This window comes from Streptomyces sp. NPDC020490, from assembly GCF_044335305.1.
In the GTDB taxonomy this organism is placed as follows: Bacteria; Actinomycetota; Actinomycetes; order Streptomycetales; family Streptomycetaceae; genus Streptomyces.
The window spans coordinates 56,596-111,684 of the sequence record NZ_JBIRUY010000033.1 but is presented as its reverse complement, the minus strand read 5'-3'; the positions used below and the strand labels follow the sequence as shown (position 1 = coordinate 111,684).

Genomic DNA, 55,089 nt, shown 5'->3' with positions numbered 1-55,089 from the left:
GATCTCGAGCAGCGGGATGTCGAACTTGGCGTCATGGGTGAGCACGCACAGCACGGTGCGCGCGTCGGTCGGGGTGCGCCGCAGGTAGCGGTGCGGCCATTCCACGACGACGTCGTCGGCCGCGGGGAAGCGCTCCCTGGTGGTGAAGACGGGGCGCGCGTCGCACACGGTGACGTGGTAGCCGAGGAACTTGCCCAGTGCGACCAGCGCCGCGGCGAAGTCGACCGCGCCGAAGACGATCATCCGGGGCGGCGGCAGGCTCGATTCGACGAGCAGGGTGAGGCCACCGGGGCAGTGCGAGCCGTCCTCGGACAGTTCGACGGTGCCGGTGCGGCCCGCGTCGAGCGCGGCCAGGGCCTCGGCCGCCGCCGTGCGGTCCAGTTCCGGGTGGCCGCCGAGCCCGCCGTCGAAGGAGCCGTCGGCGTGCACGAGCACGGCGGCGCCGAGGAGTGCCGCCGGCCCTCGCACGACACGCGCCAGGGCCACCGGCTCGCCCTTGGCCACGAGGTCCAGGGCCGTGTGCAGCAGCTCCCGGCGGGGCCCGTCCCCGGGCAGCGGCATGACCAGGATGTCGAGGACTCCGCCGCAGGTCAGTCCTACGGCGAAGGCGTCCTCGTCGCTGTAGCCGAACCGCTCGAGCACGCTGTGGCCGCTGTCCAGTGCCTGCGCGCACAGGTCGTAGACCGCGGCCTCGACGCAGCCGCCGGACACCGAGCCGATGACGGTGCCCTCGGCGTCGACGGCGAGGGCGGCGCCGGGCCCGCGCGGTGCGCTGCCGCCGACGTCCACGACGGTGGCGACGGCGGCTCGGCGGTCCTCCGCCAGCCAGCGGTTCAGCTCCGGTACGAGATCAAGCACCGCGGCCTGCCGTCAGGACGCGGTCGGGGCGGATGGGCAGGCTGCGGTGGCGTACGCCGGTCGCGTGCCAGACCGCGTTGGCGACGGCGGCCGCGGCACCGACGATGCCGATCTCGCCGAGGCCCTTGATGCCGACGGGGTCGTCGGGGTCGGGGTCGTCCACCCAGTCCGCCTCGATGGGCGGGATGTCGGCGTGCGTGGCCACGTGGTAGCCCGCCAGGTCGGCGCCGACCGGGCCGCCGAAGAACGCGTCGCGCGCCGCTTCTTCGTGCAGGGCCATGGAGATGCCCCAGATCATGCCGCCGGTGAGCTGGCCGCGCGCGGTCAGGGGGTTGACGATGCGGCCGGCCGCGAAGATGCCGAGCATGCGCCGCACGCGGACCTCACCGGTCGCCGGGTCGACGGCCACCTCGGCGAACTGCGCGCCGAAGGAATGGCGTTCCTTCTGGGCCAGCGCGGCGACGGCTTCGGTGGTGTCGGAGCGTACGGTGATGCCCTGCGCGGGGATCTCCATGCCCGGGACCAGCCGTTCGCGCAGGTCACGGGCCGCCGCGGTGACGGCCCAGGCCCAGGAGCGGGTGCCCATGGAGCCGCCGGCGATCATCGCGGGGCCGAAGGCGCTGTCGCCGATCCGTACCCGGACGCGATCGGGCGGGACGTCGAGGGCGTCCGCGGCGACCAGGGTGAGGGCGGTGCGGGCTCCGGTGCCGATGTCCGCCGCGGCGATGCGCACGGTGAAACCGCCGTCGGCCTCGGCGGTGATCGTCGCGGTCGACGGGCCGGCGCCGACGCCGAAGGACGCGGCGGCGGTGCCGGTGCCGAGCAGCCGGCGTCCGTCGCGCCGTACGCCCGGCCGCGGATCACGTCCGGCCCAGCCGAAGCGGCGTGCGCCCTCCTCGAAGCAGGCGCGCAGGTTGCGGCCGGCGAACGGCAGGCCGGAGACCGGGCCCCGGTCCGGTTCGTTGCGCAGGCGCAGCTCGATGGGGTCGACGCCGCATTTCTCGGCGAGTTCGTCGAGCGCGGCCTCCAGCGCGAAGGACCCCGGCGCCTCGCCGGGTGCGCGCATCCACGTCGGGCTGGGGACGTCGAGCCGGACGACCCGGTTCTCCGTGTGGTGGGCATCGGCGTCGTACATCACCCGCGCGACTCCCGCGCTCGGTTCGACGAACTCGTACACGGTCGACGTCCGGCTGAGGGAGCGGTGGTCGAGGGCGCGCAGGCGTCCGTCGGCGTCGGCGCCGAGCCTGATCCGCTGGACGGTGGGGCTGCGGTGGCCGGCCAGCGTGAACATCTGACGGCGGGTCAGGACGACGCGTACCGGGCGCTGGAGGGCGGTGGCGGCCATGACGGCGGCCACCTGGTGGGCGCGTACGCCTTTGCTGCCGAAGCCGCCACCGACGTGTTCCGAGCGCACCCGCAGCGACGCCGGGTCGAGGGAGAAGAGGTTCGCGAGTTCGCTGACGACCCAGGTGGTGCCCTGGTTGGAGTCGATCAGCTCCAGGACGCCGTCGTCCCAGCGGGCGGTGGCCGCATGGGGCTCCATGGGGTTGTGGTGTTCTTCCGGCGTGGTGTACTCGGCGTCCAGCACGGCCGCGGAGGCGGCGAGTTCGGCCTCCAGGTCGCCTTTGTCGGTGACGGCGGGCATATGGCCGTCCAGCGGGTAGGAGTCCGGGTGCCCGGCGGTGAAGTCGACGTCGTGGGGCTGGGGTTCGTAGTCGACGACGAGCGCCTCGGCCGCCTCGCGCGCCTGCTCGGGGGTCTCGGCGACGACCAGCGCGACCGGCCAGCCCAGGTGGGGCACCCGGTCGTGCTGGAAGACGGCACAGGTCGGGTCGGGCCGGGTGCCCAGCAGGCCGACGTAGTCGGTCTCCAGGTGCGGGGCGTTGCCGTGGTGAAGGACGGCGAGGACGCCCGGCATCGCGAGGACGGCGTCGGTGTCGATGGCACGGATGCGGCCGCGGGCGACGGTGGACAGCGCCAGCCAGCCGTGGGCGAGGCCGGCGAAGGGGACCTCCCCCGCGTAGCGGGCCGCCCCGGTGACTTTGTCGCGGCCTTCCACGCGGACGTGCGCGGTACCGACGGCACGGACCGCCGCGGTGGTGGGGCCGGCGGTGGTGGGGCCGGCGGTGGGACCGGCTGTGGTTTCGGCTGTGGTTTCGGCTGTGGTTTCGGTGGTGGTCATCGGGTGGCGCCCTCCTCGAGGAGTTCGCTCAGCACGGCCACCGTCAGGTTGCGCATCAGGGTCACCTTGTATCCGTTGTGCGGCAGCGGCCGGGCTGCCGCGAGTTCGGCGTCCGCGGCGGCCGCGAAGGTCTCCGCGTCTGCGCTCGCGCCGGTCAGGACGCGTTCGGCCGCGCGGGCCCGCCAGGGGCGGGAGGCGACCGCGCCGAAGGCCAGGCGCACCTCGTGCACGACACCGTCGCGGACGTCGAGCGCCGCGGCGATCGAGCCGGTGGCGAAGGCGTAGGAGGCGCGCTCGCGCACCTTGCGGTAGCGGGAGCGGGCGGCGGCCGGGACCGGCGGCAGGCTGACGTGGGTGATCAGCGCGCCGGCGGGCAGGGCTGTTTCGCGGTGCGGGGTCCCCGCGACGGGCAGGTAGAACCAGCCGATCGGCAACTCCCCCGGCCCGTCGGCGGTTTCGTAGTGCACCACCGCGTCGAGGGCGGCCAGGGCGACGGCCATGTCCGAGGGGTGCACGGACACGCAGTGGCTGGAGGCGCCCAGGATGGCGTGGTTGTGGTGTTCGCCCTGGACGGCGGGGCAGCCGCTGCCGGGGGCGCGCTTGTTGCACGGTTTGGTCAGGTCGGTGAAGTAGGCGCAGCGCGTGCGCTGCAGGAGGTTGCCGCCGACGGTGGCCATGTTGCGCAGCTGACCGGAGGCGCCGGCGAGGACCGCCTGCGCCAGCAACGGGTACCGGCTCCGGACTTCCGGATGGGCGGCGAGGTCGCTGTTCGTGACCGTCGCGCCGATGCGCAGTCCGCCCTCCGGTGTCGACTCGACACGGTCCAGGGGCAGTTGCCGTACGTCCACCAGCCGGGCGGGCCGCTCGACGCCGCTCTTCATCAGGTCGACCAGGTTGGTCCCGCCGGCCAGGAAGCGCGCTTGCGGATCGGCGTCGAGCAGGGCGACGGCGTCCGACACGTCGGAGGCCTTGTGGTAGGCGAACTCCCTCATGCTGCCGCCTCCTCGGCGTCCGGCCCGGCGTCCGGCCGTGCCGTGGTCCGCGCCCCGGCCGCCCGCGCGACGGCGTCGACGATCGAGGCGTACGCGGCGCACCGGCACAGGTTGCCGCTCATCCGCTCGCGGATCTCCTCCGCGTCCAGCGGGGGTGGCCCCGCCTCGGGCCGTACGTCGCCCGTGGCGGCGCTCGGCCACCCGGCGGCGTGTTCCGCGAGGACGCCGATCGCCGAGCAGATCTGCCCGGGCGTGCAGTAGCCGCACTGGTAGCCGTCCAGGTCGAGAAAGGCCTGCTGTACCGGGTGGAGCCGATCACCGTCCGCCACACCCTCGATGGTGGTGACGTCCCGGCCCTCGGCGGCGACCGCGAACTGCAGGCAGGCCACGGTCCGGCGGCCGTCGACCAGAACCGTGCAGGCACCGCACTGGCCCTGGTCGCAGCCCTTCTTGGTGCCGGTCAGATCGAGACGCTCGCGCAGCGCGTCGAGGAGGGTGGTGCGGTGGTCGACGGGCAGCGTGTACTTCTCGCCGTTGACGTGCAGGGTGATGACGCTGGACGTCGGTAAGGCCATGAGCGACTTCTTTCGCTGGGTGCAGATGCGTGCAGATGCCTGCTGAGGTGTGGTGGCTGCGTGACGACTCGGGTGACGCGGGGTGACGTGCGCGCAGTCGGGCCGGACGGGACCGGCGGCGGGTCGCGGTGGCTGCCGGGAGGTACGTCGTGGAGGTGCGTCGTGGGTGCGGTGGGGCGCTGAGGCTGAAGTGGGTTTCCGCCGCGGGTGATGCGCACCGGTGCGCGGCGGTGCGCGCGGACTGCCGTACGGTCGCGGCCACGGCTATGGTGAGCCCAACCGGACAACCGTCCGCTCGACAGAAACGTAACGGACAGCTGTCCGGTTAGCAAGGACCGGGTTGGGTCACGGGCCCGCTAGGAGTGACGAGTGCAGCATCAGAAGGACGCACCCCTGCGCTCGGACGCGCAGCGCAACCGCGAGCGCATCCTCGATGTCGCCCTGGCCGAACTGACGCGACGCCCGGACGTGCCCCTCAGCGCGATCGCCAAGAAGGCCGGCGTCGGCCAGGGGACGTTCTACCGCAACTTCCCCAACCGCGAGACCCTCGTCCTGGAGCTGTACCGCCACGAGATGCGGCAGGTGGCCGACAGCGCGGCCCCGCTGCTCCAGGCGCTGCCGCCGCAGCAGGCGCTGCGCACCTGGATGGACCGGCTGGCCGAATTCGCCATGGCCAAGGCCGGCCTGGCCGACGCGATCCGCCTCGCCACCAGCACCCCGGGAGGCCCCGCCAAACCGGCTCCCACCCCCGTCACCGAGGCAGCCGAGCTGCTTCTGCGCGCCAACGAGGAAGCCGGCACCATCCGCCCCGGCGTGACGTCGGACGACTTCTTCCTGGCCATCGCCGGGCTGTGGCAGATCACCCCCTCCGAGGACTGGCGGCCACGCGCCTCCCGCCTCCTCGACCTCGTCATGGACGGCCTGCGCGCCGGAGCGGCACGGCCCTGAGGGCCTTGTCGGGCGGGCTCACGGTTCCCCGAGGCCCGCCCGTCATGCCGGCGCCGCCGGCCGGGCCAGCTCCGCCGCGAAGCCCGTCCGCCACGACGGATGACGCGGCTGCCAGCCGAGTTCGCGCTTGGCCTTGGCGTTGGAGAAGCCGCGGCCCTCGGTCATCATCACCACCGCCTGGTCGCCGGCCAGCAGCCGGGCCAGCCACACCGGGACCCGCATCGGCCGCTTCGCCCCCGCGCACGCCGCCAGGTGGGGCAGCCACTCGCTCGCCGGGGCCGGTTCGTCGTCGACGACGTTGAACACGCCCCGCGCCTTCTGCTCCACGGCCAGGACGGTGGCGCTCGCCGCGTCGTCGAGGTGCACCCACGAGCTGTAGCCCGTGCCCCGCCCGATCAGCGGGTACTGCCGCTTGCGGAGCAGTTCGACCTGGTCGTCGATGGCGCCCGGACCGTAGAACGCGCCGTAGCGCAGGAACGCGCCGCCGGCTCGCAGGACCGCTTCCTCCGCGTACCGCAGCGTCTCCAGGCCGGCCTGGGCCGCCGTGCCCTCCAGCACGTCCAGCGGGTCCTCCTCGGTCTTCACCCACCCACCCTCGCGGATGCCGTTCCAGGACGCGTAGCCCTGCGCGACGACGTGGGACACCCCGGTCGCCTCGGCCGCTGCCAGCAGGTGGTCGGTGCCCTCCCTGCGCAGCCGGTTGGTGAGGGCGAACCACCGGTCCGGGTGCTTGATGTCGGGCTTTCCGGCGTGCGTCCGGGAGATCGCGGTCATCTGGTGCACGATCACCTCCGGCCGGGCGTCGGCCACCGCCTTCCCCACCGACGCCGCGTCCAGCCCGTCCATCACCACCGCGTCCGCGCCCAGCCCCCGCAGCGGGCCCAGTCTGTCCGCGGTCGTGGTGGTGGCCGTCACCTGGTGGCCGCGTGCCAGGAGCTGCGGCACCAGCCGCCGCCCCAGGACCCCGGTCCCGCCTGCCACGAAGACCCGCATGATCATCACCTTCCCGACGTGAACGTCTCTGCCTTCCTCTCTTGGACGACACGGCCCGCCGGTCTGTGACACGCGGGCAGGACCGCGCACGTACGGGGCAGACCGGCCGGGGTGAGCGACGTGGCCTCCGGGATCGGGACGTCCGTGCCCCAGGCCGGGAAGGACTTGGTGTCGCCGCCCTCGGTCCACAGGTAGGTGACGGTCACCCAGCCGTTGTCGTTCAGGCCGACGTTGTAGAAGATGCCGTCGGCCAGGTCGATGCCGGCCGGGTTGGCGACCCGGCGGCCGAACTCGTCCTCTCCGTCGTTGTAGCCGTCCTGGTGCGCCGCCTGCGCCTCGGGCAGGCCGCGGGGGAGGTCGCTCCACTGCTCGCGCTGCGTGGAGGGGTTCCAGTGGTCGTCGTGCGTGTTCCAGGGGCCGACGTCCCACACGGGCGCCGTCTCGCAGCGCGCCGGCCCGCACACCTGCACCGAGTACTGGCCGCTGCCCTTGGGCGACAGGGCGCGGCGCGAGGGCAGGGCGACGAAGTGGTCGTCGCTGGTGATGACGTGTCCGTTGGCGGTGGTGCGGCCGACCAGTCCCTCGCGGGTGGCGTAGACGCGGGCCGAGAAGGCGGAGGCCGCGGGCTCGGCGGGCGAGGCGCCGGTGTCGTCCGCGGTCAGCGTCAGGCGGCGGACGACGGGCGCGGCGCCGGCCTTGTCGCTCCACAGCGTCAGCCGGGCCTGCACGTCGCCGACCGGGCGGGGCAGTCGGGCCGGGGTGCCCGTGGTCGCCTGCCGCCATTCGGACCAGACGCCGCCGGCGTCCCGGCCACGGATGTCGACCACCACGCTCGCGCCGACCGGCACGGCGGCGTCCAGGTCCACCGTCACCCGGTTCACCGGCCGGTCGAGGTGGTGTGCCCGCAGTACGGCGGAGGCGTATCCGCGGTCCCGGCCCAGCGACGCGGGACTGAGGGAACGGTCGCTCACGCCCAGCGCGCCGCCGCTGTAGCGGACGTTGAAGCCGTCGGCGCCGAGCGCCGAGAGGTCCACCCGCCACGACTGCCGGGACGCGTCGGTGCCGGGCGTGCGGCCGGGTGTGCCGCTGCCGGGTCTGCCGGTGCCGGTGCCGGGTCTGTCGGCGCGGGGCGCGGCGGTGGATCGCGGGGCCGTGCTCAGCGCGGTGCCGGCGAGGGCGAGCAGGCAGACGGCGCCGCTCAGCGCGGGCCGGATACGGGTTCTGCGGCGGGTCGCGGCACCTGGGTGTCCGGTGCGGGAGGTCGGCATGAAAGGACTCCTGAGTTGCTCCTGGGTGGCGAGCGTCGTCGACGTCGGGGAGGTACATACCCCCAGCGGGCATCTCCGGGCCGCTCGCGGGGCCAGGCGGGGGACGCCCCGGCGCCGACCGCCACCCGTGCGGGTGGTCGAGCGGCGGCTCCGGTGGTCCCGGACCCGTCGCCGCCCGCGCCCCCGCGCGGGCCGGCCGGCGGCCCGGCCACGGCTCGTCAGGGCTTGGCGGGCCTGGGCGCGGGCGGTGACGCGGCGGGCGCGAGGGCGTACGTGCCGATGAGACCGGCCACGCCGAGCACACAGTCCACGTAGACGGCCGTCGACTGCGAGGGCCCGTGGCAGGCGATGACGAGAACGACGCCGATCACGAGGACGGCGAGGAAGGTCAGGTAGTGGCGGCGCAGTGACGCCGCGAAGTCGATCAGCACGCTTTTCTCACCTTCTCGAGGACTGTCGGACTGATGGCGTCCTCCATTCGACCGGTCGGCGCACCGGCCGTCCAGGGAATCCGATGGCCTCCGAATCATCCGGAAACAGAGGGAAGTTCAGCCTTCTTCGAGGAAATTCGGCGAAGTTCCGCGCCGCGTGCCGAGGGGGTGCGAGCATCTCGGGCGTCCGGGTCGGGTCAGGCACAGGGGGAACATGAACGGCAACTCGAACGGCGCGGCGCCTGCCTCGCAGCGGTTCGCCGCGGAGCTGCGACGGCTGCGCGTCATGGCAGGGAATCCTCAGCTCAAGACGATCGCCGCCCGGGCGCAGTGCAGTCAGGCGACCGTCTCCGAGGCCCTCAACGGCCGCCGTCTGCCCAGTGAGGCGGTGACCCGCCAGCTGGTCGGCGCGCTGGGCGGCGACTGGCCGCGCTGGAAGGAGCTGTGGCGGGCCGCGAGAACCGAGCTGGACGACCGGAAGCACCACACGCCCGAGACGCCGCTGCGGACGCTGCAGGCCGAGATGGTCTGCTATCCGGACCCTTCCGCCTTCTACCGGGCCGCGGCCGAGCGGGTCCGTGCGGCCCGCCGGGAGATCCGCCTCACCTACTTACGGCTTCATCCTCCGAGCCAGTGGGCCTCCCCCGACGTGACCGCCTATTACGAGACGGTGCTGCGGTGGGCCCGGGAGCACGCCGGCGAGTCCGCCAGCGTCCGGCGCATCATCGGCGTTCCGGAGCGCGAGGGCGTGCCGAAGCCCGCCTATCTGGGGTGGCTGCTGGAGCATCAGGCTGAGGTCAGGGACGTGTACGCCTACGAGGCGCGCGTGATGTCCTGGAACAACGCCTGCGGCTGGCACAACTTTTCCATCATGGACGACTCCGTCATCCATCTCTCCTTCTCCGGTGTCGGCCGTCAGCAGCTCAGCGGGTTCAGCGTCGAAGGCCCGGTCTTCCTGTCCTACTTCGCGGCCATCTTCGACCGCGCCTGGGGCGCGTTGCAGCCGCTCGACGAGTACGTGGCGAGGCACACCCGTTAGCGGGGCCGTCAACGGCGTCGACCTCTCGTTCGTGTGACCCGGCCGCGGGGGTGTCGGCCATTGGGGTGAGAGCCGGGCCGGGGGGTGCCGGCGCGTCGATAGATTCCCGCCGTGACCACAACCCAGCGTGAGACGCCGTCCCTGCGCACCTCGGATCTCGGCAAGATCGTCATCATGGCCTGGAACCGGCCCACCGACCGAGGGAACCTGCCCTACCTCCTCGCCTGTTCTCTCGGGGACCGCGAGCACTCGTCGGCAGCCGTCGAGCAGCTTCTGCTGAGCGCCGGACTCATCGTGGGCGGCGACGTCGTCGACGCGACCCGGCGATCGGACCTGCCGGTCAGCCTGCTCGTGGTGCCCGGGTCGGCCGTCTTCACCATGCCGCACATCACCGTGCAGTTCGTCCCGCCGCAGGGGTGGCTGGCCGCGGCCGAGGAGCAAGGGGTCGCCTGTCTGGTCTTCACCACGCGCCCGTGGGCCGGCGGGGAACCGGGTGACTACCAGGCCCTGGCGGCCTTCGCCAACGACGAGGAGACACTGAGGTCGTCGGCGCGGGTCGTCCTCCCCGCGCGCGGCCTGCGCAGCTGAGCCCCGCCCGGGCGGTCCTGTTCGCTGCGGGCATCGGCCGGCCGTTGTTTACTGGCTATGAGCGGTGACCGGCAGGGCACGAACTGCCGGGGCGGCCGAAGCGGTGGTGCCTGCCCGCACCCCGCGCACGCACGGGCTGAGCGACGAGGGGCACCCGCCGTCGAGCGACACCTCGCCGCGACCGGGAGAGGCCGGCACGCGTGGCCGGCCGGCCGTGATCGCCCCGCCGAGCGGCGGCCCGGCCCGTCACCACCTCGAAAGGAAGAGCGAATGACTCAGAACCAGCCCGGAGAACCCAACGCCCCGCTCGGACCGGAAGCCCGGCTGAGCCGACTGGAAGCACAGGTCGCGACCCTGGCCGAGGCCGTACGGGTACTCGCCCGCGGCCTGGAGAACGTGCCCTCCGAGGAAGCGGCGCCCGAGGATGCCGCACGCGGCGCCCGGTTCGCCCACGAACTCCTGCTCTCCCAGGGCCTGTAGCCGCCCCGGAGCGCCGGACCACCGGGAGTCCGCATGACGCACGCACCAGGACGTGAGCCGATCGTGGCAGGCCTCGACCCCGATCCCGGCAGACGCGTCGCGCTCGCCTGGGCCGCCGACGAGGCGGCCCGACGGCACCTGCCCCTGCTGCTGGTCCTCGCGCAGAACGTGCCGACCCCCGGGTACCGGCCGGCCGGCGGGCTGCCGTCCTGGGAGGAGTGGAACACGGCCCTGCACGCGACGGGGGACCGCGCGCTGCACGAGGCGGTGGCCTTCGCCGAGTCCCGGCATCCGCAGCTACGGGTGACCGGGCTGCTGGCGGAGGGGCATCCCGCGTGGGTGCTGCGCGAGCAGGCCCAGCACGCCACCATGGTCGTGCTCGGCTCCTGGCACCTGAGCGCTCTCCACGAGCTGTTCGCCTCCACCGCGGTGGCCCTGCCGCTCGTCGCCCAGGCCCCCTGCCCCGTGGTGGTCGTGCCCGAGGCGGAGCACGTCACGCAGCAGCCGCCGTACTTCGTGGTCGGGGTGGACGGCAGCCCGCAGTCCGCGGCCGCCGTCGACCTCGCCTTCGAGGAGGCCGCGCTGCGCGGCGCCGTCCTGCGGGCCCTGTACGTGTGGCACCCGCCCCGGCTCGGTGTGCTGGACGAGGAGGCGGCCGTCGAGGAGTGCCGCCGGCTGCTGTCGGAGACGGTGGCCGGGCGCACCGCCGCCCATCCCGAGGTGGAACTGCACCACGAGGTCGTGCACGGCCACCCGGTGCAGGTCCTGGCCAAGGCGGCCGAGCACGCCCTCGGCCTGGTCGTGGGCACCCGCGGGCACGGCGGCTTCACCGGGATGCTGCTGGGCTCCGTCAGCCACGGCGTACTGCACCACGCGCGCTGCCCGGTCATCACCGTTCCCCGGAAGCAGCGCTCTTAGGGCCTGGTTGGCGCCGCCCGTCACTCCGCCGTGTGGGCGACGAGGAAGTCGGCGCTGCCGGACAGTGTGCTGAGCCGCGGCGTGTCCTCGTCCTCGATGCGCACGCCGGACCGCTCGCTGAGGACCTCGACGAAATTCAGGAAGTCCAGCGAGTCCATCTCCAGCACCTCGCGGAACGCGTCGTCGGGGCCCAGGGCGGCGACGTCGGCGCCGGGGACGACGCTGGAGATCGATTCCCTGACCATGTCCAGTGCATCGGTTCGGTTCATGTCACAGCTGCTCCGGGTTCTGCAGGAGGTGGGTGACGGAGGTGAGGTAGTGGGCGCCGATGGCACCGTCCGTCGCCCGGTGGTCGGCCGAGAGGGTCACCGTGACCACGGGCCGCACGCCCAGCAGCCCGTCGACGGCGCACGGCCGGTCGACCACCCGCCCGAAGCCGACCAGGGCCACCTGCGGCGGGTAGATCACGCCGAAGACCGTCTCCACGCCCTGGTCGCCGAGGTTGGTGACGGTGATCGTGGCGTCGGACACCTCGGAACCGCGCAGCCGGCCGGTACGGGCCCGGGCGACCAGGTCCCTCAGGGCGGTCATCAACTCCGGGAGTGCCAGGGTGTCGGCGTGGTGCAGGGCTGGGGCCACGAGTCCGCCGCCGCGCAGGGACACGGCCACGCCGAGGTGGACGTCCTCGCCCGCGGTGAAGTGGTCGTCGGTCCAGAAGCCGTTGAGCTCGGGCACCTCCCGGGCCGCCAGGGCCGCCGCCTTGAGCAGCAGAGCCGCGGGGAGCAGCCGTTCGCCGACCGGGCGTCGCCGGTTGCGCTCGCGCAGCCAGTCCATCGCGGCGGCCAGGTCCACGGTCGTGGAGAGGTAGTAGTGGGGGATGTCCCGGTTGGCGCGGCTCATCAGGGCGGCGATCGCCCGGCGCATGGCCGCCGCCCGCTCTTCGGCGGGCCGCGCGGCAGGGCGTACGGTCTCGGCGCCCGCGGGCGGCGCCGGGACCGCCGGGGCGGGGGCCACCGGGCCGGGCGCCGCTCGGCGTACGTCCGCGGCCCGCACGGCGGACCCGCTGCCCGTCCCCGTCACCGTGGCCAGGTCGACGCCCAGTTCGGCGGCGAGCCGCCGGGCGAACGGGGTGGCCCGCACGCGCGATGGCCCGGGAGCGGCCCGGGCGGCCGCCGCCCGCTCGACGTCGGTCCGGGTGACGCGCCCTCCGGGGCCGGAGCCGCGCAGGGCCTCCAGGTCGACGTCGCCGTGTTCCGCGAGATGCCGGACCAGGGGGCCGGCCTCGAAGTGGCCGGGCAGCCGATCGGCGGGCGGTACCGGCATCGGTTCCGGCATCGGTTCCGGCACCGGAACCGGCGCGGCGGGCCCCGGTGGCGGGGACGGAGGCGCGGCGGGCGCGGCGGGCGCGGCCTTCTTCGGCGCGCGACGGGGCGGTCGCCGCTCCTCCGCCCGCCCGGCTTCCGCGGGGGCCTCGGGTTTCCCGGCCTTCGCCGGTTTCCCGGGCTTGTGCGGCCGTCCGGGCTTGTGCGGCCGTCCCATACCTTCCGGTTCCGCGGCCTTCTCCGCCGTCGGCCCGATCAGCGCGAGCGGTGTGCCCACCGGCACCGTCGTGCCGGGTTCGACGAGCATCTCCGTCATGGTCCCGGTCTCGAAGCACTCCACCTCGATGGTCGACTTGGCGGTCTCGACGACCGCGACCGGGTCACCCCGGTGGACCGGGTCGCCGGGCGACACCAGCCATTCCAGGAGCGTGCCCTCGTCCATGTCCGCGCCGAGGGAGGGCATGGTGAACTCGGCCATGATCAGTCCACCGTCCGGTGGGCCGCCGCGACGATGTCGGCGGTCTGCGGCAGGGCGGCCTCCTCCAGCCGCCGGGCGTACGGCATGGGCACCTCGGCGCTGCACACCCGCTCGACGGGCGCGTCCAGTTCGTAGAACGACGTTTCCGCGATGCGGGCCGACACCTCGGCGGCGAGGCTTCCCGTCCGCCATGCCTCGTCGACGACCACCGCACGGTGGGTACGGGCCACCGAAGCGGTGACGGCCGCGTCGTCGAGGGGGCGGAGCGTGCGCAGGTCGATCACTTCGGCGCTGATGCCCTCGGCGGCGAGTTCGTCCGCCGCCGCGAGGGTCTTGGGCAGTGAACCGCCGTAGGTGATCAGGGAGATGTCGGTGCCGGGGCGGCGGACGGCGGCATGGTCGAGGTCGACCGGGGCGGTGGGCGGGAGGAGTTCGCCGGAGGCGTTGTAGAGGCTGCCGTGTTCGAAGATCAGTACGGGGTCGGGGTCGGCGAGCGCCGGGGCCAGCATGTGGCGGGCGTCCTCCAGGGTGGCGGGGGCGAGGACGCGGATGCCGGGGATGTGCGCGTACCAGCCCTCCAGGCTGTGCGAGTGCTGTGCGGCGAGCTGCCGTCCGGCGCCCGTGGTCATGCGGATGACCAGGGGCACGGGCAGCTGGCCGCCCGACATGTGCAGCAGGGTTGCGGCGTTGTTGAGGATCTGGTCGAGGGCGAGCAGGCTGAAGTTGACGGTCATGATCTCGACGACGGGCCGCATCCCGGCCAGCGCGGCGCCGATGCCGGCGCCCACGAAGGCGGACTCCGACAGCGGGGTGTCGCGGACGCGTTCGGGCCCGAACTCCTCCAGCAGGCCGAGGCTGACGCCGAAGCAACCGCCGTACCGCCCCACGTCCTCGCCCATGAGGAAGACCCGGTCGTCGGTGCGCAGGGCCTCCCGGAGGGCCTCGCGCAGCGCCTCCCGGTAGGTCGTCTTCGCCTCCCGCGTTCCGCCCGCGTCCATGGTCAGCTCACCGCCTCCGCCGAGGCGCTGGTGACGTGGCGGAGCAGGTTCTCCACCGGTTCCTCGGGTGCCTGTTCGGCCGCTTCCACGGCGTCGTCGATCTCGGCGGCGATCCGCTGTTCCATCCGGGCGAGCTCCTCGTCGCCGGGCTCACCGGCCGGCTCACCGCTCTCCCGCATGCGGTCCTTGAGCAGGCCGATCGGGTCCCGCTCCTTCCACCGCTCGACCTCCGCCTTGGCGCGGTAGCGGTCCGGGTCGTACATCGAGTGGGCGCGGAAGCGGTAGGTGCGCAGCTCCAGGAAGTGCGGCCCGGTACCGGCCCGGATGCCCTCCACGGCCCGGCGGGCGGCCTGCTCGACGGCCTCGACGTCCATGCCGTTCACGGCCCAGGCGGGCATGCCGTAGGAGGCGGCGCGCATCGCCAGGTCGGTCTGCGCGTGCTCCCGGGCCAGCGCGGTGCCCATGGCGTAGAGGTTGTTCTCGCAGACCAGCAGCAGCGGCAGCTTCCACAGGGCCGCCAGGTTCGCCGTCTCGTGGAACGCGCCCTCGGCGAAGGCGCCGTCGCCGAAGAAGCAGCAGGTGACGCCGGCCCGTCCCCGCATGCGGTCGGCGAGCGCGAGTCCCGCGGCGAGCGGAAGCCCGCCGGCGACGATCGCGCTGCCGCCGTAGAAGCGGCGGCTCGCGTCGAACAGGTGCATCGACCCGCCCCGGCCGCCGCTGCAGCCGGTCGTCCGGCCGTACATCTCCGCCATGACGGCCTCGGCCGTGATCCCGCGGGCCAGGGCGTGACCGTGTTCCCGGTAGGTGGAGACGACCGCGTCCTCGGGGGTCAGCGCCTCGTTGACGCCGACGGCCACGGCCTCCTCACCGATGTAGAGGTGGACGAAACCGCGGATCTTCGCGGCGCTGTAGAGCTCCACGCAGCGTTCCTCGAAGCGCCGGATGCGCAGCATCGCCTCCAGCAGGTCCCTGCGGTGCTCGGTGCTCGCCTTCTCCTTGTCCGCGGCGGACTTCCCGGCGGACTTCCCGGCGGACTTCCCGGCGGATTTCCCGGCAGATTTCCCGGCAGATTCCCCGGCGGATTTCGCGGCGGACGCGCCGGATTGCGCGGCGGGCTTCGGGTGTGCCGGGTCCGTCCGCGTACGGGTGCGGGCCACACTCATGAGGGTCCCTCCAAGGTCGACAAGTCGCCGGTGGGCAGCCCGAGTTCCCGGGCGCGCAGCAGGCGGCGCATCACCTTCCCGCTGCGGGTCTTGGGCAGGTTCTGGTCGAACGCGATCTCCCGGGGAGCCACCGCGGGGCCCAGCTTGCGGCGGCCGAAGGCGAGCAGGTCCCGCTCCAGGTCCGGGGTCGGCTCGACACCGGGGCACAGCGACACGAACGCCTTGACGACGTTCCCGGCGACCGGGTCCGGCCGTCCGATCACCCCGGCCTCGGCCACCGACGGGTGTTCCATCAGCGCGCTCTCCACCTCGAACGGGCCGATCAGGTGCCCGGCCGACTTGATGACGTCGTCGGCCCGCCCCACGAACCAGTACCACCCGTCCGCGTCCCGGCGCACCAGGTCACCGGTCAGGTACCAGCCGTCGGCGAACGCGGCGTCGTAGCGCTCCTTGTCGTGCAGGTAGCCGCGGAACATCGACGGCCAGCCCGGACGCAGCGCCAGCTCGCCCTCGACGTCCGGGCTGCGCACCTCCCTGACCCCGCCGTCGACGACCAGCGCCCGGCCGTCCTCTCCCTGCTCCAGCACGGTCGCGTCGACGCCGGGCAGCGGCCGTCCCATCGAGCCGGGCCGGATCTCGCACGCCGCGTAGTTCGCGATCATGATGCAGCCGGTCTCCGTCTGCCACCAGTTGTCGTGCACCGGCAGGCCCAGCACGTCGCGGCCCCAGACGACGGCCTCCGGGTTGAGCGGCTCGCCGACGGAGGCGATGAAGCGCAGGGCCGACAGGTCGTAGGAGCGCGGCAGGTCGTACGGGCCCTGGCGGGGGGTGGCGCGCATCAGCATGCGCAGCGCCGTGGGGGCCGTGTACCAGACGGTGACCCGTTCCCGGCCGAGGATCCGGTACCAGCGCCGGGCGTCGTAGTCGCCCTCGTCCACGACCACCGTCACACCGTGGGCGAGCGGGGCGATGATCCCGTACGACATGCCGGTGACCCAGCCGGGGTCGGCGGTGCACCAGTACACGTCCTCGGGGCGCAGATCGAGCGCGTACGCGGCGGTGGCGTAGTGGGCCACGACGGCCTCGTGGACGTGGACCGCGCCCTTGGGGGTGCCGGTGGTGCCGCTCGTGAAGTGCAGCAGGGCCATGTCGTCGGGCGAGGTCGGCGGGACGGTGAAGGTGTCCGGGGCGGCGGACAGCGCGTCGTCGAAGGACGTGGTGCCGGGCAGGTCCTCGGCGCCCGGGCCGGTGATCAGGACGTGCTCGAGCCGGGGGAGCGATGCGCGGCGCTCGGCGACCTTGCGCCGGTAGAGGGCCGCGGTGGTGACCAGGACCCGCGCGTCACCGAGTCTGAGGCGCTGTTCCACCGGGTCGGGGCCGAAGGCGGAGAAGAGCGGGCACAGCACGCTGGTGTTCTTCAGTGTGCCCAGCACCGTGGTGTAGAGCTCGGGGCAGCGGCCGAGCAGGGTGAACACCCGGTCCCCGTGGCCGATGCCGAGCGAGCGCAGGACGTTCGCGAAGCGGGCCGTACGGCGGGCCAGTTCCGCGTAGGTGACGGTGGTGACGGAGTCGTCCCGGGCGACGCACCGCAGCGCGGCCTTGTCCGCCAGGTCCGAGCCCGCGTGCCGGTCGACCGCCTCGTGGGCCATGTTGAGGCCGCCGCCGGGCAGCCCGGCCAGTGCGGTGCGCGCCTGCGACCAGGTGAACGCGGAGCGTGTCCGCTCGTAGTCGGTGAGACGGGGAGCGACGACCGGTGCGGTGTCCTTGTGGATCGTTTCCCAGTGCATGGGCGCTCCTCCCGCCACTGCCCCCGGTCTCCAGAGTCGCCGAGCCCGGCCCCGGCTGCACCTCGGCCGGAGCGATCGGTCACGGAGCCGGGCCGGCGTCCGGCCGGGCGGGCGGGGGCGCAACCGGTTCTGGGCAACAGGTCCGGGGCAACGGGTCCTGGGCGACAGGTCCGGAGACCGGACGTCGGCCCCGCAGGGACTTTCGGCCCTGTGCCGGACCGCTCCGCCGTTCGATGGTGGGACCAGGCGGTCGTAGAACGGCGGGCGACCTGCCGGAGGCCGGCTTCGACGGGCGGGCGTGCCGCTGTGGCGCCTGCCGGTGACGGGGCGACTTGGCGACGGCCGAGGAGGTGCCGCCCATGTCCGATGCGACGACCACCGATCTGTACGAAGTGACGATGGCCATGTCCTATCTGCGGGAGGGCATGACCGGCCCGGCGACCTTCAGCCTCTTCGTCCGCGAGCTGCCTCCCGAGCGGGGCTTTCTGGTCGCCGCGGGGCTGGAGTCGGCCCTGGACTACCTGTCCGGCCTGCGTGTCGGCCCCGAGGACGTCGACGCCTTCGCCTCCGCGCTGCACCGGCCGCCACGAGACCTGGAGCCGCTGCTCGGCCTGGAGTTCACCGGCAGCGTGCGGGCGGTGCCGGAGGGGCGGATCGTGCTCGCGGGAGAGCCCCTGCTGGAGGTGACGGCGCCGCTTCCGCAGGCGCAGCTGGCCGAGACGTACGTGCTCAACCAGCTCAGCCACCAGACCACGATCGCCTCCAAGGCCGCGCGCTGCGTGCTCGCCGCGGCCGGGCATCCGGTCGTGGACTTCTCGCTGCGGCGCACCCACGGCCCGCAGTCCGGGTTCCAGGCGGCCCGTCTCGGTGGGCTGGTCGGCTTCGCCGGGACGAGCAACGTGGCCGCGGCGACCGCCGTGGGCATTCCCGCCGTCGGCACCATGGCCCACTCCTTCGTGGAGGCGTTCGCCACGGAGGAGGACGCGTTCCGCGCCTTCGCGCGGTGCCACCCCGGTCCGGTGACCTTCCTGGTGGACACCTACGACACCGAGGAGGGCGTGCGCGTCGCGGCGCGCGTCCTGCGCGACCTGGACCGCGGGCCGGGCTCGGCCGTGCGGCTGGACAGCGGCGACCTCGGGGCGCTGGCGGTGCGCGCACGGGCCGTCCTCGACGACGCGGGCCTGCCCGGCGTACGGATCACCGCCAGCGGCGGTCTCGACGAGTACGGCGTGGACGACCTGGTCCGCCGCGGCGCGCCGATCGACGTCTACGCCGTCGGCACCCGCGTCGGGGTCTCGGCCGACGCGCCCTTCCTGGACTCCGCCTACAAGATGGTGGAGTACGACGGCCGGCCGGTGATGAAGCTGTCCTCGGCCAAGGTGACGGCACCGGCGCCGAAGCAGGTGTTCCGCCGCCCCGGGTACGCCGACGTGATCGGGCTCGCCGGGGAACCGCCGCCCGACGACGGCGGACCGTTGCTGGAGACGGTGATGCGGGACGGGCGGCGCACCGGCCGCCGGTCCACGCTCGACGAGTGCCGGCGGCGATTCGCCGCGGACCTGGGTGAACTGCCCTCGGCGGCCCGGCGGGTCCGGGCGCCGGTCGCACCGCGCGCGACGGCCTCCGAGCGCCTGACCGCACTCACCGCCCGCGTCCGGCGCCACATCGAGGAGCGGGTGTCGCCCGGCTCCGCACGGCCCCGGCCGTCAGGACGCTGAAGGCTCCGGGCCGTGCGGTCACTGGCCGAGCCGGGGGAGATCGTGATTTCGTTCTCCGCGCCGCCGGGCGAACCGTCGCCCGGCAGGTGCGTGAGCCCGGGGGCACGGGCCGGGCGGTGCCGGGTGTCGAGGCGGGGAGTGGGCGTGGAGAGCATCACGAAGAACCGGCAGTCGCCGGAGGTCCTGCGGGCCATGGTCGAGCGGGCCTACGGCCCGGACCGTACGCCCGTGGGCGAGGGGTGGGTGAGCGAGCTGGGCCACGGCTGGTTCAACGTCGCCTACCGCGTACGGCTGCGCGACGGCTACGAGGCCGTACTGAAGATCGCGCCTCCCCCCGAGGTGGAGGTGATGACCTACGAGCGGGGCGCGATGGGGATCGAGCTGGCGATGCTGGACCTGGTCGCCGCGCACACGTCCGTGCCGGTCCCCCGCGTCGACTTCGCCGACCGCAGCCGCGAACTGTGCGGCGCGGACTGGTTCTTCATGCCGTTCGTCGACGGCGACAACCTCGGCGTCGTCGGCCCGGAACTGGCGGCCCGCGAACTGGCCGCGTACAAGGAGCAGGTGGGCGCGGCCAACCGTGAGATCAACTCCGTCCGCGGTACGGCGTTCGGGCCGCTGGCCGGCCCGGGGGACGCCTCCTGGCGCCGGGTGTTCACCGGCATCGTCGAGGACGTGCTGGGTGACGGCGAACGCCGCCGGGTCGATCTGGGCTGGGACTACGACACCGTGCGCGAGGTGCTGGCCGAGCACGCCGCGAGCCTGGACGAGGTGAGCGAGCCGCGGCTGGTGGAGTGGGATCTGTGGGACGGCAACGTCATGGTCCGCGACGGGAGGATCGCCTGCCTCATCGACCATGAGCGGGCCTTCTTCGGCGACCCGCTCATCGAGGTCGGGTTCGCCGGCACCCAGCTGGCCGCCTTCGGCGACCCCACGGACTTCATGCGCGGCTACGGGCACCCTCCGCTGACCGAGACGGAGAGCGTGCGCCGCCGCCTGTACTGCCTGCACCTGACGCTCGTCATGGTGATCGAGACCGTCTACCGGGGCCACACCGACCCCGGGCAGTACGAGTGGGCGCGCGGACAACTGGCCGAGATCATGGCGCAGCTGGGCCGCACCCGCCGTTGAAAGGGCGGCCCGGCTCTTGCCGAGCGCCCTTCCGCTGCCCCATGCTCTGCGCGACCCCACGCCCGCCCCGACGACCGTCCTGGATGCCGATGCAGCAGAGCCCCGCCCCCGACCCGCGCGGTCCGGGACGTCCAGCGGCGCGGTCCGGCGCCGGGAGCCACTCGCCCGCCGGCACCGGGACGGCGCTGCCGCGCACCGTGCGGATCGGGTACGGCCTGGGCTCCCTGGCCACCGGCGCCTTCGGCACCGTTCCCGGACTGATCCTGCTGTACTACCTGACCGACGTGCTGGCCGTGCCGGCGGCGGTCGCCGGGGCCGCGGTCTTCCTGCCCAAGGCGTGGGACGTCCTGATCAACCCGCTGGTCGGCGCCGCCGCCGACCGCAGCCGCGCCCACAGCGGCTCGCGCCGTCCCTTCCTGCTGGCGGGTGCCCTGACCCTGCCGCCGCTGTTCGCGCTGATCTTCGCCGCTCCCCCGCTGCACGGCACGGTCGCCGCCGGGTACGTGTCCGTGCTGTTCCTGCTCGCGGCGACCGCGTACGCCGTGTTCCAGGTGCCGTACGTGACGATGCCGGCCGAGATGACGGAGGATCCCGGCGAACGCGGCCGCGTGCTGGGCTGGCGGGTCGGCTTCCTCGGCGTGGCCATCCTGCTGTCCGGGGCGCTGGCGCCCGCCGTCGCCCACGCCGACGGGGACACCCCGGCCGGCTACCGGGCGATGGGCGTGCTGGTCGCCGGTTTCCTGGCGGCGGGGATGCTCGGGGCCTGGCGCGCCACCCGGCACGCGCCGGTCGTCGCGCGCAGCGCGGCGGAGGGATCGCTGCGCGCGCAGCTCGCGGCGGCCCGGGACAACCGCGCCTTCGCGCACCTGGCCGGGATGTGGACGGTCCAGGCGCTCGCGGTGGGCGTGATGCTCGCCGGGGCCCAGTACTTCGCCACGTACGTCCTCGGCTCGGCGAGCGCCGTCACACCGTTGTTCGCCTGCATGATCGGCCCGCTGATCCTGGTGACGCCGCTGTGGAACCGGCTCGCCCGCGCCCGGGGCGCCGAGTACGCCCAGTGGTGCGCCTCGGTGCTGTTCACCGCCGCCGCCGTGCTGCTGTTCGCGACGCGGTACACGCACCTCGCCGTCGGGTACGTGGCCGTGGCCCTGGTGGGGGTGGCCTACGCGGGTCTCCAGCTGCTGCCGTTGACGCTGCTGGCGCAGACCCAGTCGGCGGACGCCGCGCGGACCGGGCGGCGCCGTGCGGCGACGTTCACCGGGGTGTGGACGGCGGCGGAGACGCTCGCGATGGCCACCGGACCCGCGGTGTTCGCTCTCGTCCTGGCGGCCACGGGGTTCCGTTCCTCCGACGCCGACGAGGAGGTGGCGCAGCCTGCCGCGGCCCTCACCGGCATCGCCTCCGGGATGAGCCTGCTGCCGGCGCTGCTCTCCCTGTCCGCGCTCTGGCTGTTGCGCCGCTACGGGCAGGAGTCCGCCCGGCTCGCCCGCGAGGTGCCTCGGGGCGAGCCGGGCGACGCCGCGCCGGCCGCGGACTCCGCGGCCGTCGCCGCCGTCACGGAGTCCCTCAGCCCCGACCCCGACCGCACCCAGGAAGAGAGACGCCGTGCCCCCTGAGCCCGCAGCCGATCCCGTCGCGCAGACCGCGCCGCAGACCGCGCCGCAGACCGCCCCGCAGACCGCCCCGCAGACCGTCCCCCAGCCTGCCGCGCCGACCGCTGGGCAGACCACCGAGCAGCCCCCCGAGCGGACCCCGGCGCAGACCACCGAGCAGCCCCCCGAGCGGACCCCGGCGCAGACCACCTCCGCGCTGACCGCCTGCGCGCTGCCCGCCGGCCGCCCGGCCGAGGCGCTGCTGGCCGAGCTGCGCGAACTGCGCGCGGGCGACGCCCCGACCCGGGGCGGCCGGACGTTCGCCTACGTCTACGACGCCGGGCTGCCGGAGGCCGACGAGCTGGCCGCCGCCGCGTACGGCGTCTTCGCCACGGTCAACGGCCTTGACCCCACGGTCTTTCCGAGCGTGGCCCGGCTGGAGAACGACGTGGTCGGCGCGGTGAACTCGGTGCTGGGGGCGCCGGGCGCGCAGGGCAGTTTCACCAGCGGCGGCACCGAGTCCATCCTGCTGGCCGTGAAGACGGCCCGCGATCACGCGCGTGCCGTCCGCGGGGTGACCCGGCCTCAGCTGGTGCTGCCGTCCACCGCGCACGCGGCCTTCCACAAGGCCGCCCATTACCTGGGGCTGGAGACGGTGGTGGTGCCCGTCGATCCGGTGACGTTCCGTGCCGACGCGGCGGCCGTCGCGGACGCGTTGACCGACCGCAGCGTCCTGGTGGTCGCGTCGGCGCCGTCGTACGCGCACGGCGTGATGGATCCGGTGACCGAGATCGCGGCGGCCGCCGCGGCGCGGGGTGTGCTGTGCCACGTCGACGCGTGCATCGGCGGCTGGTTCCTGCCGTTCCTGTCCCGCACGGGCCGTACGGTCGAACCGTTCGGGCTCTCGGTGCCCGGGGTGACCTCGGTCTCGGTGGACCTGCACAAGTACGGTTACGCCGACAAGGGGGCGTCCGTGGTCCTGTACCGGGACGCCGAGTTGCGGCGCCACCAGTACTTCGCGCACGCGGACTGGCCCGGCTACCCGGTGGTGAATCCGACCGTGCAGGGCACCAAGCCGGGCGGGCTGCTGGCCCAGGCGTGGGCGGTCCTGCACCACCTCGGCCACGACGGCTACACCGAGCTGGCCCGGCAGGTGGCGCGGGCGGCCGACCGGGTGCTGGCCGGACTGCGCGCCACGGACGGGGTCCGGGTGCTGGGCGAACCGGCGGGCAGCCTGGTCGCGTTCACGGTGACCGGCGCCGGCGCCGGCGGCGCCGGTGATCTGGGGCGGACGCTGCAGGTGGCCGACGAGATGCGCGAACGCGGCTGGTACCTCCAGCCGCAGCTCTCCCACGACGGCCTGCCCCCGAACCTGCACCTGACGCTGACCCCGGCGACGGGCGGCCAGGTCGAGACCCTGCTCGCGGATCTGGCCGAGTCGGTCGCGGCGGCGCGCGCGAGTGAACCGGTGACCGTCGACCCGGCGCTGGCGGAACTCGCCGCCACGCTCGACCCCGACACGCTCACCCCCGAAGAGGTGGCGGGCGTCCTGGCGTTCGCGGGCCTGGGCGGCGGGCGGGGACTGCCGTCACGGACGGCACCGGTGCTGGTGCTGCTGGACGCACTGCCGTCGCGGCTGAAGGAGCGGCTGCTGACGGAGTACATCGGTACGCTCTTCCGCGTCTGAGCGGGAGCGGCACGAGCGCCCCCGTCCGGCGGACGGGGGCGCTCGTCGAACGCGTCTTCTCCTGTTGTGCATTCAGCCGGGCCGACCCGGCGGCCCACACCTGTTACGCGTGGACGTGATGACGTCCGCGACCGTGCCCGCGGCCGGTGAACAGCCGGTACAGCGCGAGCAGGATGACAGAGCCGACGACGGCCGCGATCCAGGTCGACAGGTCGAAGAAGCCGTCGATCGAGTCGACGCCGAATATCACCTTGCCGAGGAATCCGCCGAGCAGCCCTCCGGCGATACCGATGAGCATGGTGATGATGATTCCGCCCGGGTCCTTGCCCGGCATGAGCGCCTTGGCGATGGCGCCCGCGAGCAGGCCGATGACTATCCACGCGATAATGCCCATAGCAGAATGTCTCCTTGCTGTCGGTTCGCCGGACGTGTTTCCCGGCAACACGCCGTCAAACCGCCGCCGGGCGAAGAAGGCGAGCCGTTGGTGCCGGGCTCTCGCGTTCGGCGGTCAGGAAGGCTGGACTTGATCGAAGAGGGCGAGGGCTTCGGCGGGGTCCGGGCTCACGAGGCGCTCCAGACCAGCCGTCGTGATCTTCGCCCACCTGCCGGCCCGTGCCCACATCCGTTCCTCGAAGGCGCGGACGGCCTGGTCCGGATCTCCAGGGGCGGACGTGATGGCCTCGGCGAGTTCGGCGCCCTCCAGCATCGCCAGGTTCGCGCCCGCCCCCAACGGGGGCATCAGATGGGCGGCGTCGCCCAGTAGCGTCACACCGGCGACGTGGGTCCAGGTGTGGGACACGGGCAGGGCGTGGAGGGGGCGGTGGACGAACGCGGTGCCGTGGCGGAGGAGGTCGAGGACGGGAGCGGCCCAGCCGTCGAACAGAGCCAGCAGACTCGATCGCACGGCCTCGACGTCGGCCGGGTCCAGGTGCTCGTGCCGGTCCAGCGGCGCGCGGAACTGGGCGTACACCTTGACGTGGCCGCCGCTGTTGCGCTGGGCGACGAGAGCCCGGTTCACGCCGTACACGGCCACGGAACCGTCGCCGATCAGCCGGGCGAGGCCGGGGTGGCGGGTGTCGACGTCGTCGAGGGAGGTCTCGACCGAGGTGACGCCGGTGTAGTGCGGCGTCACCGGCGAGACCACCGGGCGGGTCCGGGACCAGGCGCCGTCCGCGCCGACCACGAGGTCGAACGTCTCCTGCCGCCCGTCCGCGAAACGGACCAGTACGCCGTCCCGGGTCCCCGGCGCCACCCGCGTCACTTCCCGGCCCCACTGGACGTCGAGAGGGCCGAGCAGCAGGTCACGGAGCTGCCCGCGGTCGATCTCGGGATTGGCCCGGTCATCCGGACCGGGTCGCCAGTCGCGCAGGACGGTCCCGTCCGCGTCCAGGATGCGCATGGCCTGCCCCTCGGGGCGGGACAGCGCCTGGAACTCCGTCAGCAGCCCCGCCTTGTCCAGCGCGAGCTGGCCCAGCCCTTCGTGCAGGTCCAGCGTGCCGCCCGGGGGGCGGGCGTCGGGTGCGGGATCGCGTTCGAAGACGGCGACGGGGCAGCCGTGGCGGTGCAGGACACGGGCGAAGGTGAGGCCCCCGGGGCCGCTCCCGACCACGGCGATACGATGGCTCATGCCGATACACTGTATTGGCGCATTGCGATACATCGCAACAGAACGGTGTGACCATGACTGTGTGGGACCGGCCGGAGCCGCCGGCTCGCCCCGTGCCGCTCGACCGGGAGCGGATCGTCGCCGCCGCCATCGCACTGGCCGACGAGGGCGGGCTGGAGGCGGTGTCGTTGCGCAAGGTCGCCGCCCGGCTGAACGCCGGCCCGATGCGGCTGTACGGATACATCTCCACCAAGCAGGAGCTGTTCGACCTCATGGTGGACGAGGTCCAGGCCGAGATCCTCCCCGAGGAGCGGCCCGGTGACTGGCGGGAGGCGCTGCGCACCCTCGCCCACCGCACCAGGCGGGCCGCTCTGCGTCACGAATGGCTGGCCGACCTGCTCGGCGGCCGCCCGGCCCTGGGCCCGAACGGCCTCGCCGTGACCGAGGCCACGCTGGCCGCCCTCGACGGCCTCACCGACATCGACACCGTCATGCGCGCCGTGGAGACCGTCAGCGCCTATTTCACCGGCGCGATCAGGCGCGAGATCGCGAATCTCCGGGCCGAGCGGGCCACGGGCCTGTCCGAGCGCAACTGGCAGCGCGCCTCCGGCCCGCATGTGACGCGAATGCTGGCCACGGGCCGCTTCCCGGCGCTGGCCAAGGCCGTGCACGACGGCACGGACGTGGACGCCGAGACATCCTTCACGACCGGCCTGGACTGGGTCCTCGACGCGGTGGCCGCCAAACTCACCCGGCCGCCGGCCTGACGCCGGCGAGGGCGGGACGGGGGCCGGGCTCCGCCGTCGCGCTCACCCTTCCCCGGACGCCGTCCTGGCGGCGGCCTCGAAGACCAGCCGTGCGTGCAGTTCGAAGAGATGACCGTGCCCGCGCTCAGCGGCGCGGGCGTCCCGGACGGCTGATCGCGCCTTCCGACGCCGCTGACGCCGCCGCCTCCGGCGCTCACAGCACAGTCGCGATACACCCTTTCGGCGTACATTCCGTTGCGGCGGGAGGGGCGGGTGCGCGCATGGTGGGAGCAACGCCGGGTGACACACCCGGGGACACCCGCTCGGGGGAACACACACAGCGCGAACGACGAGGTGAGCAACATGGCCGCACCCACGACAGTCCGCGAATCACTGGTGCTGAGCGAGAGGGACAACGACGGGCACTTCCCCGTGCCGCCCGAAGGGCAGATCACGGTGGCGCTCGAGGAGAACGGCAGCACGGGCTACTTCTGGGACTACTCGACGTCCGTCGAGATGGAGAAGGTGTTCGACGAGACCGCGATCCGCTTCCCCGACCGCCCCGGATCACCCGGCGTCCGTGTCTTCTCCTTCCGGGCGCCCACCGCGGGCGAGGTGGACCTGAAGTTCATCAAGCACCGGCAGGGCCAGTCCCCGACCGAGACCGAGACGTTCCACATCCGGGTCGTCCGGTAACCGCGAGGTCCTCCCGGGCGCCGGTCGCCCCCTGTCCGAGGCAGTCAGGCACCGCCTGGCTGCCTCGGGCCACGTCTCGCGTCCCGGCGGGGGGGGTACGGCTGACCCCCCTGTGCTTCGACAGGCCTGCCGGATGGTGGCGGCGGAGTCGCTCCACAAGGGTGAAGGGAGTCACCGAACGCGTAAGGACTGAGGAGACCCCGCCCTGCAGACTCGCCGTGCCGTCCTGCTGTCGGCCCTGGCCGTGACCCTGTCCGCCCCCTCCGTGCGCACCGCTGCCGCCGCGCCGCGCAGGGGCGGGCTCGCCGGTCCCGTACGGCTGAAGCTGCCCGCGCTCAGCGGGCCGCACCCCGTGGGGACGGTGTCCCTGCACCTCGTCGACGCCTCACGTCCGGATCCCTGGATCACGTCGCAGCCGTACCGGGAACTCATGGTCAGCGTCCGTTACCCGGCCCGCGACACGGGCGCGTACCCGACCGCGCCCCAGATGCTTTCCGGGGAGGCCGCCGGATTCGCCGCCTTGAACAACTTCACCGATGTGCCCAGCGACGAGGTCGACTGGGCGGCCACGCGCACCCACGCCCATGAAGGGGCCCCGGCCGACCGGGAGAGGGGCCCGTACCCGGTCGTCTGCTACTCCCCCGGGGCCGGGGACCCGCGCTCCCTGGGCAGCACGCTGTGCGACGACCTCGCGTCGCGGGGCTATGTCGTGGTGACACTCGACCACACGTACGACGCCACGGCCGTTCAGTTCCCCCGCGGCCGCGTCGAGAAGACCGTCCTGCCGGCCGAGTTCGGCAAGGCGTACCCGGACCAGGACCGCATCACGGCGCTGCTGCGGAAGACGCTGGCCGTACGGGTGGCCGACACGCGCTTTCTCCCGACGCACTGCCGAGTGCGCTCCCCCGGGATCTGCGCGGCACGCCGGACCTCGGCCGCATCGGCATGTTCGGCCAGTCGGCGGGCGGCTTCACCGCCTTGCAGGCGATGCACGACGACCCGCGCATCGCGGCAGCGGCCGACCTCGACGGCGTGCTGGCGTACGTCCAGGACGACAGCGCCCCCGGCGGTCTTTCGACCGTCGCGGCCGACGGCCTCGACCGCCCTTTCCTGCTGATCGGCAAGGACGGCAACGACCTCGGCACGGTGCCCTCCTGGGACTCGCTGTGGCGGAACAGCCGCGGCCGGCGCCGGTGCCTGACCCTGCGTGGCGCGGAACACGCGACGTACACCGACGCCGAGGCGCTCATCCCGCAGATCGCCGATCGGCTCGGCCTCCCGCGGACGACCGTGGTCGAGAACATCGGCACGATCGCGCCGATGCGCGCGATCACCGCCGAACGGGCCTACCTCGCCGCCTTCTTCGACCGCTGGTTGCGCGGCCGTGACGACGAAGGCCTGTGGGACGGACCGTCGGCCCGCTACCCGGAGGTGCGCTTCCACTCCGGATGACAGGAGCGACGCGGCGCTCGCCGGGAGAGCGGACGCCCCGGCTCCCGAGCGCCGCCCCCACGTCGGCGGCGTCGGTCCCGGCCGCCGGCAGCGCCGGGACGGCGGGCTCGCACGTCACTTCCTCCGGTAGGTGACGATGCTGACGCCGGAGTCGTCGAAGCGGCGGCACGCCGTCGGCACAAAGCCGGGGGCGAAGGGACCGTCGAACAGCGGGATGCCGGTGCCGATGACGACCGGACTGCGCTTGACGATCAGTTCGTCCATCTCGTCGCGGAGCGCGGCGGCCAGCTTGCCGCCGCCGGCGAGCCAGATGCCCTTGCCGTCCCGCTTCTTCAGGTCGCGCACCAGTGCGGCCGGATCGTGCGGGACGATCCTCACCGATGGGTCCGCGGAGGTCAGGGTGCGGGAGACGACGTACTGCTCCAGGTGGGCGTAGGGGCTGGTGATGCCTGCCTTCAGGGCCGGCTCGTAGGTGCCGCGCCCCATGATCACGGTGTCGAAATGCCGGTGCGGGGTGTCTGTGAGGCCGAACGGCCCGCGGACGTGCACCGGCATCGTCTCGGGATACTCGGCGAGAACCGCCTCCCGGACCTCCCCCTCGAAGGGGAGGAAGTCGTAACTGCCGTCCGGTCCGGCGATGTAGCCGTCGAGGGTGGCAGCGACGTAGTAGGTGAGCGTGCGCATCCGGTCTCTCTTCCTGCCGCACACGGCGGAACCCGTCCGGCCCCTGCACAGCATGTTGTACTGTGGTTGAAGTGGTTTGAACATAGTACTTCACATGCAGTGGTGTCAATGAGTTTCCGAGGAGCTGTCGATGCGTCAGAACCCAGCCCGCCGTACCGCCTTGCTCGATGCCGCCATCGAGGTCCTCGCCCGTGAGGGCTCCCGCGGTCTGACCCTGCGCGCCGTCGACAAGGAGGCGGCCGTGCCCACCGGGACGGCGTCCAACTACTTCGCCAATCGCGCCGACATGCTGGCCCAGGTCATGGGACGCACCCGAGAGCGTCTGACCCCGGATCCGGCCGAACTGGCCGGGACGATGACGGCCGAGCCGTCACACGAGCTGGTCAGCGCCCTGATGCAGCAGCTCGTCGACCGCATGCGCCGCGAACGCAGCAGCTACCTGGCCATGCTCGAACTGCGCCTGGAGGCCACCCGGCGGCCCGAACTCCATGCGGAGCTGGCACGTTTCCTCAGCGTCGAACTCGAGGCCAACATCGACTTCCACCTGGGCAGCGGCCTGCCCGGCGACCGCGCCGGGGTGGTCATGCTCTACCTGGCGATGCTGGGGCTGATCGTCGATGACCTGACCGTCCCGGAACTCCTCGCACAGCACCGGCTCGACGCCCTGATCGACGCGATGGTGACGCGCCTCCTCCGGTGAGAGAGGCCGCCCCGCCTTCACCGTGCGCGCACGGAGCAGGGGAAGCGGCGCCGACCTCCCCAGGCGTTGCGCCGCACTCCCCTGCCGCTCGATGCGTGTACCCGCCCGCGACGCCACCACACCTGTCGTGACGCTCGCCCTGCACGTCATCGCCCGGCGTCGTGTGCCGGGGTCGTCACCTGTCGTCGTCCGGCCAGCCCAGGAGCCGGGCGCCGATCACCGCAGTCTGCAGGGTGTAGCGGTGCACGGGGTCGGCCGGGTCGGCGCCGGTGAGCTTGTGGATGCGGGCCAGGCGGTAGGTGAGGGCGCGCACGCTCAGGTTGAGACGACGGGCCGCCTCCGCCGCGACGCAGCCCGCGTCGAAGTAGGCGGTCAGCGTGTCGACGAGCGGTCCGGCGCCGCCGCGTGCCGTCCGCAGCGGGCCGAGGGTGTTGTCGACGAGGTCGACCATGGCCTGCCGGTCACGGGTCAGCACCGGGTAGACGAGGAGGTCGGCATGGCGCAGCACCGGTTCCCGCAGGTGCAGCCGGTCGGCCAACTCCAGGGCGTTGAGCGCCTCTTCGTAGGAGTGCACGACTCCTCCGGCACCCGGGTGGGCGCGCCCGATGGCGACCCGGCCGCCCCCGGTGGCCGCGAGGGCCTGCTCGGCGAAGAAGGTCAGGACGTCGTCCTGGTCCCCGGGGGCGATGCAGACCAGCCGTCCGTCCTTCGTGGTGAGCAGGATGCGCCGCTCGCCGAACCGGCCCGTCACGGCACTCTCGACCTGCCGGGTGGCCGGGTGCGTGTCCTCCACCGGCTCCCCGCCCGGGGCGACGGCGACGGCGTGGGCGCGGGCGAGGAGCAGCCCGAAGCGTTCGGCGCGTTCGGCCAGCCGGCCCAGGTCGCTGCGGCCGTAGAGCAGGTCGTCGACGAACTCCCGGCGCATGGCCTCCTCCTGCCGCACGGCGAGCCGCTGAGCCCTCTCGTGCCCCTCGGCCAGGGCGTCGATCGCCTGCTCGACGGCGGCCAGTACCGCGTGCCCGTCCGCGGCGGACAGGGCGGGCCACCGCTCACGGGTCACGGACAGGTGCCGGCGGACCAGGGCCCGCAGCCCGAAGCCCACCTCGGCGGCGGCCTCGCCCCGCGTGCGCAGCGCCTCCAGTTCGTCCCGCGTGAGGCGGCGTCCCGTCGCGGACGCGTCGGCCACCGTCCGGTCGTAGCCCTCCACGTACTCGTCCGGGATCTCCCGCCCTGTCACCGGTTCCTCCTGTGTTCGTGACGCGTGTCCGTCACGCGCCGCCGGCGTACGTCCGGCGCGGGCCGGGCAGGCCTGACCGACACGCCGCGGCGCCCGAAGCGTCGCTGCAAGGGATCATCGCAGGCCGCCCTCGCCGTCCCGGCACCGCGGTCCTGGCGGAGAGCAGAGTCGGTGTCCGGCATCGACGGGCCGTGAAGACTGCCGGAACACGGCAATGCGCTGTGAGCATGCCAGGTCGAAGATGGTGGTCGGCAGAAACAGGGGGAGATTGCGATGCCGGGCGCAGGCAACAGCGCCCGGCACCGGCTACAAGAGCGGAACTCGGGGCCCCCGGCACACCCCGCACCGGCCCGGTCCACAGGAGCAGTCGATGGTCTTCTTCCTCGCGCCTCTCGTCGTCGCTGTCATGATCGTCGCGAGTGGTACGGCGGTGCTGGTCCGCCGGGACCGGCGGCTCATGGGGCCCGGCTCCGACGCCGTACGCCGGGCCCGTGTGCACCAGCGGCGCTTCCTGCGCGCGGGCGACTGACCGGACGGCCCCGCCTCCCGGACACCGGGGCCGGCGTCCGGGAGGTGTGGGACGGGCTCGCCGGCGTGAGGCTCCGCAAGCCGCGGACCCCGCCCGGCGGAGCTACAGCGTCCGCTCCAACCGCTCCGCCACCGCCTTCACGAACCGTGCCGGCTCCTTCGGCTGGCCGCCCTCCGCGAGCACCGCCAGGTCGCGCAGCAAGGCGGCCGTCTCGACGAGTCCGGAGCGGTCTTCGCGTTCCTGGTAGGCCTGGTTCAGGTGCCGCACGAGCGGATGGCCGGGGTTGAGTTCCAGGATGCGCTTGGTGGCCGGGACCTCCTGGCCCATCGCCCGGTACATGTTCTCCAGCGCCGGGGTGAGGTCGTGGGTGTCGGAGACGACGCAGGCCGGGGAGACGGTGAGCCGGGTCGACAGGCGGACGTCCTTCAGGTCCTCCGCCAGTTGCTCCTTCATCCAGCCGAGCAGACCGGCGTACTCCTCGGCCCGCTTCTCCTTCTCGCCGTCGTCGGCCTGGTCGTCCGACACGGCGTCCAGGCCGGTCTCGCCCTTGGCGACGGACCGCAGCCGCTTGCCCTCGAACTCGCCGACGGCGTCCACCCACACCTCGTCCACGGGGTCGGTGAGCAGCAGGACCTCGATGCCGCGGGCCTGGAACGCCTCCATGTGCGGCGAGTTCTCGATGCTCTGCCGGGACTCGCCGGTCATGTAGTAGATGTCGTCCTGGCCGTCCTTCATGCGCTCCACGTACTGCTGCAGCGTGGTCGGCTCGTCCTCGGAGCGCGTGCTGGCGAAGGACGCGACGGCGAGCAGGGCGTCCCGGTTGTCGGGGTCGCTGAGCAGGCCCTCCTTCAGCACGGCGCCGAACTCCCGCCAGAACGTGGCGTACTTGTCGGGGTCCTTGGCCCGCATCTCCTTGACCGAGGAGAGGACCTTCTTGGTCAGCCGGCGCTGGATCATCCGGATGTGCCGGTCCTGCTGGAGGATCTCGCGGGAGACGTTGAGCGAGAGGTCCTGCGCGTCGACCACGCCCTTGACGAAGCGGAGGTAGGGCGGCAGCAGCGCCTCGCAGTCGTCCATGATCAGCACGCGCTTGACGTACAGCTGGAGGCCGCGCCGGAAGTCCCGGGTGAACAGGTCGGCGGGGGCGTGCTCCGGCAGGAACAGCAGGGCCTGGTACTCGAAGGTGCCCTCGGCCTGGAGGCGGACGGTCTCCAGGGGGTCGCGCCAGTCGTGGCTGACGTGCTTGTACAGGACGTGGTACTCGTCGTCGGAGACCTCCTCGCGCGGGCGCGCCCACAGGGCCTTCATCGAGTTCAGCGTCTCGGGCTCGGGCGTGTCCTCGCCGTCGCCCGGCTTGGGCACGAGCCGGACCGGCCAGGTGATGAAGTCGGAGTACCGCTTGACGATCTCCCTGATCTTCCAGGCGGAGGTGTAGTCGTGCAGGTTGTTCTCGGGGTCGGCGGGCTTGAGGTGGAGCGTGACGGAGGTCCCCTGCGGCGCGTCGGCGACCGTCTCCAGGGTGTACGTCCCCTCGCCGCGCGACGACCAGCGGGTGCCGCCGCTCTCCCCCGCCCGCCGGGTCACCAGGGTCATCTCGTCGGCCACCATGAAGCCGGAGTAGAAGCCGACGCCGAACTGGCCGATGAGCCCCTCGGCCCCGGCCGCGTCCTGCGCCTCCTTCAGCTCCTTGAGGAAGGCGGCCGTGCCGGAGTTGGCGATGGTGCCGATCAGCTTGCCGACCTCGTCGTACGACATCCCGATGCCGTTGTCCCGCACGGTGAGCGTGCGGGTGTCCTCGTCGATCTCGATGTCGATGTGCAGGTCGGACGTGTCGGCCTCGAGGCTGTCGTCGCGCAGTGCGGCCAGGCGCAGTTTGTCGAGCGCGTCGGAGGCGTTGGAGACGAGCTCCCGCAGGAAGACGTCCTTGTTCGAGTAGACCGAGTGGATCATCAGCTGGAGCAGCTGACGGGCCTCTACCTGGAACTCCAACGTTTCGGTCGGCATGGTTCGCGTGTCCCCCACAGGTCACTGGGTCGCCGGAACAGGTCAATTGAGCTCACTGTAAAACACCGGGTCAGGCCCGCGACGGCATTGTCCGGGGTACGACGGCGGCGCCTCAGCGGCCCGGCTCCGCCGCCGGCCCGGGTCAGGTCTCCCGCACCGGCGCGTACTCGGCGGCCGGCACGCCGAACGTCCAGGCGACGCCCGCCTTGGCGGTGCGGGTGGAGGGGGGTACGCGGAGCCAGTAGGTGCGCCGGGTGCCGTCCGGTTCCGGCGTGGAGTTGAGCACCTCGACCATCACCACGGGCTCGTCGTCGGCCAGGTCGATCCGCCACAGGGTGCCCGTCTCGTCCTGGTGCACCGGCCGGGCGCCCGAGTCCGCGAGGTAGCGGTCGTATCCGTAGTACTCCAGCATCACCCGGCGCAGCTCCGCGTTCTCCTCGGAGCGGATGCGTTCCGGTGTCAGGGAAAGCAGTTCCGCGACGAAGGCGGGCGGCACGGGCATGCCGCGCCAGGCGTGCAGGGCGAACCCGTCGGGGTAGGCGAGTGCCGGTCCGGTGCCGCAGTCGAGCCGGCCGGCCTCGTCGCGGTGCAGGGCCACGGGCCGCTCGGAGACCACCGCCACGCGTTCGTACGGCCACCACCAGCCGGCGCTGCGGCTCACCTCGGCGAGCGCGCCGAGCGGGCCGGTGCCGGCGGGGAACGCGGCGAGCCACGGCGCGTCGTGCTGTCCGAGGACGGCGTCCAGGAGGAGCAGCCGGACCTCCGCGGCCTCCTTGCCGGTGTCGCGGCCCACGAGTTCCTCGAGCAGCCCGGCGGTGATCCGGTCGACGAGGGCCTGGACGGACGCCCACAGCCGTCCCCCGGTCGCCGCCCAGTGCGCCGACCAGCCCGCCGCTCCGAGCTCGGCGTGCAGCCGGCGTCTCTCCAGCGCCCAGGGTGCGGTGCGCACCGCCTCGCGCACGCTGGGCCCGCGGTCCGGGAGCTGCCGTATCAGCTCGACGGCCGCGCGCGGGGAGCCGGCCCACACCACCTGCTCCGGTTCCGCGAGCCCCGCCCGCCGGTACGCCCGGCGGACGCCCTCCTCGGCGGCCGCCCGGTCGGCGGGGCCGGTCGCCCACGCGCACGCCCGCCACGCGTCGAGACCGTCGGCGGCGGTGTCACGCGCCGCCGCCTGGTCGGTGCCCGTCATGTCCATGTACCCTCCACGAGGTTTTTTCCGTCCGTCATCTCGCCCTCCCTCACTCGTCGTTCAGTCGGCGACGATCCGGACGGACCCGGGCACGTACTCCCGCTGCCTGATCACCCGGTACCACCCCTTCGGCAGCGGGATCGCCGCGTGTTCCTCGTGCACCACCCGGCCGCCCTGGGGCAGGTGCAGCAGCAGCGGCCCGAGGGGGCCCGGCTCACGCACCAGCTCGCCCGGCCCGACGACCGCGTGGGCGTGCCCGGTGACCTCGCCCAGCGCCAGCACCAGCCGGCCCCGCCCGTCCCGCTGTTCCCTGGGCGCGTGTGCCACGTGCGCCGGGACCGCTTCCTCCGTCACGGGCACGATCAGCACGTCTCCCTGCCGGTACATGGCTCTCCCCTCACCGCCGGGTGCGCAGCGCACCGGCCTCATGACCACGACCGTAGGGGCCGGCACTGACAACGCCCCGGATCCCGCCCCGGCGGCGGGCGTTGATGCTCCTATTGCTCGTCAAGCGGCTTGGAGCCAGTCGCGGTAGGCGCGGGCGAGGGTGTCGTCGCGGCGGATTCCTCGTTCCGGGGTGGAGACGGTGGCCGGCCAGAGTCCGAAGTGGCGGGCTGCGGCAGTGAGGGTGATGTTCTTGGCCTGCCGCAGAGGACGCAGGTCGGCGATGCCGGGGACGGCGACAGCGGTGGTGAGGCAGCGGAACATCTCACGGGCGATGGCCCGTTTCAGGAGCCGGATGATCTCCTTCTTCGTCCGGCCCGCGGCGGTCTGCCGGGCCACGTATTCGCGGGTGCGCAAGTCGCTGGACATGCGGACGAGGGCGATGCGGTAGAGGGCGGCGTTGGCGGCCCGGTCGCCGCCGCGGGAGAGGCGGTGGCGGTTCGTTCTGCCGCTGGAGGCGGGGACCGGGGCGGCTCCGCAGAGGGCGGCGAAGGAAGCCTCGGTCCGCATGCGGTCGGGATTGCCGCCGGCGGTGACCAGCAGCTGGGCGGCGGTGTCGGGGCCGACTCCGTGGACGGCCCGCAGGCCGGGGTTGTGGGCGGTGACCTCGCTGTCCAGGGCCCGGGTCAGGGCTTCGTGTTCGGCGGTCAGTTCTCTGACACGCCGGGCGAGGCTCTTGAGCGCGGTGAGGACCGCGGTGTGGACGGCGTCCCCGGCCGGCCGCAGCCGGGCCAGGGTGTCGGTGCGGTCTGTTCCCTTCAGGCGGCCGTACTTGGCGCGGACGGCCTCGGGCGCGCTGATGAGGATGTGCCCGATCTGGTTCAGGGCGGCGGTGCGGGCCTTGACGGCGGAGCGGGCGGCGTTGTGCAGGGCGCGTATCCCCGCGACGGTGTCGTCCTTGGGCGCGCCGGAGGCCCGTCCGGACAGGGCGGCGCGGGCGGCGGCGTAGGCGTCGATGGGATCGGACTTTCCGATGCGGCGCCGTTCGGCCCGGTCGGGCCGGTTGACCTCCACCACGTGAAGGCCCGCCGGGCGGGCGGCCCGGGTGAAGCCGGCCCCGTAGGAGGCGGTGCCTTCCACGCCGATCGCGACCACGTGTCCGTGCGCGGTCAGGAAGGCCAGCGCCGCGGCATACCCGGCGGCGGTGGTGGCGAACTCGGCGTCCGCGAGGTGACCGCCGTTGTCGCTGATGACAGCGACGTGAACCGTGTCGGCGTGGGAATCGACCCCGCCGATCACGTTCTGGTCGGCTGTGTCCTGTGCCGCCACTGCTGTCATGCTGGTAACGCCTTCCTAGCCGGAGGCAGGCGTCGGCCGGGTGGCGCAGACAGGACATTGAGGGGGCTTCTGACCAAGCTCCTATCAGGTCATGTTCCGCCCGGCCGAAGCCATGAGAACAAGCCCCGGCGGCCGGACAGAACAACGGGAGGACAACCCAGCAGGGCGTCAGTCAGTGCCCGAGCCACGACCACCGGAACCTGCGTACCACTATCAATGTCAGTGCCTGTTGGTAGAACTGCCGACATCACCAGCCACGCCCTTCCTCGTCCCAGGAGCAGCCGCATGACCATCAACAGCCATCTCGACGCGTTGTACCGGCTGCCCGCCCACACGTTCCCGGGCCCCGGCGCGGAGGCCGGGAACCTGCCCGACGCGGACGCCGTCGCCTGGCGGATCACCAGCGACGTGTACGACGCCGACGAGCAGTGGACCGACGCCTTCGCACGTTTCTGCGCCGCGGTCGACACCACCCGGGTGCGGGCCCTGATCGTGGGCGCCTGGCAGGAGGCCTACGAGACCGCGCCTTCCGCCGTCGTGTCGGCCCTGTTGGCCGCGCGGGACCGCTTCCCCGCGCTGCGTGCGCTGTTCTTCGGCGACATCGTGATGGAGGAGTGCGAGATCTCCTGGATCACCCAGACCGATGTCACCCCGCTGCTGAACGGCTTCCCCGCGCTGGAGGTGTTCGGGGTGCGCGGCGGGTCGAACCTGCGGTTCGACGGCGTGCGCCACGAGGCGCTGCGCGAACTCGTCGTGCAGGCGGGCGGGTTGCCCGGCCACGTGGTGCGCGGGATCGGCGCCTGCGACCTGCCCGCGCTGGCCCACCTCGACCTGTGGCTCGGCACCCCCGACTACGGCGGCGACAGCGAGGTCTCCGACCTGGAGCCCATCCTGTCCGGCGCCCGGTTGCCGCGGCTGCGTCATCTGGCCCTGCGCAACAGCGAGATGCAGGACGCCGTGGCCGCGGCCCTCGCCTCCGCCCCCGTCGTCGCGCAGTTGGAGGTGCTGGACCTGTCCATGGGCGTGCTGACCGACGAGGGAGCCGGCGCGCTGCTCGGGGGTCAGCCGCTCACCCACCTGAAGAAGCTGGACCTCCACCACCACTACCTGAGCGAGTCCTTCGTGGACCGCGTGCTCAAGACGCTGGAACCGGCGGGCGTGGAGGTCGATCTCTCCCGCGACGACGCCGAGGAGGACACCGAGGACGACGGCACGGTCTGGCGCTACGTCGCCGTGGGCGAGTGAGCACGCGGTCCGGCACCCGGCCGCGCTTCGCCGTGGTCGGCAACCCCGAGAACCGCCGGGTGGCCCTGTTCGCCGACGCGGTGCGCGCGGCCGGTCTGCCCGGCCCGCGCGTCGTGTCCTGGGCGGGCGTCCTGCGCGACGAGGGGGCGGACTTCGCCGCCGAGGAGATCGTCCGGATCGACTCCCCCGGCGAGAACGCCGAGGTCGACCGGCTGCTCAGGGGCACTTCGGACGCCACCCGGGTGGAGGGCTCGGCACGCTGGTACGCCGGGTTCACCGCCGCGCTGCGCACGCTGCGCGGCGGCGTCCGCCTGGACGACGTCGACGACCTCGCCGTGCTGTTCGACAAGCGCCGCTGCCACGGCGTACTGCGCGCGGCCGGGGTTCCCGTCCCGGCCTCGCCCACGTCCGGCCCGGACGGCGCCCGGGTGCGCGGCTGGGACGACGTACGCGCGCTGATGCGCGAGCACCGCATGCCCCGGCTGTTCGTCAAGCCCGCCCACGGGTCGTCCGCGTCCGGGGTGCTCGCCGTCGAGGCGGGCGGCGGCCGGATCAGGGCCACCACCTCCGTGGAGATCGCCGCCGACGGCCGGCTGCACAACTCGCTGAAGGTGCGCCGCTACGAGCGCGAAGCGGACATCGCCGACATCGTCGACGCGCTCGCGCCCGACGGGCTGCATCTCGAGCGCTGGCTGCCCAAGGCCTCCCAGCACGGACGGGTCACCGACCTGCGGGTGGTCGTGGTGGCCGGCCGGGCCACCCACGCCGTGGTCCGCACCAGCCGCACCCCGCTGACCAACCTCCATCTCGGCGGCAGCCGCGGCGACCTGGACGCGGCCCGGCAGGCCGTCGAGGCGGCGGGCGCCCGCTGGGCCGACGTGCTGGAGGTGTGCGAGCGGGCCGCGGCCTGCTTCCCGCGCACCCTGTGCGTCGGCGTGGACCTGCTGCCGGCGGTCGGCTGGCGCAGGGCGTTCGTCGGCGAGGTCAACGCCTTCGGGGATCTGCTGCCCCGGCTGACCGGCCTGCCCGGCAGCGGCGCCGAAGGCCTGGACACCTACGCCGCGCAGGTGACGGCCGCCCTGCGCGCGCACGCCCGGACCGGCCCGACCGAGCCGCCGCCCGGCCCGACCCGCCCGCACTCCGGCCCGCTCGAACCGCACGACCCGCTCCACCCGCACGACCAGCACGACCCGCTCCACCCGCTCCACCCGCTCCACCCGCTCCACCCGCACAGAACAGGAACACCGCGTGCCCGTACCCGATGAGCCCGACATGAACGAGGTCGTCGGCCGCCACGACATCCTCCTCGTCACGCTCGACACGCTCCGCTACGACGTGGCCGCCGAGCTGGCGGCCGAGGGCCGTATCCCGCATCTCGCCCGCCGTCTCCCCGGCGGCGCCTGGGAGAAGCGGCACGCGCCGGGCAGCTTCACCTACGCCTCCCACCAGGCGATGTTCGCCGGATTCCTGCCGACCCCGGCGACGCCCGGACCGCATCCCCGGCTGTTCGCGGCGCGCTTCGCCGGCAGCGAGACCACCGCCGCCCGCACCTTCGTCCACGACACCCCGGACCTGGTCTCCGGGCTGGCGGAGGCGGGCTACCACACCGTGTGCATCGGGGGCGTGGGCTTCTTCAACAAGCAGGGCCCGCTCGGCTCGGTCCTGCCGGGCCTGTTCCAGGAGTCCCACTGGGAGACGGAGTTCGGCGTCACCTCGCCCCACTCCTTCGAGCACCAGATCGCCCGCGCCGAGCAGGTCGTCGCCCGACTGCCCGCCGAGCAGCGGCTGTTCCTCTTCGTGAACGTCTCGGCCCTGCACCAGCCGAACTGGTTCCACCTGCCCGGCGCGACCCGCGAGGCCGGTGACACCCGCGAGACGCACGCCGCCGCGCTGGAGTACGTGGACCGGCACATCGGCCGCCTCTTCGCCGCCGCGAGCTCCCGCCGCCGGTGCTTCGCGATCGTCTGCTCCGACCACGGCACCGCCTACGGCGACGACGGCTTCACCGGCCACCGCCTCGGCCACGAGTCCGTGTGGACCGTGCCGTACGCCCACTTCTTCCTCGACCCCGCCGAGGCCGTCCGATGACCACCGCACAGCTCACCGGCCCGTACCAGCACTACGTGTACGCCTACCCGCACAAGACCGCCTACCGCGCGCTGCCGGACCGTCCGCCGCTGCGGTCCCTGTGGGCGGCGGAGGACAAGAGGGCCCTCTCCCTCTACCTGCACATACCGTTCTGCGAGGTCCGCTGCGGCTTCTGCAACCTTTTCACCCGCATCGGCGCCCCCGACGGCCTGACCGGCGCCTACCTGGACGCGCTGGCACGGCAGGCCGACGCCGTGCGCGAGGCCCTCGGCGACCCCGGCGACGTCCGGTTCGCCACCGCTGCCTTCGGCGGCGGCACCCCCACCTTCCTCACCGCGGCCGAACTGGAGCGCCTCTGCGACATCGCCGAGCGGCGGATGGGCGCCGACCTGCGCGCCGTTCCCCTGTCCGTCGAGGCCTCGCCCGCCACGGCCACCGCCGACCGGCTCGCCGTCCTCGCGGACCGCGGCACCACGCGCCTCAGCCTGGGCGTGCAGAGCTTCGTCGACTCCGAGGCGCGTTCCGCCGTACGCCCGCAGCGCCGCTCCGACGTCGAGGCCGCGCTCGCGCGCATCCGGGACACCTCCGTCCCGGTGCTCAACATCGACCTCATCTACGGCATCGACGGCCAGACCGAGCGGACCTGGCTCCAGTCCCTGGACGCGGCCCTGGCCTGGCGGCCCGAGGAGCTCTACCTGTACCCGCTCTACGTCCGCCCGCTGACCGGCCTGGGACGGCACCGCACCGCTCCCGGACCCGACCCGGCCTGGGACGAGCAACGGCTGCGGCTGTACCGCGCGGGCCGCGACCACCTCCTCGCTCACGGCTACACCCAGCAGTCCATGCGGATGTTCCGCCGGGCCGACGCCCCGCCGCAGGGCGCCGACGACTACGCCTGCCAGACCGACGGCATGATCGGCCTGGGCTGCGGCGCCCGCTCCTACACCAGCACGCTGCACTACTCCTTCGACTACGCGGTCGGTATGCACGAGATCCGCGGCATCATCGACTCCTACGTCGCCACGGCGGACTTCGCCCACGCGGAGATCGGCTACCGCGTCGACGCGCACGAGGCGCGCCGCCGCCACCTCCTGCAGTCCCTCCTGCAGGCCGAGGGCCTGGCGGCCGCCGACTACCGCGCCCGCTTCGGCGGCGCCCCCGCCGACGACTTCGGGGCCGAACTCCAGCGCCTCGCCGACCGCGGCTGGCTGGCCGACACCGGCCCCGCCCACCTGCGCCTGACCCCGGAGGGCCTCGCCCACTCCGACGCCATCGGCCCGGAACTGTTCTCCCCGGCCGTCCGGGCCGCCATGGCCGCCTACGACAGGAAGTGACCGACCCGCCATGGACCTGACCGTCCTGTACCGGGGCCCGCTCGCCTCCTGCGACTACGACTGCCCCTACTGCCCGTTCGCCAAGCGGCGCGACTCCCCGGCCGAGCTCCGCGCCGACCGCGCCGCCCTGGAGCGTTTCGCGCGGTGGGCGGGCAGCCAGCGCGACGACCGCCTGTCCCTGCTGTTCACCCCGTGGGGCGAGGGCCTGGTGCGTTCCTGGTACCGGCGCACCCTCACCGAGCTGTCCCACCTGCCGCACATCCGCCGGGTCGCCATCCAGACCAACCTCAGCTGCCGCACCGACTGGCTCGCCGGGGCCGACCTCGCCACCCTCGCCCTGTGGTGCACCTACCACCCGGGCCAGACGCCCTACGACCGCTTCCTCGCCAAGTGCCGCGAACTCGCCATCCTCGGTGTCCGGTTCAGCGTCGGCGTCGTAGGGCTGCCCGAGCACCTGGCGGCGGCCCGCCGGCTGCGCGCCGATCTGCCCGGCCACGTCTACCTGTGGATCAACGCGGCCGAGGGGCACACCTATCAGGACGCCGAGGCCGACGAGTGGACCGCGCTCGACCCGCTGTTCCCCTACAGTCGCCGGCCGCACGCCAGTGCCGGGCTGCCCTGCCGCACCGGCGACACCGTCGTCTCGGTCGACGGCGCCGGCACCGTACGCCGCTGCCACTTCGTCCGCGACGAACTGGGCAACCTCTACGACGGCTCCTACCGCGCCGCCCTGCGCCCCCGGCCGTGCCCGCTGGCCTCCTGCGACTGCCACATCGGGTATGTGCACCTGGAGACCCTGCCGCTGTACGACGTCTTCGCGGGCGGCGTCCTGGAACGCGTCCCGGCCGCCGTGCCCGCCCCGCCGTCCGCCACCCGGCTGCCCGCACCGGCGTCCGCCACCCGGCTGCCCGCACCGCGGTCCCGGGGGCGGTGAGCACGCCGGACCGGCCGGGGGCCGCCTCGTCAGGTCATGCCGCTCTGGGCACTGATCAGGTCGGTCACCGCGCGCAGGCCGCCCTCGGCGAGGGCGGCGCGCTGCCGGTCCGCGCCGGTGCCGTCCTGCAGCAGCCGGTGGGTCAGCGAGGTCACCTGCCGGGTGTCACCGGACACGTCGAGCGCGGGAGCGACGTACCGCAGGAGTTCGTACAGCACGTCGCCGGCCCGGCGGGGCCGGCCGATCGGGTCGACCAGGGTGCCGCCCAGGCCGTGGCGGGCGGCGTGCCACATGCTCGCCTGCAGCAGTTCGGGGGCGCACTCGAGGGCGGGAGCTCCGGCGGCCACCTCCGTCAGGGCGGTGTCCACCAGGGCGCGGACGATCCCCGCGAGCATCACCGCGTCGTCCACCCGGAGCTGGACGTCCGGACACCGCACCTCGAGGGTGGGGTACCGGTCCGAGAGGCGGGCCTGCCAGTACAGCTGACCGGTGTCGGAGATGAGTCCGCTCTCCAGGAGGCGCTGCACGCGGTGGTCGTAGTCGGCGACGTCGTGGAAGTGCGGGGGGACGCCGCTGACCGGCCAGCGGCTGAAGATCACCGTGCGCCAGCTCGCGAAGCCGGTGTCGTGGCTGTCCCACAGCGGGGAGTTGGCCGACATGGCCGTGAGCGTCGGCAGCCAGACCCGGAGGCGGTTCAGCACCTGCACGCCCTCCTCGCGTCCGGGGACGGCGACGTGCACGTGCATGCCGTTGACCAGCTGCTCCGCCACCAGCTGCGGCGCCTGCGTGACCATGGCCCGGTACCGTGCCTGGTCGGTGACCGCCACCGGACGACCGTGCCGCACGGGCGGTGTCCCACAGGCCGCGATCCGGCAGCCGTGCTCCTCAGCGGCCACTCCCACGGCGTGCCGCAGCCGCAGCAGGTGCCCTCCGATCTCCTCCAGGGCGCCGCACACCGGCGTGGCCACCTCGACCTGCGCCTGGAGCAGTTCGTACTGCACCTCCTGGTCGGCCACGAGATGTCCCAGGCCCGCCGCGACGCGGACCTTGTCCGCCTGCGGCACCGGCAGGCCCGTGACCGGGTCGAGCAGCAGAAACTCTTCTTCCACGCCGATCGTCGTCATCGACCGCCCTCTGTTCCGCCCGGCTGCCGGGCTGCCGGGCCGGGTCCCGATGCGCCGGCCGGCCGGCGTGTCTCCCGCGGTGACGGCCGCCTCGGAGGGGCGGGGTCACGTGCGGGGAGATCCGAGTGCCGTAGCCAGATTACGACAAACCATCACAATCATGGATTAAACCTCCTCCGCGAGGGGGTGCCGGACCGTGCCCGGCCGGACGCCGGCCCCCTACGGGCGCGGCGCGAGATAGACCCGGTAGCCGGCGAGGGGGCCGGGGGCGGGCAGCGGGCGGGAGGGCCAGGACCTGGCGAAGGCGGGCGGGCGGCCGCCCGGGGCGACGAGGGCGGCGACGTTGTGGTCGCGGGCGGCGGCCGCGATACCGGCCGTGGTGATGTTGACGTTGGGTCCCGTGGTGGCGATGGACAGGCAGCCGCCGTAGTAGGCGATGGGGATCGTCGCGGGGCCGTTCACCAGGCACGGCGGCCGGACGCCGAGCCGGCGCAGGCCGTCGGCGATGCGCTTCCAGTCCCGGTGGTTGGCGTCGGTGCGGACGACGATGTGGTGGAGGACGGCGTACTGGACGGCCAGGTGCCCCAGGAACCCGAGGGCGACCAGGGAGGCGGTCGCCCGTCGCCACCGGGGGCCGGCCGCCGCGAACGCCGCCCACACCAGGCAGTCCGCGACCGGCAGGGCGAACAGCGCGTAGGCGGGCAGCAGGAAGCGGGGCGCCGCGTAGTCGATGAAGAACAGGTACGGGACCGCGGAGGTCACCGCGCAGGCCGTGACCAGCAGCGTGTCGGCGCGGCGGCGCCTGCTGCGGGATCTCAGGGCGAGCGTCACCCCGCCGGCGGCGGCGACCGGAAGCGCCAGCCACCACAGGTAGACGACGGGGCTCGGCCAGGGGGCCTGGCAGGGGCGGCACAGGCTGATCCCGGCGAGTGAGCGGAGCTGGTCGCCGACGGCGATGTGCCAGCCCAGGCCGCCCTGGAACTCGCTGCCCTGGTGCAGCCGCTCGGCCAGGCCGCCGAAGCGTACGTACGCCTCGGCGACCCACTCGGCCGCCCCGGCGGCGAGCCCCAGCAGCACCGCGGCGAACAGCGCCGGGCGCCGCCAGCGGCGTACCAGGACGGGCGCGGCCAGCAGGGGCAGCGCCGTCCAGACGGCGTCCGTGGGCCGCATCAGAGCGGTCACGGCGGCACAGCCGGCAAGCCCCCACAGGGGTCCGCGCGCGTGCGGGTCGTCCGCGGCGCGCAGGAAGCAGCCGACCGCCGCCAGGGCGGCGAGCGCGACCCACAGGTTCGGCATGGCCTGCGGCCCGTAGAAGACGGTGACCCACAGGCTCGAGAAGAGCAGTCCCGCCAGTGCCAGTACCGCCGGGGGACGCCGTCCGCGCCAGGTCCGCAGGGCCAGGAACAGGGCGAGTCCGGAGACGGCCGCGAGGTAGACGCGCAGCGCGACGGTCGACGAGGTGAGGGTCGCCACCGGCCACACCAGCACCGAGACGCCGCGGGCGCGGGGCGCGCTGAAGGCGGTGGTGGGAGCGTGGTGGCCGACCTGGCTGACGTAGATGACCTCGTCCCAGCCCAGGCCGAGGCGGGGCGGCACGAGGAGCAGCTGGGCGAGGGTGAACGCCGCCGCGGCCGCGGCCGGCCATCGCCACCAGGGGCCTTGCGCACCGAGTGCGGCCGGGCCGGGTACCGCGGGGGTGGCCGGCGCGTCCGCGCCACGGGTGACGGCCTCCCGGACGGCCGCCGACGAGGTGGGCGCCGTTCGGTCCAGGTCCTGCTCTCGCTCCATCGGAGTGCTCCTCCCGTCGTCGCGGCCAGTCAAGGCGACGGGTGGGAGCGGTGCACTCGGAGCGGGGCAAACGAATGACGCGGCGGCGGGAAGAGGCGAGGAGTGAGCGATTCGCCGCCGCGGGCGGACGTGCCGGGACCACCGTGGCATCCCGGGGAAGCCGTCAGACCAGGCCGCCGTTGGCCCGCAGGATCTGGCCGTTGACCCAGTGCCCTTCGGGGCCGGTGAGGAAGGCGACCAGGCGGGCGATGTCCTCCGGGGTGCCCAGCCGTTCCAGGGGCGGGGCCTCGGCGAGCCGGTCGATCTGCTCGGGGGTCTTGTCGGCGAGGAACAGATCCGTGGCCGTGGGCCCGGGGGCGACCGTGTTCACGGTGACGTCGCGTCCGCGCAGCTCGCGGGCGAGGATCAGCGTCATCGCCTCGACGGCGCCCTTGCCGGCCACGTAGGCGCCGTAGCCGGGGAACTGGGTGCCGACCACGGAGGTCGAGAACCCCACGAACGAGCCGCCCGCACGCAGTCGCCGGGCGGCCTGCTGGGCGACGACGAACGCGCCGCGGACGTTGGTGCGGTGCAGGGCGTCGAACGCGGCCAGGTCGAGGTCGGCGATCGGCGATCGGCGACAGAGCGAGCCGGCCGGCGGAGTTCACGACGACGTCCACGCCGCCGAACTCCTCCTCCGCCCGGTCGAACAGCGCGGCGACCTCCTTCTCGTCCGCCACGTCCGCCCGCACGGAGATCGCCCGTCCGCCGGCCGCGGTGATCGCCGCCACCGTCTCCTCGGCGGCGGCCGCGTCGCCGGCGTAGTTCACCACGACGGCCAGGCCGTCCCGGGCGAGCCGGCGCGCGACGGCCCGTCCGATGCCGCGTGATCCGCCGGTGACGACGGCGGCCCGTACGGCCGTCGCCGGTGAGTGAGTGGGGTGGTTCGCAGTCATGCCTCCACGATGCGCGACGCCGGGCGAGGCAACCAGGGGACGTCATCCCGTGGGTCGGCGGCCCCCCGGCCGGGCGGGGTGTGGGCCGGGGTTCAGGGCAGTGTGGCGCCGGGCCGCGCGGGAGGCACTCGGCCGTCCCGTACGCATGACTGACAAGAAGCTGTCCCACAGGACCCCGAATGCGGACTCGGACGCGGACGGTTCCGACTGGCATGACAGCGGGGTGTCGCCGGAGCAGCGGACCGGCGACGCACGTGGGCACTCCTCGGCGGACCGGCCGGTGAGTGAACACGCCGGGCCCGCCGCCCGCCATGCCGGAACAGCCGTGCGAGGTCGGACCCCGACCGGACCTCGCGGAACGAAGGAACCCTCATGAGCACTGACGTCACCACCGCGGGCCTCCGGGCCTTCACCGAGGACTGGCTCGGCTGGTACCGCGCGCACGAGGAGCGGCTCGCCGGCCCGCACGGCTTCCTGGCGGTCACCGGACTGCACTGGCTCGACGAACGGCCGCGGCGCTTCCCCGATGCCCCCGGCGCCTGGCACACGGGGCGCGACGGCGTCGTCGTGACCCTGGACGAGGACGAGGAACTGATCGTCGAGGGCTCCCCGGTGCGCGGTGAGCACCGCTTCGGCGTGCTTCCCGAACGCGGTGGCGTGAACGCCGTGTGGGGGGACGCCGTGATCGAGGTCGCCAAGCGCGGGGGCAACGACATCGTGCGCCCCCGGCACCCGGACGCGCCGCTGCGCGCCGGCTTCACCGGCACCCCGGCCTACCCGCCGCACCCGCGCTGGGCCGTGACGGGCCGTTACCTTCCCTTCGACGAGCCGCGCCCGACCACCGTGGGCGCCGCGGTCGAGGGGCTGGAGCACGTGTACGACGCCCCGGGCAGGATCGAGTTCGCGCTGGACGGACGGCGGCTGTCCCTGACCGCGTTCCCGGGACCCGGCGAGGGCCGGCTGATGGTGCTGTTCACCGACGCGACCTCCGGGGTCACCACCTACGCCGCCAACCGCTCCCTGACCGTGGAGCCGCCCGCCGCCGACGGCACGGTCGTCCTGGACTTCAACCGCGCGGTGAACCTCCCGTGCGCCTACACGGACCTGGCCACCTGCCCGCTGCCGCCCGCGGAGAACCGGCTGCCGGTGGCGGGCCAGAAGATCCCGCGCGAGCGCGGCGGGGCCTGAAGCAGACAGGCAGGCAGGCCGCCCGTGCTCGAGGACGCCGCGAGCGCGGGCGGCTGCGCCCGCAGGACGCCGACCGTCCCGGACACCGAGGTGACGTCCGACGGCGTCCGCACCGACCCGTCGGTCCGGTCCTCCGCCGCCGCACCCGAAGGGTCACGGGCTCCGGCCGGAAGGACTCACGCATCCGCTGCGCGTCGCGGGTCGCGGCGGGCGGCGCTCAGCCGCGGACGCACTCCTCGATCACCGCGGCGACCTGCCGCGTCGCCGGGGAGTTGCGTTCCGCCCGGCGGGCCAGGACGAGATCGACGGACTCCGTCTCGGTCAGCGGTACGTAGGTCACGCCGTCGAGCCGCAGGCTCTGCACCGACTGCGGCACCAGGGCCACGCCGTGTCCGGCGGCCACCAGGACGACGAGGGTGGCCGTCTCGCCGACCTCGACGAGCGACGCGGGCTGGAAACCCGCCCGGCCGCAGGCGGACAGGACACGGTCGTACATGGCGGACCGCGGCTGCGAGGGGTGGATGACGAACGTCTCGCCGGCCAGCGCCCGCAGCGAGATCCGCGGGCCGGCGGCCAGCGGATGGTGCGCCGGCAGTACGGCCACCAGCGGCTCGGTCCGCAGCGGGGTGACGTCGACCCGTTCGGCGTCGGCCGTGCCGGCGCGGGACACCGCGAGGTCGTAGGCGCCGGTGAGCAGGCCGTCCACGAGCTGCGGGGTGAGCAGTTCACCGTGCAGGTCCAGGGTGATGCCGGGCAGCCGGGCGCGCACGGTGCGGGCGACGCGGGGCAGCACGTCGTAGGTGGCGGTGCCGATGAAGCCGACGGACACCCGCCCGGCGCGGCCGGTGGCCAGCTCCGCCATGTGGACGCGCGCCCGCTCCTCCTCGGCGACCAGGGTGCGCGCGTAGCCGGTCAGGTGCCGGCCGGCCTCGGTGAGCTCCACGTGCCGGGTGGACCGGGTGAACAGGGCGGTGCCCAGCTCCCGCTCCAGCTGCTTGATCTGCTGGGAGAGGGCCGGCTGCGCGACGTGCAGGCGGGCCGCCGCGCGGCCGAAGTGGCATTCCTCCGCGAGGGCGAGGAAGTAGCGGACCTGACGCAGTTCCATGGAGGCCATTTTATAGCGGCTGCTTATCAATGGGTCACTACTAGGTCTTGGACGTGATGAAGGACGGCGCCTACCGTGAAGGCGTGACCGACAGTTACCTGTACGCAGCGTCAAGAACACCCTTCGGACGGTTCTCGGGAGCCCTCGCCGGCATCCGGCCGGACGACCTCGCGGCCCACGCCGTCACCTCGGTGCTGGCCAGGACGCCGGCGCTGGATCCGGGCGAGATCGACGACGTCGTCTGGGGCAACGCCAACGGCGCCGGCGAGGACAACCGCAACGTCGGCCGGATGGCCGTCCTGCTGGCCGGGCTGCCGACCTCCGTGCCCGCCACGACCGTCAACCGGCTGTGCGGCTCCTCCCTGGACGCGGCGATCATCGCCTCCCGCGCCATCGAGACCGGCGACGCCGACATCGTCCTCACCGGCGGCGTGGAGTCGATGAGCCGTGCCCCGTGGGTGCTGCCCAAGCCCGAGCGCGCCTTCCCCGCCGGGGACGTGACCGCCGTGTCCACGACGCTCGGCTGGCGGCTGGTCAACCAGCGCATGCCGAAGGAGTGGACGGTCTCCCTGGGCGAGGCCAACGAGCAGCTGGCCGACCGGTTCGGCATCCCCCGGGAGCGCCAGGACGAGTTCGCCGCCCGGTCCCACAACCTCGCCGACGCCGCCTGGAACGCCGGTTTCTACGACGACCTGGTGGCGCCGGTCGCCACCGACGCCAAGGGCGGCACCCTCAGCCGGGACGAGGGCATCAGGCCCGGCTCCGGCGTCGACAAGCTCGCCGCGCTGAAGCCGGTGTTCCGCACCGACGGTGTGATCACGGCGGGCAACGCCTCCCCGCTGAGCGACGGCGCCTCCGCCGTGCTGCTGGGTTCCGGGGCCGCCGCCGACCGCATCGGCGCCGATCCGCTGGCCCGCATCGCCGGCCGCGGCGTCTTCGCGCTGGACCCGCAGGACTTCGGCTTCGCCCCCGTGGAAGCGGCGAACCGGGCCCTGAAGAACGCCGGCATCTCCTGGTCCGACGTCTCCGCGGTCGAGCTCAACGAGGCGTTCGCCGTCCAGTCGCTGGCCTGCGTGGACGCCTGGAAGATCGACCCGGAGACGGTCAACGCCAAGGGCGGCGCCATCGCGCTCGGCCACCCGCTGGGCGCCTCCGGCGGCCGGCTCCTGGGCACCCTGGCCCACCGGCTGCGGGAGTCCGGCGAGCGGTGGGGCGTAGCGGCCATCTGCATCGGCGTCGGCCAGGCACTCGCCGTCGTCCTGGAGAACGTCACGGAGCAGAACCGATGACCGTACAGCTGTGTGATCACGCCGACGAGGCGGTGGCCGGGATCGAGGACGGCTCCACGGTCCTCGTCGGGGGCTTCGGCATGGCCGGCATGCCCGTCGAGCTGATCGACGCGCTCATCCGCCAGGGCGCCAAGGACCTGACCGTGGTGTCCAACAACGCCGGCAACGGCGACACCGGACTCGCCGCGCTGCTGGCGAAGGGCCGGGTCCGCAAGGTGGTCTGCTCCTTCCCGCGCCAGTCCGACTCGTGGGTCTTCGACGGCCTGTACCGGGCCGGCCGGATCGAGCTGGAGGTCGTGCCGCAGGGCAACCTCGCCGAGCGGATCCGCGCCGCCGGGGCCGGCATCGGCGCCTTCTTCTGCCCCACCGGCGTCGGCACCCTGCTGGCCGAGGGCAAGGAGACCCGGGTCATCGACGGCCGCACCTACGTCCTGGAGTACCCGATCAAGGGCGATGTGGCGCTGATCGGCGCCCACCGGGCCGACCGGATGGGCAACCTCGTCTACCGCAAGACCGCCCGCAACTTCGGGCCGGTCATGGCGACCGCCGCGACCACCGTCATCGCGCAGGTCAGCGAGATCGTCGAGACCGGCGCGATCGACCCGGAGACCGTGGTGACGCCGAGCATCTATGTCGACCGTGTGGTGCAGGAGGCGACCGCATGAGCACGAACGCACAGTCCGCACAGGTGCGCGGCCCGCTGGGCAAGCACGACATCGCCGCCCTCATCGCCCGCGACATCCCCCGGGGCGCCTTCGTCAACCTCGGCATCGGCCAGCCCACCCTCGTCGCCGACCACCTGCCGGCCGACTCCGGGGTGGTGCTCCACACCGAGAACGGCATGCTCAACATGGGGCCCGCCGCGCACGGCGACGAGATCGACCCCGACCTCACCAACGCGGGCAAGATCCCCGTCACCGAGCTGCCCGGAGCGGCGTACTTCCACCACGCCGACTCCTTCGCCATGATGCGCGGCGGCCACCTGGACGTGTGCGTGCTGGGCGCCTTCCAGGTCTCCGCGGCCGGCGACCTCGCCAACTGGCACACCGGCGAACCCGACGCCATCCCCGCCGTCGGCGGGGCGATGGACCTGGCGATCGGGGCCAAGAAGGTGTTCGTCATGATGACGCTGTTCACCAAGACCGGCGCGCCCAAGCTGGTTCCCCGGTGCACCTGTCCGCTGACCGGGCTGGGCTGCGTCGACCGCGTCTACACCGACCTCGCGGTCTTCGACATCACGCGGGAGGGCGTCGCGGTCCGTGAGACCTTCGGCGTCACCCTCGACGAACTGGCGGGCCGCCTGGACCTGCCCCTGGTCCCGGCCGGTCACTGACCGGCCCGCCCCGCCACTTCGCCCTGCCGCCCCGCCCCGCCGAGCGGCCGGTGACCGGCCGCTCCCGGCTGCGTGCCGCCGCCGTCCGCCGGGGCGGCGGCATCGTGGTGGATCGGGCCGTGCGTGCCGGCGAGGGGCAGGCCGGCGCCGCCGAGGCGGGCGGCGACGATCTCCGCGGCGATGGACAGGGCGGTCTCCTCCGGCGTACGGGCGCCGAGATCGAGGCCGATGGGCGAACGCAGCCGGCCCAGCTCCCGGTCCGTGAGGCCGGCCTCGCGGAGCCGGGCGTCGCGGTGCAGGTGGGTGCGGCGGGAGCCCATGGCGCCGACGTAGGCGACGGGCAGGCGCAGGGCGAGTTCGAGGAGCGGTACGTCGAACTTGGCGTCGTGGGTCAGGACGCACAGCACCGTGCGGGCGTCCACGTCGGTGCGCGCCAGGTACTCGTGCGGCCACTCGACGACGATCTCGTCCGCTTCGGGGAAGCGCGCCCTCGTCGCGAAGACGGGGCGCGCGTCGCACACCGTCACGTGGTGGCCGAGGAACTTGCCGACCCGCACCAGCGCCGAGGCGAAGTCGACCGCGCCGAAGACGATCATGCGCGGGGCCGGGACGGAGGACTCCACCAGGACGGTCAGCGGTGCGCCGCAGCGGGAGCCCGTCTCCGCGATCTCCAGGGTGGCGGTGCGGCCCGCGTCCAGCAGGGCGGCGGCCTCCGCGGCGACCGTACGGTCCAGTTCCGGACGCTCGCCGAAGCCGCCCGTATGGGAGCCGTCGGGGTGGACCACCAGGGCGCGGCCCACGAGGGGCGCCGGACCGTTCACGATCCGCGCCAGAGCCGCCGCCTCGCCGCGCGCGGCGGCCGCGAGCGCGGCGGCGAGCACGGGATACGCGGGAGTGTCCGCCGTGACCGGCGTCACCAGGACATCGATGGTCCCGCCGCAGCTCAGGCCGACGGCGAAGGCGTCGTCGTCGCTGTGGCCGAAACGCTCCAGGACGGTTTCGCCGCTTCGCACCGCCTGTCGGCACAGCTCGTACACGGCCCCTTCCACGCAGCCGCCGGAGACCGAGCCGACCGCCGTGCCGTCGGCGTCCACCGCGAGCGCCGCGCCGGGCCGGCGGGACGCGCTGCCGCTGACGGCCACCACGGTGGCCACCGCGAGGTCACGGCCCTGCTCGACCCATCGGTGCAGGTCCTCGGCGATGTCCGGCATTCGCTGACCTCCATGTCGTGGACGGGGCCCCGTCTGTGCCGACGCTGCGGACATGGGCGTCCCGGTCAGTCGTCCCGCAGGGCGGAGAAGACCGTGTGCACGAGGTGCAGCACGGTGCGTGTCAGCATCACGTGCAGGTCGCCGCGGCTGAGGGTGCCGCGCACGAGCCACTCGCGGGAGGCGGCCTTGAGCATGCCGCTGTGCGCGCGGATCATCGCGCGGAGCTTCCGCCTGCCCTCGACGACGTCGGCCATCAGGGCCGCTTCGAGGATGCGATCGGTGGCGATCTCATCGGCCTCCAGCATGATCCGGTCGATCTCCGGATCGTTGCCGACGGTTTCGAGGCCGATCGCCGACAGCCACATCTCCCGGTTGCGTTCCACCACGTCGAGCCACCGGTCGACGCAGATGGACAGCCGCTCTTCCGCGGTGGTCGGCGGCAGCGCCTCGGAGACCGAGGCGGGCACGACCATCATCTGCCGGATCACCTCCAGGTAGAGTTGCCGCTTGGTGCCGAAGTAGTGGCTGACCAGGGCGCGGGCGACGCCCGCGTCGGCCGCGATGTCCGCCAGCGACACCGTGCCGTAGCCGCGGGACCCGAACTGTCCGCGCGCCGCCGCGAGGATCTCGGCTCGCCGGGCGTCCGGTTCCAGCCGGCGTCGCGGGGCAGGGCTCTGGACGCCCATACGATCTTTCCCTCCGTGCTCACGCGGGTCTATGTGTACATCGACTCGATGGCCGCGGCGTGCAGTTCGTGGACGGCGCGGCGGCGCAGGCTCATCTGGGGTGTCAGCTCGCCGGTCTCCGCGGTCCAGGGGCCGGGCAGGACGCGGTGCTTCCTCACCTGCTCGGCCCGGGAGAGCACCGCGTTCGCCTCGGCGACCGCCTCCTCCAGCGCCGCGAGCACCGCGGGGTGGCGGGTCAGCGCGACCGGGTCGGACTCGGCGATCCCGTTCGCCTGCGCCCACGGCGGGGCCGTCTCCTCGTCGAGCACCAGCAGCGCTGTGACGTAGCGCCGCCGGTCGCCGATGGCGACGGCGTGGGCGATCAGCGGATGCTGCCGCAGCAGCGATTCGATCCGGGTCGGGGCGATCTCCTGGCCGCCGTCGGTGATGATGATGTCCTTCATACGGTCGGTGACGGTGACGAGGCCGCGTGAGTCGACGCTTCCGACGTCACCGGTGTGCAGCCAGCCCTCGGCGTCGGTCCCGGGCTCGATCCGGCCGTCGGCCCGCAGATGACCGGCGAAGACGACGGGGCCCCGGACGAGGAGTTCGCCGTCGTCGGCTTCCCTGACCTCGATGCCCGGCCCGGGGCGTCCGACCGAGCCGATCCGGAAGGCCTCGGGTGTGCCGACGGTCGCCGCGCCGGCGGTCTCGGCGAGTCCCCACACCTCGTGCACCCGCAGCCCCACGCTCGCCAGGAACTCCAGGACACCGGCGGGGATCGGCGCCGCGCCGCTGAAGGCCCGAAGGCATTCGTCCAGTCCGACGGCCGCCCTGAAGGGCCGCATGATCTGTTCGTCGAGCTGGTTCAGCGGTTCCACCAGGTGTCCGGGCAGATCCGTGCCCTCGGAGTTGAGGCGGTACACCTCCAGGAGGGTCTTCCGGGCCTGCGACACCGGCACGGTCTGCTCGTCCGTGAGCGTGGCGAGTTCGGCCTGCAGGCCGGCGGCCAGCTTCTCCCACACCCGGGGCACTCCGAAGAACACCTGCGGCCGCACCGCGCACAGCGTGGGCAGGAGCTGGTCGCTGTCCGGGCAGACGGTCACATGGCCGGCGTTGCAGACCGGCAGGTAGATCCCCAGCACCCGGCCCGCGACGTGTGCCATCGGCAGGTACGCGACCGACCGCGGGTGCTCCGGAACGGGTGCGAGGTGGTCCTGCATCAGGCACTGGTACACCACGTTGCGGTGGGTGAGCACCACGCCCTTGGCGTCGCCGGCGGTGCCCGGGGTGTACACCAGGGCCAGCGGCTGGTCGGGGGTGACCGCGTCGGTGAGTGCCTCGAACGCGGCGTCGTCGGGCGGCACCGCGCCCCGCACCGCGGTGTAGCTGACGAAACGCGGGTCGTCGGCCGGAGCGGCGGCCCAGTCGAGGACGACGACGGCACGCAGCTGCGGCAGCTCGTCGAGGACCGGCTGCCAGCGCCGTACCTGCCGCTCGCCCTCCAGGACCAGGACGGTGGCCGCGCTGTGCCGGGCCACGGCGCCGATCTGATCGGTGCTCAGCGCGTCGTCCGCGCTGCACGGCAGCGCTCCGAGGTGGACCGCGGCCAGGTCGGCGACCCAGTGCTCGGCTCGCCCGGACATCGCGACGATGACACGGTCGCCGCGCTCCAGTCCGAGGACGGTCAGACCTCGGGTGAGGGCGGCGACCTCCGCGCGCAACTGCGACCACGAAAGGGTGCCGGCTTCCGGCCCGACACTCCGAGCCGCAGGAGGCGCCCGCCGAGTAGCACCGTCCCCAGCGGTTTCCCAGTCGCGGTCCGCACCATGTCACGGGCGGTTCCCAGGGCCGCCCGTGACAGCGGAGACGAGAGACGGGAAGTCCAATGTCGTCAACGAGCGGAGGCGCTGGGCACAGCGGGGCGTTCGGTGTGCCGCCCGGGAAGGAGACCGCGTTCGCGTGTCCTGCCACGCGCCGGGCCTGGCGCCGGTCGAGAGCGCTGCACCGGGTACGCCACCTCGGCCCCTACGTGCTGCTCGCCGTGCTGTCGGGGCTGTGCCCCGCGCTGGGCGTGCCCCGGTGGCTCGTCGCCGTGGTGGTCGGCACGGGTCTGGTCGTCGCCGTGCCCGCCCACCGGTGGCGCTGCCGGCACGCCTCGGTCAACGCCCGCCGGGCGCGGCTGGTCCTGGAGCACTACCCGTGGCGGCCGTGCCTGCTGAAGCGGGGGCCGGATCTGGACGACCAGGCGGAACGGGCCTCCGCACGCAAATGGCGGGGCCCGTTCATCCGGCTGGCCGATCCCGAAGTCGCCGGGCGGGTACGGGTGCACGGCGTTCCGGGGCCCGGCCCGCTGAACTCCTCCGTCCGGTCGCCGAGCGCCCCGCGCGTCCTGGACGAGGCCTTTGACACCGCCGGCGGTCAGCAGGAGGCGTGGTTCGCGGGGGACCTGAGGTTCGGCGGCGTGCTGTCCCCCGTCGGCGGCGGCCGGCCGGTCCTGACCCAGGCACGCGGACGGCGGGGCCTCAAGGGCGAGCACAAGGCCGCCTCGCCCGAACAGGACACCCTGGCGGTCCGCGCCGGGCTGCTGGAGTACGACGAGCTGCCCAAGTCGCATCCGCTGCGCCGCGCGCATGAGAACGGCGGGCCGGCCGCGCCCCGGCCGGGTCCGGCCCGGCCGGTGACGGGCTCGTCGCCGGTCCTCAGTGCCGCGGCACGGGCCGCCGGTCGCACCGCGCTGGCCCTCTTCGCCGTGGCGGCCCTGGTCACCGGGCTGTTGCTGGCCTTCGTGGCCGTGCGGCCGGACGGCACCGGTGCGACTGCGCGGGTCTATGTCGGCATGCTGGCGATGCTGGCCCTGGCGGCCTCCTTCCGCGTGGGCGCAGGCCTCGCCGAAGACGCGGACCGCGGTCCGCTGCGGTGGCTCGGCGGGCTCTCCGCGGGCTTCTTCTGGATGGCGTTCGCGCTGTTCTGGGCGGGCCTGTTCGTCGCGTCGTGAGCGGCGGACGGAGGCGGAGGGCGGGGCCGGCGCGGGCCCTGCGCACTGCCAGTGTTCTCCCGGTCCCTTACCAGCGCGGCGGGTGAGAGTACTCGCGTACGGCGGCCGGGGCGCGCACCGCCCCGGCCGCCGCACCGAT

At 73.6% G+C, this 55,089-nt stretch carries 49 protein-coding genes and 3 pseudogenes (1 of these 52 only partly in view); 25 read left to right on the top strand and 27 right to left on the bottom strand.

Annotated features, from left to right (window positions below; genetic code table 11):
• The 4 genes in view from ACH4ZX_RS29840 to ACH4ZX_RS29825 are tightly spaced (each overlapping or abutting the next) and all read right to left on the bottom strand, a layout consistent with a single transcriptional unit that may run on beyond the window.
• On the bottom strand, positions 1-858 hold the 5' portion of the coding sequence (locus tag ACH4ZX_RS29840; RefSeq protein WP_398279334.1) for an XdhC family protein. Its footprint begins 264 nt before the window's first position; only the first 858 of its 1,122 coding nucleotides appear in the window; its start codon is at positions 856-858; its stop codon lies off the left edge, out of view.
• The gene (locus ACH4ZX_RS29835; RefSeq protein WP_398279332.1) at positions 851-3,040 is read right to left on the bottom strand and encodes a xanthine dehydrogenase family protein molybdopterin-binding subunit; all 2,190 of its coding nucleotides are present in this window, start codon (positions 3,038-3,040) and stop codon (positions 851-853) included. The genes ACH4ZX_RS29840 and ACH4ZX_RS29835 overlap by 8 nt, the downstream gene beginning before the upstream one ends.
• Positions 3,037-4,032: an FAD binding domain-containing protein gene (locus tag ACH4ZX_RS29830; RefSeq protein ID WP_398279330.1), complete on the bottom strand. Its 996-nt coding sequence runs from the start codon at positions 4,030-4,032 to the stop codon at positions 3,037-3,039. The genes ACH4ZX_RS29835 and ACH4ZX_RS29830 overlap by 4 nt, the downstream gene beginning before the upstream one ends.
• Positions 4,029-4,607: a (2Fe-2S)-binding protein gene (locus ACH4ZX_RS29825; RefSeq protein ID WP_398279327.1), complete on the bottom strand. Its 579-nt coding sequence runs from the start codon at positions 4,605-4,607 to the stop codon at positions 4,029-4,031. The genes ACH4ZX_RS29830 and ACH4ZX_RS29825 overlap by 4 nt, the downstream gene beginning before the upstream one ends.
• 369 nt (positions 4,608-4,976) lie before the next feature.
• On the opposite strand from ACH4ZX_RS29825, the gene ACH4ZX_RS29820 reads away from it, so the two are divergent.
• Positions 4,977-5,555: a TetR/AcrR family transcriptional regulator gene (locus ACH4ZX_RS29820; protein WP_398279324.1), complete on the top strand. Its 579-nt coding sequence runs from the start codon at positions 4,977-4,979 to the stop codon at positions 5,553-5,555.
• A 42-nt stretch (positions 5,556-5,597) separates the two neighbouring features.
• On the opposite strand, the gene ACH4ZX_RS29815 is transcribed toward ACH4ZX_RS29820, so the two are convergent.
• The 3 genes from ACH4ZX_RS29815 to ACH4ZX_RS29805 form a co-directional block, all read right to left on the bottom strand.
• Complete coding sequence (locus ACH4ZX_RS29815) at positions 5,598-6,554, bottom strand: NAD-dependent epimerase/dehydratase family protein (protein WP_398279321.1); 957 nt, start codon at positions 6,552-6,554, stop codon at positions 5,598-5,600.
• Positions 6,554-7,816: a hypothetical protein gene (locus ACH4ZX_RS29810; RefSeq protein WP_398279318.1), complete on the bottom strand. Its 1,263-nt coding sequence runs from the start codon at positions 7,814-7,816 to the stop codon at positions 6,554-6,556. Before ACH4ZX_RS29810 ends, ACH4ZX_RS29815 begins: the two co-directional genes overlap by 1 nt.
• Before the next feature lie 218 nt (positions 7,817-8,034).
• A complete protein-coding gene (locus ACH4ZX_RS29805; RefSeq protein WP_398279315.1) occupies positions 8,035-8,247 on the bottom strand; it encodes a hypothetical protein in 213 nt (70 codons plus the stop codon).
• Between the two features lie 214 nt (positions 8,248-8,461).
• Here ACH4ZX_RS29805 and ACH4ZX_RS29800 point away from each other — a divergent pair, with 214 nt between their 5' ends.
• From ACH4ZX_RS29800 to ACH4ZX_RS29785, 4 genes are all read left to right on the top strand, one after another.
• Entirely contained in the window at positions 8,462-9,286 is an 825-nt protein-coding gene (locus tag ACH4ZX_RS29800; RefSeq protein ID WP_398279312.1) for a helix-turn-helix domain-containing protein, read from the top strand.
• 111 nt (positions 9,287-9,397) lie between these two features.
• On the top strand, positions 9,398-9,874 hold the full coding sequence (locus ACH4ZX_RS29795) for a DUF5949 family protein (protein WP_398279309.1): 477 nt from the start codon (positions 9,398-9,400) through the stop codon (positions 9,872-9,874).
• Between the two features lie 270 nt (positions 9,875-10,144).
• Positions 10,145-10,354 (top strand): hypothetical protein, encoded by a 210-nt coding sequence (locus ACH4ZX_RS29790; RefSeq protein WP_398279306.1) that lies wholly within the window; start codon positions 10,145-10,147, stop codon positions 10,352-10,354.
• Positions 10,355-10,387: 33 nt separating this feature from the next.
• Positions 10,388-11,272: a universal stress protein gene (locus ACH4ZX_RS29785; protein WP_398279303.1), complete on the top strand. Its 885-nt coding sequence runs from the start codon at positions 10,388-10,390 to the stop codon at positions 11,270-11,272.
• 20 nt (positions 11,273-11,292) lie between these two features.
• On the opposite strand, the gene ACH4ZX_RS29780 is transcribed toward ACH4ZX_RS29785, so the two are convergent.
• The 5 genes from ACH4ZX_RS29780 to acsA are packed head-to-tail and all read right to left on the bottom strand — an operon-like array spanning position 11,293 to position 17,020.
• Complete coding sequence (locus ACH4ZX_RS29780; protein WP_398279300.1) at positions 11,293-11,541, bottom strand: acyl carrier protein; 249 nt, start codon at positions 11,539-11,541, stop codon at positions 11,293-11,295.
• A gap of 1 nt (position 11,542) precedes the next feature.
• A complete protein-coding gene (locus ACH4ZX_RS29775) occupies positions 11,543-13,072 on the bottom strand; it encodes a dihydrolipoamide acetyltransferase family protein (protein WP_398279297.1) in 1,530 nt (509 codons plus the stop codon).
• A 2-nt stretch (positions 13,073-13,074) separates the two neighbouring features.
• Positions 13,075-14,070 (bottom strand): alpha-ketoacid dehydrogenase subunit beta, encoded by a 996-nt coding sequence (locus ACH4ZX_RS29770; RefSeq protein WP_398279294.1) that lies wholly within the window; start codon positions 14,068-14,070, stop codon positions 13,075-13,077.
• A gap of 2 nt (positions 14,071-14,072) precedes the next feature.
• Positions 14,073-15,233, bottom strand: coding sequence for a pyruvate dehydrogenase (acetyl-transferring) E1 component subunit alpha (gene pdhA / locus ACH4ZX_RS29765; RefSeq protein WP_398279291.1), 1,161 nt, complete (start codon positions 15,231-15,233; stop codon positions 14,073-14,075).
• Positions 15,230-17,020: an acetate--CoA ligase gene (gene acsA / locus ACH4ZX_RS29760; RefSeq protein ID WP_398279288.1), complete on the bottom strand. Its 1,791-nt coding sequence runs from the start codon at positions 17,018-17,020 to the stop codon at positions 15,230-15,232. Before acsA ends, pdhA begins: the two co-directional genes overlap by 4 nt.
• A gap of 359 nt (positions 17,021-17,379) precedes the next feature.
• Between acsA and ACH4ZX_RS29755 the strand changes: the two genes are divergently transcribed.
• The 4 genes from ACH4ZX_RS29755 (at position 17,380) to ACH4ZX_RS29740 (ending at position 23,148) form a co-directional block, all read left to right on the top strand.
• Positions 17,380-18,738: a nicotinate phosphoribosyltransferase gene (locus ACH4ZX_RS29755; protein ID WP_398279285.1), complete on the top strand. Its 1,359-nt coding sequence runs from the start codon at positions 17,380-17,382 to the stop codon at positions 18,736-18,738.
• Between the two features lie 144 nt (positions 18,739-18,882).
• Positions 18,883-19,869, top strand: a complete 987-nt coding sequence (locus tag ACH4ZX_RS29750) for a phosphotransferase family protein (RefSeq protein WP_398279282.1) — start codon at positions 18,883-18,885, stop codon at positions 19,867-19,869.
• 83 nt (positions 19,870-19,952) lie between these two features.
• The gene (locus tag ACH4ZX_RS29745; protein ID WP_398279279.1) at positions 19,953-21,485 is read left to right on the top strand and encodes an MFS transporter; all 1,533 of its coding nucleotides are present in this window, start codon (positions 19,953-19,955) and stop codon (positions 21,483-21,485) included.
• A gap of 193 nt (positions 21,486-21,678) precedes the next feature.
• Entirely contained in the window at positions 21,679-23,148 is a 1,470-nt protein-coding gene (locus tag ACH4ZX_RS29740; protein WP_398279367.1) for a pyridoxal phosphate-dependent decarboxylase family protein, read from the top strand.
• A 103-nt stretch (positions 23,149-23,251) separates the two neighbouring features.
• Here the strand turns inward: ACH4ZX_RS29740 and ACH4ZX_RS29735 are convergent, their stop codons facing one another.
• Positions 23,252-23,542, bottom strand: coding sequence for a GlsB/YeaQ/YmgE family stress response membrane protein (locus ACH4ZX_RS29735; protein ID WP_398279275.1), 291 nt, complete (start codon positions 23,540-23,542; stop codon positions 23,252-23,254).
• Positions 23,543-23,656: 114 nt separating this feature from the next.
• Entirely contained in the window at positions 23,657-24,775 is a 1,119-nt protein-coding gene (locus tag ACH4ZX_RS29730; protein WP_398279272.1) for an FAD-dependent oxidoreductase, read from the bottom strand.
• A 53-nt stretch (positions 24,776-24,828) separates the two neighbouring features.
• Between ACH4ZX_RS29730 and ACH4ZX_RS29725 the strand changes: the two genes are divergently transcribed.
• From ACH4ZX_RS29725 to ACH4ZX_RS29710, 4 genes and pseudogenes are all read left to right on the top strand, one after another.
• On the top strand, positions 24,829-25,521 hold the full coding sequence (locus ACH4ZX_RS29725) for a TetR/AcrR family transcriptional regulator (RefSeq protein ID WP_398279269.1): 693 nt from the start codon (positions 24,829-24,831) through the stop codon (positions 25,519-25,521).
• 342 nt (positions 25,522-25,863) lie between these two features.
• Entirely contained in the window at positions 25,864-26,196 is a 333-nt protein-coding gene (locus ACH4ZX_RS29720) for a protease inhibitor I42 family protein (RefSeq protein WP_360757126.1), read from the top strand.
• A 244-nt stretch (positions 26,197-26,440) separates the two neighbouring features.
• Positions 26,441-26,875: pseudogene (locus tag ACH4ZX_RS29715) on the top strand (hydrolase); the annotation flags it as partial.
• A gap of 266 nt (positions 26,876-27,141) precedes the next feature.
• A complete protein-coding gene (locus ACH4ZX_RS29710) occupies positions 27,142-27,648 on the top strand; it encodes a hypothetical protein (RefSeq protein WP_398279373.1) in 507 nt (168 codons plus the stop codon).
• 114 nt (positions 27,649-27,762) lie between these two features.
• Here ACH4ZX_RS29710 and ACH4ZX_RS29705 read toward each other — a convergent pair whose 3' ends face one another.
• Complete coding sequence (locus ACH4ZX_RS29705; RefSeq protein WP_398279265.1) at positions 27,763-28,332, bottom strand: dihydrofolate reductase family protein; 570 nt, start codon at positions 28,330-28,332, stop codon at positions 27,763-27,765.
• A gap of 130 nt (positions 28,333-28,462) precedes the next feature.
• Between ACH4ZX_RS29705 and ACH4ZX_RS29700 the strand changes: the two genes are divergently transcribed.
• Entirely contained in the window at positions 28,463-29,032 is a 570-nt protein-coding gene (locus tag ACH4ZX_RS29700; protein ID WP_398279262.1) for a TetR/AcrR family transcriptional regulator, read from the top strand.
• A gap of 175 nt (positions 29,033-29,207) precedes the next feature.
• Here ACH4ZX_RS29700 and ACH4ZX_RS29695 read toward each other — a convergent pair whose 3' ends face one another.
• On the bottom strand, positions 29,208-30,269 hold the full coding sequence (locus tag ACH4ZX_RS29695) for a PucR family transcriptional regulator (protein WP_398279259.1): 1,062 nt from the start codon (positions 30,267-30,269) through the stop codon (positions 29,208-29,210).
• A 370-nt stretch (positions 30,270-30,639) separates the two neighbouring features.
• Between ACH4ZX_RS29695 and ACH4ZX_RS29690 the strand changes: the two genes are divergently transcribed.
• Positions 30,640-30,798 (top strand): hypothetical protein, encoded by a 159-nt coding sequence (locus ACH4ZX_RS29690; RefSeq protein WP_398279252.1) that lies wholly within the window; start codon positions 30,640-30,642, stop codon positions 30,796-30,798.
• A gap of 102 nt (positions 30,799-30,900) precedes the next feature.
• Here ACH4ZX_RS29690 and htpG read toward each other — a convergent pair whose 3' ends face one another.
• From htpG to ACH4ZX_RS29670, 4 genes are all read right to left on the bottom strand, one after another.
• On the bottom strand, positions 30,901-32,802 hold the full coding sequence (gene htpG / locus ACH4ZX_RS29685; RefSeq protein ID WP_398279249.1) for a molecular chaperone HtpG: 1,902 nt from the start codon (positions 32,800-32,802) through the stop codon (positions 30,901-30,903).
• Positions 32,803-32,944: 142 nt separating this feature from the next.
• Positions 32,945-33,997 (bottom strand): DUF6745 domain-containing protein, encoded by a 1,053-nt coding sequence (locus tag ACH4ZX_RS29680; RefSeq protein WP_398279246.1) that lies wholly within the window; start codon positions 33,995-33,997, stop codon positions 32,945-32,947.
• Positions 33,998-34,051: 54 nt separating this feature from the next.
• Complete coding sequence (locus ACH4ZX_RS29675; protein ID WP_360757111.1) at positions 34,052-34,378, bottom strand: hypothetical protein; 327 nt, start codon at positions 34,376-34,378, stop codon at positions 34,052-34,054.
• A gap of 120 nt (positions 34,379-34,498) precedes the next feature.
• On the bottom strand, positions 34,499-35,713 hold the full coding sequence (locus tag ACH4ZX_RS29670; protein WP_398279243.1) for an IS110 family transposase: 1,215 nt from the start codon (positions 35,711-35,713) through the stop codon (positions 34,499-34,501).
• Positions 35,714-35,998: 285 nt separating this feature from the next.
• Here ACH4ZX_RS29670 and ACH4ZX_RS29665 point away from each other — a divergent pair, with 285 nt between their 5' ends.
• Genes ACH4ZX_RS29665 through ACH4ZX_RS29645 form a run of 5 tightly spaced genes read left to right on the top strand, consistent with a single transcriptional unit; the run spans position 35,999 to position 41,314 of the window.
• Positions 35,999-36,958: an STM4015 family protein gene (locus ACH4ZX_RS29665; protein ID WP_398279240.1), complete on the top strand. Its 960-nt coding sequence runs from the start codon at positions 35,999-36,001 to the stop codon at positions 36,956-36,958.
• Positions 36,955-38,223 carry an STM4014 family protein gene (locus tag ACH4ZX_RS29660; protein WP_398279237.1) on the top strand — a complete coding sequence of 423 codons (1,269 nt, stop codon included), beginning with the start codon at positions 36,955-36,957 and terminating at the stop codon, positions 38,221-38,223. The genes ACH4ZX_RS29665 and ACH4ZX_RS29660 overlap by 4 nt, the downstream gene beginning before the upstream one ends.
• A 7-nt stretch (positions 38,224-38,230) precedes the next feature.
• Entirely contained in the window at positions 38,231-39,046 is an 816-nt protein-coding gene (locus ACH4ZX_RS29655; protein WP_398279364.1) for an STM4013/SEN3800 family hydrolase, read from the top strand.
• Entirely contained in the window at positions 39,043-40,380 is a 1,338-nt protein-coding gene (locus tag ACH4ZX_RS29650) for an STM4012 family radical SAM protein (RefSeq protein ID WP_398279234.1), read from the top strand. The genes ACH4ZX_RS29655 and ACH4ZX_RS29650 overlap by 4 nt, the downstream gene beginning before the upstream one ends.
• 10 nt (positions 40,381-40,390) lie before the next feature.
• On the top strand, positions 40,391-41,314 hold the full coding sequence (locus tag ACH4ZX_RS29645) for an STM4011 family radical SAM protein (RefSeq protein WP_398279231.1): 924 nt from the start codon (positions 40,391-40,393) through the stop codon (positions 41,312-41,314).
• A gap of 29 nt (positions 41,315-41,343) precedes the next feature.
• On the opposite strand, the gene ACH4ZX_RS29640 is transcribed toward ACH4ZX_RS29645, so the two are convergent.
• From ACH4ZX_RS29640 to ACH4ZX_RS29630, 3 genes and pseudogenes are all read right to left on the bottom strand, one after another.
• Positions 41,344-42,438, bottom strand: a complete 1,095-nt coding sequence (locus ACH4ZX_RS29640) for a glutamate--cysteine ligase (protein WP_398279228.1) — start codon at positions 42,436-42,438, stop codon at positions 41,344-41,346.
• 219 nt (positions 42,439-42,657) lie between these two features.
• Positions 42,658-44,226 (bottom strand): hypothetical protein, encoded by a 1,569-nt coding sequence (locus tag ACH4ZX_RS29635; RefSeq protein WP_398279225.1) that lies wholly within the window; start codon positions 44,224-44,226, stop codon positions 42,658-42,660.
• Positions 44,227-44,389: 163 nt separating this feature from the next.
• Positions 44,390-45,161, bottom strand: a pseudogene (locus ACH4ZX_RS29630) (SDR family oxidoreductase).
• A gap of 372 nt (positions 45,162-45,533) precedes the next feature.
• Between ACH4ZX_RS29630 and ACH4ZX_RS29625 the strand changes: the two are divergent.
• Complete coding sequence (locus ACH4ZX_RS29625) at positions 45,534-46,349, top strand: DUF1684 domain-containing protein (protein ID WP_398279222.1); 816 nt, start codon at positions 45,534-45,536, stop codon at positions 46,347-46,349.
• 217 nt (positions 46,350-46,566) lie between these two features.
• On the opposite strand, the gene ACH4ZX_RS29620 is transcribed toward ACH4ZX_RS29625, so the two are convergent.
• Entirely contained in the window at positions 46,567-47,454 is an 888-nt protein-coding gene (locus ACH4ZX_RS29620) for a LysR substrate-binding domain-containing protein (RefSeq protein WP_398279219.1), read from the bottom strand.
• A 56-nt stretch (positions 47,455-47,510) separates the two neighbouring features.
• Here ACH4ZX_RS29620 and ACH4ZX_RS29615 point away from each other — a divergent pair, with 56 nt between their 5' ends.
• Genes ACH4ZX_RS29615 through ACH4ZX_RS29605 form a run of 3 tightly spaced genes read left to right on the top strand, consistent with a single transcriptional unit; the run spans position 47,511 to position 50,076 of the window.
• A complete protein-coding gene (locus tag ACH4ZX_RS29615; protein ID WP_398279361.1) occupies positions 47,511-48,743 on the top strand; it encodes a thiolase family protein in 1,233 nt (410 codons plus the stop codon).
• A complete protein-coding gene (locus tag ACH4ZX_RS29610) occupies positions 48,740-49,408 on the top strand; it encodes a 3-oxoacid CoA-transferase subunit A (protein WP_398279216.1) in 669 nt (222 codons plus the stop codon). The genes ACH4ZX_RS29615 and ACH4ZX_RS29610 overlap by 4 nt, the downstream gene beginning before the upstream one ends.
• The gene (locus ACH4ZX_RS29605) at positions 49,405-50,076 is read left to right on the top strand and encodes a 3-oxoacid CoA-transferase subunit B (protein WP_398279213.1); all 672 of its coding nucleotides are present in this window, start codon (positions 49,405-49,407) and stop codon (positions 50,074-50,076) included. Before ACH4ZX_RS29610 ends, ACH4ZX_RS29605 begins: the two co-directional genes overlap by 4 nt.
• Here the strand turns inward: ACH4ZX_RS29605 and ACH4ZX_RS29600 are convergent.
• The 3 genes and pseudogenes from ACH4ZX_RS29600 to ACH4ZX_RS29590 form a co-directional block, all read right to left on the bottom strand.
• Positions 50,070-51,287 (bottom strand): XdhC family protein, encoded by a 1,218-nt coding sequence (locus ACH4ZX_RS29600; RefSeq protein WP_398279210.1) that lies wholly within the window; start codon positions 51,285-51,287, stop codon positions 50,070-50,072. The genes ACH4ZX_RS29605 and ACH4ZX_RS29600 overlap by 7 nt on opposite strands.
• A gap of 65 nt (positions 51,288-51,352) precedes the next feature.
• Positions 51,353-51,973, bottom strand: coding sequence for a TetR/AcrR family transcriptional regulator (locus ACH4ZX_RS29595; protein WP_398279207.1), 621 nt, complete (start codon positions 51,971-51,973; stop codon positions 51,353-51,355).
• Between the two features lie 29 nt (positions 51,974-52,002).
• Positions 52,003-53,694, bottom strand: a pseudogene (locus ACH4ZX_RS29590) (AMP-dependent synthetase/ligase); the annotation flags it as partial.
• 146 nt (positions 53,695-53,840) lie between these two features.
• On the opposite strand from ACH4ZX_RS29590, the gene ACH4ZX_RS29585 reads away from it, so the two are divergent.
• A complete protein-coding gene (locus ACH4ZX_RS29585; RefSeq protein ID WP_398279204.1) occupies positions 53,841-54,950 on the top strand; it encodes a hypothetical protein in 1,110 nt (369 codons plus the stop codon).
• Positions 54,951-55,089: the final 139 nt, after the last annotated feature.

Coding starts and splice junctions, on each gene's coding strand:
- ACH4ZX_RS29655 (WP_398279364.1), top strand. CDS start 38,231: ATGAACGAGGTCGTCGGCCGCCACGACATCCTCCTCGTCACGCTCGAC.
- ACH4ZX_RS29625 (WP_398279222.1), top strand. CDS start 45,534: ATGAGCACTGACGTCACCACCGCGGGCCTCCGGGCCTTCACCGAGGAC.
- ACH4ZX_RS29725 (WP_398279269.1), top strand. CDS start 24,829: ATGACTGTGTGGGACCGGCCGGAGCCGCCGGCTCGCCCCGTGCCGCTC.
- ACH4ZX_RS29720 (WP_360757126.1), top strand. CDS start 25,864: ATGGCCGCACCCACGACAGTCCGCGAATCACTGGTGCTGAGCGAGAGG.
- ACH4ZX_RS29650 (WP_398279234.1), top strand. CDS start 39,043: ATGACCACCGCACAGCTCACCGGCCCGTACCAGCACTACGTGTACGCC.
- ACH4ZX_RS29730 (WP_398279272.1), bottom strand. CDS start 24,775: ATGAGCCATCGTATCGCCGTGGTCGGGAGCGGCCCCGGGGGCCTCACC.
- pdhA (WP_398279291.1), bottom strand. CDS start 15,233: ATGAGTGTGGCCCGCACCCGTACGCGGACGGACCCGGCACACCCGAAG.
- ACH4ZX_RS29645 (WP_398279231.1), top strand. CDS start 40,391: ATGGACCTGACCGTCCTGTACCGGGGCCCGCTCGCCTCCTGCGACTAC.
- ACH4ZX_RS29780 (WP_398279300.1), bottom strand. CDS start 11,541: ATGAACCGAACCGATGCACTGGACATGGTCAGGGAATCGATCTCCAGC.
- ACH4ZX_RS29830 (WP_398279330.1), bottom strand. CDS start 4,032: ATGAGGGAGTTCGCCTACCACAAGGCCTCCGACGTGTCGGACGCCGTC.
- ACH4ZX_RS29825 (WP_398279327.1), bottom strand. CDS start 4,607: ATGGCCTTACCGACGTCCAGCGTCATCACCCTGCACGTCAACGGCGAG.
- ACH4ZX_RS29790 (WP_398279306.1), top strand. CDS start 10,145: ATGACTCAGAACCAGCCCGGAGAACCCAACGCCCCGCTCGGACCGGAA.
- ACH4ZX_RS29615 (WP_398279361.1), top strand. CDS start 47,511: ATGAAGGACGGCGCCTACCGTGAAGGCGTGACCGACAGTTACCTGTAC.
- ACH4ZX_RS29835 (WP_398279332.1), bottom strand. CDS start 3,040: ATGACCACCACCGAAACCACAGCCGAAACCACAGCCGAAACCACAGCC.
- ACH4ZX_RS29735 (WP_398279275.1), bottom strand. CDS start 23,542: ATGGGCATTATCGCGTGGATAGTCATCGGCCTGCTCGCGGGCGCCATC.
- ACH4ZX_RS29665 (WP_398279240.1), top strand. CDS start 35,999: ATGACCATCAACAGCCATCTCGACGCGTTGTACCGGCTGCCCGCCCAC.
- ACH4ZX_RS29755 (WP_398279285.1), top strand. CDS start 17,380: ATGTCCGATGCGACGACCACCGATCTGTACGAAGTGACGATGGCCATG.
- ACH4ZX_RS29690 (WP_398279252.1), top strand. CDS start 30,640: ATGGTCTTCTTCCTCGCGCCTCTCGTCGTCGCTGTCATGATCGTCGCG.
- ACH4ZX_RS29770 (WP_398279294.1), bottom strand. CDS start 14,070: ATGGACGCGGGCGGAACGCGGGAGGCGAAGACGACCTACCGGGAGGCG.
- ACH4ZX_RS29610 (WP_398279216.1), top strand. CDS start 48,740: ATGACCGTACAGCTGTGTGATCACGCCGACGAGGCGGTGGCCGGGATC.
- ACH4ZX_RS29595 (WP_398279207.1), bottom strand. CDS start 51,973: ATGGGCGTCCAGAGCCCTGCCCCGCGACGCCGGCTGGAACCGGACGCC.
- ACH4ZX_RS29635 (WP_398279225.1), bottom strand. CDS start 44,226: ATGGAGCGAGAGCAGGACCTGGACCGAACGGCGCCCACCTCGTCGGCG.
- ACH4ZX_RS29600 (WP_398279210.1), bottom strand. CDS start 51,287: ATGCCGGACATCGCCGAGGACCTGCACCGATGGGTCGAGCAGGGCCGT.
- ACH4ZX_RS29710 (WP_398279373.1), top strand. CDS start 27,142: ATGTTCGGCCAGTCGGCGGGCGGCTTCACCGCCTTGCAGGCGATGCAC.
- ACH4ZX_RS29800 (WP_398279312.1), top strand. CDS start 8,462: ATGAACGGCAACTCGAACGGCGCGGCGCCTGCCTCGCAGCGGTTCGCC.
- ACH4ZX_RS29785 (WP_398279303.1), top strand. CDS start 10,388: ATGACGCACGCACCAGGACGTGAGCCGATCGTGGCAGGCCTCGACCCC.
- ACH4ZX_RS29705 (WP_398279265.1), bottom strand. CDS start 28,332: ATGCGCACGCTCACCTACTACGTCGCTGCCACCCTCGACGGCTACATC.
- ACH4ZX_RS29680 (WP_398279246.1), bottom strand. CDS start 33,997: ATGGACATGACGGGCACCGACCAGGCGGCGGCGCGTGACACCGCCGCC.
- ACH4ZX_RS29620 (WP_398279219.1), bottom strand. CDS start 47,454: ATGGAACTGCGTCAGGTCCGCTACTTCCTCGCCCTCGCGGAGGAATGC.
- ACH4ZX_RS29700 (WP_398279262.1), top strand. CDS start 28,463: ATGCGTCAGAACCCAGCCCGCCGTACCGCCTTGCTCGATGCCGCCATC.
- ACH4ZX_RS29815 (WP_398279321.1), bottom strand. CDS start 6,554: ATGATCATGCGGGTCTTCGTGGCAGGCGGGACCGGGGTCCTGGGGCGG.
- ACH4ZX_RS29640 (WP_398279228.1), bottom strand. CDS start 42,438: ATGACGACGATCGGCGTGGAAGAAGAGTTTCTGCTGCTCGACCCGGTC.
- acsA (WP_398279288.1), bottom strand. CDS start 17,020: ATGCACTGGGAAACGATCCACAAGGACACCGCACCGGTCGTCGCTCCC.
- ACH4ZX_RS29775 (WP_398279297.1), bottom strand. CDS start 13,072: ATGGCCGAGTTCACCATGCCCTCCCTCGGCGCGGACATGGACGAGGGC.
- ACH4ZX_RS29745 (WP_398279279.1), top strand. CDS start 19,953: ATGCCGATGCAGCAGAGCCCCGCCCCCGACCCGCGCGGTCCGGGACGT.
- ACH4ZX_RS29605 (WP_398279213.1), top strand. CDS start 49,405: ATGAGCACGAACGCACAGTCCGCACAGGTGCGCGGCCCGCTGGGCAAG.
- htpG (WP_398279249.1), bottom strand. CDS start 32,802: ATGCCGACCGAAACGTTGGAGTTCCAGGTAGAGGCCCGTCAGCTGCTC.
- ACH4ZX_RS29670 (WP_398279243.1), bottom strand. CDS start 35,713: ATGACAGCAGTGGCGGCACAGGACACAGCCGACCAGAACGTGATCGGC.
- ACH4ZX_RS29810 (WP_398279318.1), bottom strand. CDS start 7,816: ATGCCGACCTCCCGCACCGGACACCCAGGTGCCGCGACCCGCCGCAGA.
- ACH4ZX_RS29585 (WP_398279204.1), top strand. CDS start 53,841: ATGTCGTCAACGAGCGGAGGCGCTGGGCACAGCGGGGCGTTCGGTGTG.
- ACH4ZX_RS29675 (WP_360757111.1), bottom strand. CDS start 34,378: ATGTACCGGCAGGGAGACGTGCTGATCGTGCCCGTGACGGAGGAAGCG.